The sequence below is a fragment of the Pelagibius sp. Alg239-R121 genome, assembly GCF_947331435.1.
In the GTDB taxonomy this organism is placed as follows: Bacteria; Pseudomonadota; Alphaproteobacteria; order Kiloniellales; family Kiloniellaceae; genus Denitrobaculum.
Window position 1 is genome coordinate 1 of the sequence record NZ_CAMZOF010000014.1, and the last position, 57,671, is coordinate 57,671.

Here is a 57,671-nt window from a genome sequence, read left to right on the forward strand (position 1 = left end):
CACGCAAGACCTTGCAATATCAAACGCCAGCAGAGAAGTTCGCCGAGTGTGTTGCCGCGATCAGTTGAATCCACCACACATAACTGACACTGAAATCCGCATACTAAAACTCATCATCAATAATTGACTCGTCTTGCGATCGGCGACAATTTTTTCGCGTTGTATTTTGCGTACCGCTTGACAAGGTTGTTCTGCAAGTTTTTCCACACCTTTTCTCCGCCCGCAAAAATAACGTTTTCGCGGAAGACCTCAAGACTGTTTGGCGTGAGGCCGCCGAAATTGCCAAACGCGAAATATCCCCGAACAACCCGGTCCACAGCTTTCACATATATGGTGATGGTCTCTTCACTATCTTGAAAAACGCCGAATGCGCGATGCCCGGAAACGGGATGAGTTCCGATTGGCAGTAGATGGAGCTGAATTGTCGAAAAAATAAAATCCTCTTCCGAGAGACATGACAGGATAACAGCACCACGTTCCAAAGTGACGCTTTTAATTCGCGCCAGATCAAAAATCATAATGGTTCCGAGTGGGGTGCTGGAATTCCAACGCTTTCTTTCTTTGGGAGAGGCGGGGTAAATCCCCAGGTTCACACCGCTGAACACGATTTCGTTCAGGTTTGCGCGCAGATCGGCCAACACAGTCGCCGTGGTTAAATCACCTTTGTTCATCCGCACCGCAAAATAGTCAAGATTGATCTTGCCGATCCCAGTCTCCTTTATCCCTTGATAATTGAAGCTCATGTCGGGATTTTTGACCTTTGGTTTAAACTCTTCTATTTCGGCCCATTTTGATCTGTGAAACGTAACCGGCCAGTCCAGCGGCGTAGAACAGCGTTCGGCAAGCGCGACGCTTGTACCTAAAATGAACAGCAGTGCTCCCAAAACACCGCGCTGTATGAGACGATGCGGCACGGTTCCTTCAGAACCTTGCGCTAATCAACTTCTTCCAAAACAAGGTCGAAGTCTTGTTGCCAGTCAAAGACGTCATCCAAGCGTTCCCAGCCGATGTTCTGAGCGGCGTCATCCGTGGTGAGTTCGAACAACGGCTTTTTCTCTCCAACCTCCGTTTCGATCATATGCAAAACAGCGGTTCGCAAAGAATCGTAGGCATGAGTGGACGATAACGGCGCAACGCCAACACTTGGATTCAATTCGAGTTGTGCGACCTGTCCGTTTAGAACACTTTTTATGGTCGCTTCCAGGGCTTGGCTTCGCTCAAGACCGTCAAGCCCCATGGTGATCCTCGACTTCGCGTCCTGATAAATCCGATCGTTTGCCAGCAGTTGTTGGGTCAGCTCTTTAACTTTGGCAAACATTTCGTCGCTTGTCATAGGAACAAGGTTTAGCCCGTCTTTATTGGTGCTGTCTCGCCGTAGATCAAAGATCTTTTTCTGCGCCCCCTTTGCTTCTAAGCCTTGGAGAAACGATGGTTGTACATTGTCCAGCATCTGCCCTGAACGCAAACTCTTCAAGACGTCGTCTGGCTGTCGAAGGTTTGGGATGCTGACAGCCTTGTCACGCAGTAGTTCTTCAATTGTAACGCCAAAAACATTGATGAATGCCTCGTCGGATGCTCGCTTCTCCTGATCCAGTTTGAGCTGACTTGCCAAAAGATAGTCATTCTTCAAGGCCGCCTGAAATGCCTTCGTTCGCTCGTCGCGGTACGCGGAATTATAGCTAAGCGCAAGCCGCAGCCGTTCCCCCGCTAAAATTCGATCCTGTAGCGTCCGTTTTTTTGGGCGGTTCGGTTCATTTGTGTCGACGCACATGTCGTTACCACCGTCAGGCACCTCGGGGTCTTGGCACATCATGTCCTGGCGGAAAAACTCCAGTTCCTGGTTCGAAAGGTAACCGCCAATTTCCCTATTCACCCTGCGTTCACGAGACGCTTGTTTGATCCAATAGAGGTAACGGGACTCGGTATAACGAACGCGATACGCATTTGCTTCGATCGTGGCAAGTTCTATCTGCACTCGATTTTGCTCGGTTCGGATCTGTCGGCAGGTCGCGTGATTGGGAAGTTTGGCGCAACCTTCTTTTTCGTACCAATGTCCACAGATTCCACCTCGCCCGAAGTTAAACGGGCATTTTTTTGGGCGTTTTGCGACGTTTACAATTTCGCTGTTCCAAAGCGCCTCAAGGTTGCTAATCTTTTTGGTCAAACCGTCGATTGTTTGGGCTTCCGCATCAGAAAGCGCGCGCACGAGGTCAATATGGATGGGCATGACCGCGCGATATGGCCAGTCCCAATAGATACGGTCGCCTTTGGACAGACAGTTTAAGTAAATCGCTTCGGCCGGGTTGAGCTGCTGCTCAAAGCACCGTCGCGTTTCTTTCTCCAATGCGGCAATGTGATCATACAGTACGTCCTGGATGGTTTCGAGATCGTCTAGGGTGAGATCAAGATATTGAAGGCCATACTGGCCTGGGTGTTTTATCACCGCGTCCAGATAGCGCACTAAGCCCATCAGCCTTTGGCGCTGCGCCTCGCGTTGTTCGTTGAAATATAGTCCGCCATCTCCGAGCGTTTCGGTGAAATCCGGCAAGCTCTCGTAACGATGCACGACAATGCGGAACGGAAAGCTGTCTTCAAGTGATGTCGCCGCCCCGAGAAAGGCCAGCGAATTGTAGATACCCTGCTCATCACTAGGAAGAGTGAGGCCGCGGTGTGCTGAGTGGTAATACTCAATGCTTTTGACACCACGCTTTGCTATGATCTCGCTCAACTTGGCGGAGTCGAAATCCAACGAGGCGGACATACCCATATAACTAGCAGATGCCGACAGCGATTTCTTGCGTTCTTCGTTGGTAGTGGAAGATGTTTCACTCAGGTTGTAGACCGCATAAAGCTCGGCACCGCGTTCGATCGCGTTAACAAAACCGTCCCCGCAATGCATGCGGAACCGCTCGATATCTGTTGCCTCACCCGAGCCCAGCAAATCGCGCGCGAATTTGGTCAGACGGATCGATCGGCCACTTTGCTGGGTTGTTGTGGTCGATTCGTCGTCCGACGGGGCTTGGTCATTCACCCCGTCAGGCCTCACGGGTGCCGGGGCCACGAAGGCTATGCCGTTCACGACATTGGCATTGACCAGGATACTGACACTATGATCGTCAACTTTTGAACGCCGCAAAAATCTGGTCTTCGCCGAGGCGTCCCCGCTAAATTTGCCGAACTTCCCCTTTGCCGTCGCTTTATAGCTAATGTTCATCTCTTGGCGCAGCGAGTCGGTATTCTCGATCCGCTTCGATTTCACCTCAGCGATCTGCCCGCCCACCTCTTTAGAAGTAAAGGTGATGCAGGAAGCTGTGGTCTTCTCTTCGCGTACGATGTCCCACCCGTTGCCCAGCGACACTCCCTGGGACGGATAATCATAACTCAGCTCATCCGGCGATATCCGTTGTTCATCGCGCAGATATGTACTGCGTTCGGAAATAATATAGTCGGTTGTTTGTGCGGTGCAGACAGTGCTGCTCAAAAACAGAAAAGGAACACAATACCGCAAAGAATGATGACAACTCATAATTTACCCCCCAAGACTAACCTCAACCAAATAGTCTTCAGTGTGTCGATAAGAGTCAAGCTCTGGGCAACTTATGGAACGCCTCTGGTTTCGACACATCTGATAAGTGAGTGAGTATCGAGATTCCAGACTTCGGCCGCTAGCAAGGGTCTTTTAATGGTGTTCTCGCTGTTGGCACTGAGATGCTGCGATACGCACGAGCGGCGGCTTTGACGGGCGATGTTGCAGAATCCACAACTTTGGACGATGTCCAAAGTTGAAGGCAGTCGTTCCCAATTTAGGAGATTCCCGAAGGCTTCAAAATGACAGCATATTGCAGCGGATCGGTCACTACCCCATGTAGATGAGCTTTTCGATCTCCGCTTTCAGGTGAAAGTGACCTCTGGCCGGATCAACTGGCGCCTCACGCAGTAAACCGGTAGATCGCACACGTAGCTATGATGTCATTGGGCCAGGAAAGAGACTGCTAAGTTTGGCGATTATTTCGTCGGGTGAGAGCCGGCGCGCGACCTCGATTAACTCAGGTGAATCGCCTTCTGTTAAAGGGGCTGCTTCAAATAGATCTTCGTATGACTCCCTAAAAGACGGTGCTTGTACCGTCTTCATCATGTTTTGCAGGCTGTCGACATAACTGGCTTTTTGGCGGCCTTCCTCCGGCTCATCGAAATCAGGAAAGCCTGCAGGCGAAACCGAATCGAGTGGCTCTGACGGTGCTCTGCTCTCATCAACTGTTACTTTGCTAACGCGCGTATTTGTAAGTGCGATAGAGCCCCCGACAGGCCGTAAGAAATCATCGTAGATTTCGATAGTTCCTTCTTTCACCACGGGGATTTCAGGCCAGGGCAGGTTCTTCTGAGACTTAAAGAGCGGGCCATAATGGCGATCTTTCCAGTAACGCACTTTGTTCGCGCGAATGGGATAGCGGTTCTGTACGGTGACGAGAAGTTGCTCTTCGTCAAGACGCCCGACTTCTTCCGGTGTCATCAAAGCCCGACCCTTCTCGGAGAAAGACTCGGATTGCTGATCAGTAGATCCCCATTTTTTGCCTGAGACCGATTTGACGGCGACGGTTTCGTTGCCTAACGATTGAGAGAGCTTCAGCTTGGTTGTCTCAGAGTTCGGCGCCATCCAAACTTTGACCTGCGTTGCGTCCATGACGACTTCGGCCTGCTCCCGACCGTAAAGCCCGGCAATTGACGACGGCGTCTGTACGATCAAACACATCCGCCCGCCGTACCCTGGAAGGATCGTCGTCGCGTCCACGACAGCCTGCATTCGGCCGAGCGAATGAAATTCATCGATCATGAAGAGAACTGGCAGGAACCGCTTGCCGGGGAGCTTTTCCTGAAGCGTCAGGATTGCTCTTTGGAAAAAGAGTCTGACGACCGGTGCGGCGACGTATTTGTGACTATTGGGGACCACCAGGTACAGCGAATGCGGTTCTTTCCGTAGAAGACTGAAATCGAAATCGTTCCTGCTTGTTGCACGAATGATGGCCGGATTGTTCCATGCTTCCAGGCCTGCGCCCTGAAGGACAGTGAGATAGATTCCAAGGGACTTGTTGTCCTGTGCAGTTGCTTTCAGGAGATCGGCTCGTGACAGAGGATCGGGTGCTCGCTTGGCCAAGGCCGCAAACATGGTTTTGTAATCGGGAACATCGTCGCCGCTGAGGTCCGCGGCTGAAGGTGTCAGTAACTCGGACACCCGGGCCAGGGTCGGGTTATCTTCGTTGCACACGATTGCCGTCACGGCGATGAAAATCCGGCGTCCGTCCTTAAGCAAACTTGCTTCCGTGGTTGCCGTAGCCGGCACTGATAGAAGCGCCGACGCCAGTGTCTGGATGAGGGTTAGGCGGTCTTCGAGGTCTTTGACAGCCGCAATCTCTATCAGTGGATTAAAACTATGCGAAACTCTGGCCAGGGAATGATCCTCTGATGCGACGTTTTCCAGCTCCATGTCGAACGGTGAAAAGACCAAAACCTTGTCGCCGTTTTTGGCGCGCATCCGGGCCGTCGCTTCGTAGTTCTCACCCTTGACGTCATAGACAACGACCGAACCGGGGTAATCCAGCAGGGTCGGAATAATGATGCCAGCGCCCTTGCCGGACCGTGGGGGCGCGCTGACAAGTATGTTGGAGCGATTGACGCTGTTGGTCCGGAGAAATGAACCTCGGCTTTTGGGCTTACCGAGCTTGCCGAGAGTGACACCCCAATTCTCCATGAGTGCCCCCTCTTGAATCTCGCTCCGCCGCGCCCAGCGGGCCGTACCATGCACATCGGAGGATTCCACCCCGAAGACCATCCCGTCCGCCAGGTAGAACAGCAACGAACCAGTTACCAAGGCACCGACAAACCCGGCCTGCACGGCGAATTCCCATAAATCGATCGGAAGTTCATCTCGGGCGGTGAGAATCAGCCAAGGGCGGAACTGATCCAGTGCCCCAAGATGCTTATAAGCGATCCAGAGGCTCGCCCAGACTGGGACCGTGAGAAGCGCAAAGCCAATGGTGTAGAAGTAATGCGTTTTTACCTTCATCATCGCTCTTATTCCTCAGCGTTTGATGTTCTCGGCCGGAAGATTTCGACCCCTGAGGGCTTTCGGATCCCGTTGACCTTCTTGAACTGGACAACCACGTCGATCATCGATCGGCAGTATTCGATGATCTCCGAGAAAGTCAGCCCGGTTTCCGCCTGCATGACCATTAGCGCCAGGCGCGACAGCGCCGTGTCCGGAGAGGATGCGTGCAGAGTGGTAATGCCGCCAGGGTGACCGGAATTGATGGCGCTGAGGAAATCGTAGGCGTCGGCGCCGCGCAGCTCCCCCATTAAGATACGGTCCGGACGGAGCCGCAGGCTTATCTTCAAAAGATCGCTGCTTGTTGTTGTCTCATTCACCAGCATCGAGAGATGGTTTGCGTGGTTTGGATAGATCTCCCGTGTATCCTCGATGGTGATGACCCGTTCCGTCGGATCGGCGCATTCGAGACAGGCCCGCAACCAGGTCGTCTTACCGGAGTCCGTTCCACCGGAGAGAAGAATATTCCACTTTGCTTGAACGGCGGCGCGGAGGAAGGTGACGAAATCACCCTGATCGTAAGCCGCAAAAACGGCTTCATTCTCCTGTGATATCCCGGTCTTGAGTTCTTCCGTGAGACCACCGATCTCGGATCCTGCAACAAGGTCATCGAGAGAGAAACGTCTGACAACGGTTCGTCTCAAGGCAAAGGCAACTGCACCTTCGATGAGCGGATTTAATATCACCTGAGAACGCCAGAGAGAGCCGTCCATGAAGAACAGCGATCCTCCGGACGGATTGTTCTCCGATATGGGATCCTCGCCTGTAAGATCGTCCGCCAGGGCACGCGCTTCAGTCTCCGGCAGCGGCAGGTTGATCTGACGCATGTATGGATCACCGTTGCGGGCGATCCATACGCTTCGATCAGCATTGACGGCGATCTCCGTCAGGTCCGGTGTTTCCGTCAGATCTCCAAAGGCCTTCTTGAGGTTGCGTTCAAGATGGCGGCTCAAAGATAGAGATCCCGCGCGACGAAGACGTTGATATCGTCACCCTGATCGACATGGATCGTTGGCGGAATCGAGAGATATTCCTCCAAGGCGCTGTCGCCGGCGTCCTTCAGCGCATCGCCACCGTCACCGACAGCAGAAGCGACGTTACTGTTGTCGACATTATCACCGATTCCGGCGATGGCGCTGACAACCGAGATGAGGAATGCCGCCTCGAATTTAAGGGCGAAATGATGATCGACTTTACCGGTCAACCCAGCCCGCCCAAGACGATCCACTCCGCGCGAGCCAATCATAACACTTCGATGATCCGGTGTGATGACACGGTTCCAGACAACGAGTATGCGGGATTGTCCGACACCGATTTCGGATTGATATTCTCCTATCAGCGTGGACCCGCTTTGAATCAGTACATTGGAGCCATCCGCTGACCAGATGTCCTGCTTAACACGCGCCCTTAAAAGCCCAGGCAGGTCCGAGTTGATGGCGGTTTCAAGAATTGCGCCCACCATCGTGCCCTGAGTGACCAACCGGTGAGGCTCGGGAAGGGTTCGGGCGCGCGCGGTTTCCACGGTTCGGTTTCCAGCCGCATCAAGGAAAGCATTGCCCGTGGCACTGCTTGCCTGTCCATCGGCATTCGATGCATTGCCCTGGTTACCAAGACTGATGACCGACGGTGAAGCCAGGCGTTTCCGCTCTTTTTCAGCACGCTCTTCGCGTTCCTGCTCGCGTTTTCTTCTGTCGGCGAGCTCTTCCGCACTCGAACCTGAAGGATTAGTCTCCTGTGTTGCCGCAGCCACCTGTTTCGCACGCATCCGCGCTTCCAAAGCACGAAACTGCCGCCTTTGGTCTTCCCGCGCGCTATCGAGCTCCTGCGTAACTTTGGTGAGCGCCTTGGTAATCGCGGCGAGGGCCGCGACGGTTTCTTGCGACTGATCGGGCGGCTCAGGCAGGGGTGCGGCGACTTTCTTCACCTTACTGGCCTGCATCTTATCGAGGAGCGTTTTCATTGCCGCCAGCTCACCTTCGAGTGCCGCGATCTTCGGATCTTCAACAGGAGCTGCCTGCTTGACCGGTTTAGAGGCTGGAAATTCGCCGAACAGAGGTCCTGTGCGGCGCCTTTGTCTCGGTGTGGGCGCCGCCGCCGGGATCAGATCGATACCAGGCTCTTCCGTGCTGGAATCGCTCAAGTTTGCATAGGCAAAACCACCCAGCATCAGAACCAAACCGCCGATGCTCCCGGCAAGCGGCCAATTGATCTTTCCGCCCTTCTCGTTGTGAATCAAACTCAATCGATCCGCGACCGGCGTAGACATCTCCGGGGTGGTCTCTTCTGGTTTGTTGTTCATCGGCCGTCCCTCACATCGCTTGCGCTGTAGGATCTCGGCCGAGGCTTCTTTGGTGCGATGTCTTTTACAGTCGCGTCGTAAAGGGGACGGTTGAACAGGCACGTCACATAAGGGCCATTGCGAAGAACCAGGCGCGAGTAGACGCCATTAACCACAATGGTGCCGTCGTCGAGGTAATCCCCCGAATTGATGGTCCGCTCAAAGCCATCGGCTTCCATTGCGAAAACCGCCGGCCTTACAGACCGTGGCGGTAAACGGACGTAGGTTTTTACCCCGTCATCGAAAACCTGAACGGGGCGGAGGAGCTTGGAGCCTGCCGCGGAATACTCCAGGTTCACGCCATCAGCTGCGCGGCGGTAGACCTCGAAGATGCTTCGGGCGGTAACGGTTTTCTGAGGCGGTTCGGGGTACTTGAAGGAATAGCGGAAACCGACGCCCTTAGGATCTCCGCCCTTATGAGACTTGACGACAAAAGAGTACATGCGCCGGGTTGTGTGAATGGTCACATTTGTCGGCTGATCAACCACCTCTTTGGCCTTAAGGGAAAGGCGTTCCTCAAACTGCAGTTGGTTGATTTCCCAGGACAGAGTATCGCCCGACTGAACTTCGATAACACGCTCGGACTCATCGAAACTGATCGTCACCGTATAGCCCGTATAGGCATCGATCCAATAGACGTCGTCTGCAAAATATTCGAAGGTTTTGATCCGATCATCCCGGATTCCATCCGTGGCTTTTTGTTCAGCCAAGACAGGGGCCGCGGCGAACGCGAGAACGATCACTACGGCGGCGAGAAACCGATTGAGCATTAGCCTGCCTCCTGATCAATGCGATAGTCATCCACGTAAAAACCAACAGGGTTGTCCCACCGTTCTTCGAGCGGCATTGCACCCTCACGATCAAAGCCAAAGTGGATCGAGACCACATAGGCGCGCTTGATAGGTCTTGCGCCAGGTGTCTCGATGGAAGACTTCTCTAGCCGAATCAGGGCTTGATTATCGGGCTGTAGAACGACCGATTTGATCTTAACGTTGATGCGCCGGTCGCTCCCGTGGACCGTCACGGGGTTGAGGGGATTGTCGTTGGCGTAGAGCGCTTCTAGGTCCGTTCTGGCGCGGTCCTGAGTGACCTTGTGCACTTCATTGATCCGCGCAGGCTGATCCATATTGTTGTAGGTCTCACGATCGCGGACGTAGCGGAAAAGCAGAGACTGGGTTAAGGCTTCTTCGTCATCGAGCGTGATGGTTCCGAGCATCGAGGAAACGTTTGCCGTCCCGGTTTGCTTATCCATGACGACGACAATGGGCTTAATCGTTTTGAACGGTGTGAGACCCATCAGAGCGATGCCCAGGACACCTGCGAGAAAATAGCCAAAGCCCGCGTTGATCCATGCAAAACAGAGCCGCCGATTCTGCGTCAGATATAGATTGCTTTCCCACTGGTCGATTCCGTCCTTCATGGCCTTTGCATACCTTTCCGATTAACTCATCGCTCCTGATGGCTGTGCCGTCCGATCTCGCGTCTAGTCCGGTCGATTGAGGCGTTCTAGAATCTTGGCGTGCTTTGCGCGATCCCTGGCTGTCTGCCCGTTCTCATCTTTGACATCAGCCTGCCTGGCGGCTTCTGAACGGGCGTCGCTGGCGCCCCTGAGCGCGGCGTCACTCTGTTGCCCACCACCTAAGCGTTCAGCCAGGCCGTTACCCATGCTGCGGAGTGTGTTTTGCACAGCATTACCGCCAAGGTTCATCGCTGCGCCGCCTACGGTGTAAGCGACCATCGGACAGAGAAATAAATTCACTAGGCCAATTCCGCTGAGCATTGTGAAGGTCAGCATTGCGGCAGAAACGTTTTCCTTGGCTCGCACGGCGTCGCTGGCTTGGATAGACAAGCTGTCGCTCGCTGCGATAACGGTTCCGAGGATACCGTAGAGCAGGATCTGAAATAGGATCAGCATCGTGACCCCGCGTAGCCAGCCGTTGAAAACATCGGCGGTGCCTTTAATGAAGGCCCAAACGGCCAAAACCGGTGTAATCCCGATCAGAATTGCCATCAGAACCTTTGAAAAAATAATTAGTGCAAGAGCGGTGACGGCCATGGCGATGATTGTCACAAACGAGACAAGTCCGAAGATGAATGCCATCCACGCACTGCTATCCAAAAGTGAGGTTACGCCATAGGTTCGAAGTGCGGCTTGAACACCGCGTAGAGAGGTTGAAATGAAACCCGACAGGGCCTGTACAAGTCCTTCGGAATCACTTTCACCGCCGAATTCACTGATGATAACCGTGCCGACGCCTTGCCCGAAATCGGAGAGAAACGGGTAAACATGGTTGAGCCACAGAAAGCTACCGGACACGAGGCCGTAGAACAGACCAAACCGGAGAACGAACATCAAAAAGCCATCGAAGGAAAAAGAACCACGTAGGGCATGCAGGGCGGACCAGCCAGCAAGCGCGGCACCGCCAAGCAGGGTTAAGAACTTTGCTGACGGCGCTGATAGAGTTTGGAACACTGCCAATGCGCCGCCATTGATCGCCGTGTCGATAAACTCATTAATTTCGACAATGATGCTCATTGGACGGTCTTCTTGTGATTGCTACGGCATTTGTGTAGTTCGAATTCCAGGTTGTCGGCCTTTTGATAAAGTTCATCCACCATTGTTCGAAGAGCATTAATCGGCATGCCGAGCAGTTCCGGATCAAGACCCTGATCCGAGTCGTAGGGCGGATGGTCACTCTCAGGAATGGGTGATCCAGCTGTGATTGCGCTCTCGCATTGTGCTATCTCATGTTTGATTGCAGCGATGTCGTAACGGCCAGTCATCACTCTATTTGCGGAAACTTCGATTCGTGTGCGCTGCTCTGCTCCATGAGTTGGATCCGTAAGGATCGTTAGACCGCTCGCGAAAATGATTGCCGTCCAGACTACTTTCTTCATTCGTCAAACTCCTTCGTGACCGAACCTTCGACACGTCTCCCCACTTCCATACCGCGCAAACTTGTCGTTGTTTCAGCGGCTGATACCTGACTCTGGGTGGCAAGGCTCTGGAGGATCTGCGCCAGCATCATGCCGTTCTCAACCTGGACCCGCGTGTTGAGATCCATCGAGGTTTTGAGATCGGCTGAGCTGCCGATCTCGTCGCGGTAGCGGTCATAGCGTTCGAAGGCTTCGCCCGCGCCCGCGAAGTTTTCTTCTGCGACCGCCAGGGCTGCCATGCTGGAACCGGAAAGCAAATCATGCGCTCTGGTACGGACGGTATCCTCTTCATCGCCGAAGAAATCCTGTCCCGACATCACATCGAACTCTTCCGAGAGTTCTGTGAGCCTGCCGCCGACCCGGTTGTTGAGCATCCTCCCTCCGGACCGCAGGTCGTTGAGTCTGGCTGCGAGCTTTCGAGGTGTAATGTCCCCATCGAACAAACCCTGGATCTTGTTCTTAACGCCAGTGATCGATTGATAAGTTCGTTCTGCTTCCTTGAGCTGCGACTGGAGAGTGGTCAACTGTTCGACCATGTTGGTCAGCTGTTCTTCGTTGATGCCGAGAGCTTCCATGTTGGTATTCAGAATGGAAACCAGTTCGGCGACCGTCGCTGCATCGAAGGTCGGAATGCCGCCCGCAAATGCGGGTTTGGACGGTGCCATTGTGCCAATTGCCGCCAATGCTGTGACCGCGGCAACCGCCAGGCCTCGCCGGGATACCTCGTCCATTTACCTTTCCTCCTTCTGTGCTATTGGCGCGGGAACAAGCCCAGTCTGCGGGATTGGTGTTGAGTCCTCGAAGGAACATTCCGCACGGCGTTCCTCGTAAGGATGGAGCGTGTCTCCGGCCAGCGTGCACCCCGAAATAAGGAATAGCGCGATCGAGAGCCCTACTAACGTTCTCATGCGGCTGTCTCCTGTTTGATCTCTTCCGCCATGAAAGCGGCAAGCCAATCCTCGCCATGTATCCGTCTGAGTCGGTCCATTTCCCGTACACCCTCGGCGGTACCGGCAAGGACCTTCAAGAACGGGTCCATGCCGCGAAATCGGGTTGAAACAAACAGGGACTCACGAGAGTTCTTGATCAACATCCTGCGCATTTCCGGCGCCATGCCCCGGATCAGAGACAATTGCTCGGGAGGTAATCCCAAGACATCGACATAGCTCTCGTGGTCTGCGTCCGGGTTGCCAAAGAAGATGTTGGTTTCTGTCGATTGAACCAATGTTTCAGAGATCGCGGATTTGGCCGCATCAGCCGGTTCCTGCGTCATGAAAACGACAATGCCGTTCTTGCTCCGGATCGTCTTGATCCAGTCCTTGATGCGGCTTGCGAATCGCGGATCATCGAGCAGTCTCCAGGCTTCATCGAGAATGATGATTGTGGGATAGCCTCGGCTGAGCTTGCGTTCGATCCTATAGAACAGATAGTCCAGAACGGCGGAGCGGATCTTTGGACTGTCGAGGATACCGGTCATATCGAAGCCAATGACCGGCTGATCGAGCAAGAAAGAATCCTCGTGGTTCGCGAAAAGCCAGGCCCGATCGCCATCCGAATGCCAAGGCTTGAGGTAATCCTTGATGCGATATTCCGCGTCGCTGTCGTCGACCGAGCGCAGCAAGCTTACGAAGTCATCAAAATTTTTGAGATCCGGTTCGGCGGCGACTGTGCGCTTGACTGCATCCGCAATCCGGCGTTGCTGCTCTGGCGTCAGAATACCGCCAATCAAGCGTTCGACAAATCCCGTCAGCCACATGGCACTATCGCCGTCGTGCGCCAATGCAAAGGGATTGAAGCCGATGTTCTCGTCCGGCGTCAGCCTGAAATACTCCCCGCCGAGAGCACGGACAGCCGCTTCCGCCACACGGTCTTTATCGAAATAAATGATATCTGGCGGCTGCGGCAGACGCCGAGTTTCGCAGATCAGAAAATTCGCTACGGTCGTTTTGCCCGAACCGGTTGGGCCGTAGATTGCTGTGTTCCCAGGAGCCCTTTTCCCAGGCGCATGGAAGGAGAAATGGTATGGTGTGAGTGAAGAGGTCTCCAGGAGAGTGACCGGCATTCCCCACCTCAGATTACGGAGCGCACCGACCGGATGTGTGTGAAAGGCAGCCATGTCCGCGAAATTGTCATGGCTGATGATCCGGCTTTTGCTGCGGGTCTGGTAAGACATGTTGCCGGGTAGTTGTGCCCACCAAGCTGCTTCCATACCCAGATCTTCGCGCTTTAAGCGGAGTCCGCTCGGGCTGACAGCGGAGACAACGCGTGACAAGGATTTGCTGAGCCGGTCTTCCGTCTCGGCCAGGACCGTGATGGTAAGATGATGCTGGCCCATGGACAGCCGGCGTGAAGCCACAGCATCCTTTGCCGTCGCCAGCTCCTGGATTAGAGATTCCGCTTCATCGCCTGCGTCCTTCATGTGAGCCGCCGCGTTGAAGACGCTTTGCCCGCTCTTCACGCGATCCAGAGGCATAAAGCTTTCAGTCAAAATAAATTCGGCCCGCTCGCCCACCAAAGCGTCAAACATGCTTTCGTCCGTGGTATCGCCATAAGCAGAGACCGCGAGAATGGCGCCGTAACGATTGTCTTCTGGGGCCGCTCCGGTGATGGACAGGCACTCACCTTTGAACCGAAGCCTGGCGCAGGGAATGACCTCGTCCAGAGCGGCACTGGCGTCGGGTGCGCTGGTCCATACACCGTTTGCAAGCATGGTCATGAGTTGCAGTGTTTCACGGCGGTCAACGGCCGTTTCCGTCAAACGCTCAACCCCCAAAGACACAAGTGCTTCACTAACCGTACCGCAGCGCGACCGCAACTCCTCGATGTCGTCTTGACGAAGCGCCCGTATACTTGCTAGCTCCGCGTCTTCGGTGCGGAATACGGAGCTTAAAAATCTGGCGATGGAGGCAGCAGGGTTCAGCGAAGTGGGAACGGGTCGAAAGACGATCGAGAAATAATGTCGTATCTCGTAGGTTTCGTTCTCGGTCAACTGACGGCGGTAGAGTTCATCCAGGTCGGCCGCGAAGTCGTTGCCAACAACCGGTGTCATCGTTTCCGCTGCGTTTACTTTGCGTCGGATCGTATGCGCGTAAAGAACGGTCCTGCCATCGTCGAACATGTTCGCGACCCGGGACATAGCTTCGCGCGCCTGTCGAAGGGTTCCGGCACTGGCGGTTTCGTGCGAGACACCTCTGATCCGGAAAACTGCAATGAGGTCGCTGTTCTTCGTGGAGAGTAGCCCGCCCGACAGGAACCGGACGGCCGGAATGTGAGTTCTCATCCCAACTTCATACGAAAGCAGAGTTCCATTCTTCAGTTCTTTCCGGATTGACTTACTCAGGGGCATAAGAGTTTCCTCGCCAATACTGGCTATTCAGTGTTGGCGGCGTCTTCTTGAGCTTGATGTTCAGAATCGTGAAGAGATAGCTGTCGTGCTGCGCTAGGCGACGCATGGCGAAATACATCGGAACAACTGACAACAACCCCCAAAAATCCCACGTATTCTGCGTCAGAATAAAAAGAACCATCGGTCCGACGCTGCCCACTAGCCAAAAGGAGATGGGCACGCCGAGGCGTTCGGCGGGGCGCGTCATGCCGGTGTAAACGGACGATGTCATCAGACGGCGAAGTTCTGAATGACTTCAGCGATTTTGAAGGCACCGAAAAAGATCGTTAGCACGACGAGGACCACAAAGAAGTGTCCCCAGCTTACGGGAATGCGCGGAGCGGCAGCGCTAATCCCAGCAACCGCAATTGCAGCCCCACCAAGAAGAATGCCGTTGGTGCCGGTTACGAAGGTTTTGATTTGCTCCAGGAAGGACGAGACGGGTTCGAAAATTTCCTGCGCCAGAGCAGGCGAGGCAATTGAAACGAGGATGACCGCGAATAAAATGAGATTCGTGGCGTTTTTATTCATTGGGCGCTCCGGTTTAGCTTGGGTGGAAGTGCAGGGGTAAACGCGTGCAGCCCATCAGCGCCGCGCTTGGAATTACCTAAAAGTAAGGGAGGCGGAATCCGATTACCGCGATCAGCACTGTTCGAGCGCGGATGCAGTCTGTGGGGACCTTGTTAGTGAGAAAGTCGATGTGACGCGTTGAGGGTTCGCTGTTGGATACGGTGCGAACACTTCTATCGCGTTTGAAAAGGAAGACGGGAAGCGAAACTAAAGAAAATACGTGTTGAGGACTAGAAGAGGAAAAATCAACTGTTTGCTGTTCAGAATGACCTTCACGGGTCCTCAATTTTCTCGACGTGAGTCGAGACAGTAAAGCTCTCTGCTTCTGGGTGAATTTTAACGAAGAAATTATATGCCGAATCGAGTGACTTGAAATATTTGTCACTGAGACCCCGGCTAACCAATACGCGAAGCGCCTCTCCGTCTGGCTTATGTGCAATGCAACGCCAGAACAACCGCCCCTCTCTTTCGACGGGTCCGATAGTGACTCTTCCACCTTCTTTAATGAACTGTGGTAGCGCATCAGAGGTTATCAATCCCAGTCTCTCAAACTGCATGGCATTGCCCAATCTTGTTAAAAACAATGATTGGGTATGGCTAATTATCGCCCTGCAGAAAACGAATACGCGGCGAATAACGAAATTTCGCATTATCCAGAAAAAAGTACAAGATTAAAAATTTGCATAATTTTCTGTTTTGCGACAAACTCCGTTTCGTCAGTTTTTGGTGAAAACCGGACGGTAGATGTATCGTCGAAATCGCATTTTGTCCGAGTTAAGAATTCTTGTTAGCCACTCAATTGAGTACAACCCTTAGAAGGCATGCTGTGCGTGGTAACAAGATATAGTAGGTATTGAATTCGATGTGCTGTGACATTCCGGTGGTATTGATGCCTCTGTATATACAACCCAAGGGTTGCGCCACAGGATGTCTGCCTCACCATCATTCTTGGTCGGAGTCCATGGGAGGGATCATGAAGAAAGTTACGTGCGCAGCATTCGCGGCGGGCGTCTTAATCGGAACATCGGTTCCCAGCTTTGCCGCTTCTCAAGACGAATGCGCTATCTGGCTCTGCCTGCCGGGTGGCTTTCCAGGTGGCTGCGAGGCCGCTTATGCGGCCTTCATTAAGCGCATCAACCACACACCGAAGCCAAAGCCGCCGCTGCCGCCGTTCAGCTCTTGTGATAACGGAAACGGGGACATGGTTTTTGATTGGGGATTTCGAGAAAAATTTCGCTGTGAAGATCTTGCCAGCGAAATACATAGCGGTCAGGAAGGAAATCGGTCTTGCCGCATGGAGGCCAACAACGAGCAGGGGTATGTGACCACGCCTTTGATCCGTGACGAGATCCTGTGGACGGACGTTCCTTCTCTCGGCAAAGAACATCGCAGGACAAAATATGTCTGGCGATCAACAGTCGTCAGAGGTGGCGTTGACGAGGGGCGGCGATGAGCGGCCAAGACATTGTCATCGATCGCTTTTCGTTTAAAGGCGAGATCGTCGAGACCTGGCTGTGCAAGCGCGGCGATATCTTCATCATCCGGCCTTGGTGGCAGGATGGCGATCGCTTGACGCTTTTCGAGCTTAGTGTTGAAGGTCGTGCAAATCTCACAGTAGAGGCCGCAACCCACAGCGTCGCCTTTAAGCGCCTGGCGGTGTTGGTACGGGAAGGCATCGTGTCCGGTCAGTGGCTGAGATGGGAGCGCGAGGTCGCGTGATTGACAACCTAAGTTTGGCAGCGGCATGGCATCGAAATCGCGCCCATAGCGCTCAACTCAGTTTTCGAAAGACTAGCGAGATCGGCACTGCAGATAGAATCGGCGATGCTACCCTATTTCACGCGTCCTGCTTAAAATCACGAATTGACAGTCGTTTGACGATCCAGCGTCCGACGACTCGAGTCGTGATTGGCTTCAGTAGCGCAGACAAACGCCTTCAGCTGCCTGAAATCACGCAGCCTTCCTGCCTCAAGTCACGAATCGTAGGGTGCGAACTGCCTGAAATCACGAATCAAAGTCCGGGTCCTGCCCCAAATCACGTAGGTGGAACCTCGACAGCCACAACATTTAGCGTTACTCCCAATAATGGCATTGGTTTGAGTGCACTTCAGACGTCTTCTAGAGTCTTCTACGTGATTTTAGGCAGGAAGTCGGAAATTCGGGATTTTAGGCAGTTAGGGCAGATATCATGAAACAACTAGACCTGCTGGACAGCCCACTTCACGGCAAGGTCAAAGGCGAGCGCCATATTATGGAGTTTCCCTTTTTCGACCTTTCGCGCAGAGCGCGACGCAAACGCCTGCGCTATAGCGATGAGACCCGTGGCATCACCATCGATATCAAAGCCGTCGAGGGCTCCGGTATCGCTACCATTTATGACAAGGACATGATTGTCTACGTCGCGTCCTTGATCGTTCAAGAGTTGGCCAACGGTGGCTCGCCGCGGCGGGAATACCAATTCTCCGCCAATGACTTTTTTCGCGTCGCGGGCCGAGACCGTTCAAAACGATCCTACAGCAATCTGGAAAACACGATCGAGCGTTTAAAAGGCACGCTCATCAGGACCAATATCGAGACTGGCGGCGAAGGAATCGATGGTTGGTTTAACTGGTTTGATTCAGGAACCGCGCTTCAATACGCCCGCGATCAAGAGACCGGTGAGAAACGCCTGAAGATGATCCGTGTCGTGTTGTGCGAATGGTTGTTCCGAGCGATTCTTCGCGATGGCAAAATGCTCGAGTATTGCGATGCCTACTTCAATCTTCGGCCGATCGAGCGGCGCTTGTATGATTTGGCGCGAGTCCATTGCGAGGAACAGGCAACATGGACTCTGCAGCTTGAACCGCTCCGCCAGCTGACCGGATCTGATAGTGAACTGTCGAAGTTCAGATCGCAGCTGGCGGCAATCAGTGAAGAAGACCGGCTGCCCGACTACGACATACGTTTGGTCGATGAGTACGGCCAGGCTTTGAGTGCCCGTGCGGCGTCGCTTGCCAAGGTTTTTGTGGTCTTCAGTCGCCGTGAATTCCTGATCGGCGACGGCAATGCAATGGGCCCCATAAACAACCTTCTGGTCGAACAGTCCGGTCCGAACGTTGAGGGAACAGCATGATGAGCTGGTGGATAGCTATTGAGAGCACGTTGAGGCCGCCTTAGGCCTTTAGAATCGGCCGGAAACAAACTGTCCGGTATTCAAGTTAAATCCAGTTAGCCAAGTCTAGAAAACTTCGGAATCGGATTCTGAAAATGGCGGAGCTGTGCCTAAGCGAAAGTATCTTTGTTCACTGGCTATTGAGCCAGCTTAGGCGCTGTGAATTTCAACATCACTCAATAAGGAAGGGAGCAGCGATTAACGCCAAGACTTAAAAAAGCAAAAACCTCGTAGCTACCAACTACGAGGTTTGCCGGGGAAGCGAATAGACGCCACACCAAGAAGTATTATCGGCGCCTATTCTAATCCCTCGGAAATCAGTGTCAAGTTTTATGCGCTTTTTGCGCCACGGGTTCTTGTACCCTGATTTTCAGGTCTTCGCGGCTGAATACAAATGGAACAAACACAAGAGGTCCGCACGGGCTTTGCCAGTCGCGCGCCCGACTTTCCAACGCTGATCAGCCAGGCTGAGGCTTACCAGGCCGATCCTGAACTGACCAAGGACGCGATCTTCCGGGCCATGGCCTTTGGCCTGACCGATCTTCTCAGCGATAAGGAATTCCGCTTTCTCTCGATTGCGGTCTCGATGCTGAACCGCCGCTCCCTGGAGCACGGCGCGCCCCATTGCTACATCAGTGGGTTTCTCTTCCGGAAACTACTGGGTGGGATCTCACAGCGCACGCTCAGCCGCATTAAGCAGAACCTGGAGCGGATGGGGCTAATTATCCGGCACTACGACAAGCGTAACCGTCCCTTGGAGAAGGCCGGCATCGATCTGAGGCCATTGCTCTACAGGTTGGAAGAGCTGCAGGATCGTGCGGATGACCTCTTTGATAGCGGCAGAGAACATTTCGCGGAAGGGCGTGAGATCGATGACACTTTCTATCATGACAAAAGTGACATGCCAGGACGTCAGTTGAGTCCACCTAACAGTCCAATCCCTACCCTGGACTCTTATACTGTACAGACTAAAGCGGAATCGTCGCTAAACGCGCCGATAACCACTTCACTTGAAGATCGCCCGACGGGCGATTCAGTCGGAACAATCCATCAAGCAGCGATCAGCGCCGAACAAACCTCCAATAGCCAAGATTGCTCTCCAATGGAGATCAGCGATTTTTGGCACGGCCGCGGACAACTCGGCGAGGTTCAGAATTCTAAGGCGCGAGAGGAATTGCTACTGGCCCACCAGCTCTCTCCCCTCCTGCAGGAATACCTATCAACCTCCGAGATCGGGCAAGGCGATCCCAAAGTTGTTTTCAAGGCTTGCTATAAACTAATCGAGGCGAACTTCGATGAGCGCCGGAATTCAGGTGAGACCTTCAAATGGGCGATCAAGAAATTTGGCTGGCGCGCGGTCTTAATCCTCGTCTGTGCGATCGAGGACCCGACCGTTCAATTCCCTGACCGTTGGTTCGGCTGGGCGGTTACTAAAATGCCACGTACCTTGGACCTTTCCTCAAATTTCGAGCGGATTAAGAACCAGTCCAACGGCGAAAAAGCTGCGAAAGACCCGGATGATGGTCCGCCGCCGTGCGGTAAGGATACAGAGGATCCTGAAGAGCTGCCCGCCGAGCAAGATCCTCGCGGCGAACTCATGGGTAACCTCAAGACTTACCTGGTTGAGAATAAGTTGGTGAAACCCGCGGAAATCGACGCCTGGTTCGGTTCGGTTTCAATTGTGGAAGTCACTGATGATTGGGTGAATCTGACTGCTCCCAGCCGCTTCTTATGCGACTGGCTCAACGACAACTATATCCCAAAACTTAAACAGGCTTTCACCGACCTGTTGGGGCAATCTACCGGCGTGCGAATCAAGCTTCAAACCATCAAAAACAGCCACTGAAAATGCAGCGAGACTCAAGCATGAACTCTGTAGCGCAAGACACCCCGCAAAGGCGAACTATCCTCAAGCTGAAGTACAAAGGCCTCTTCTCGAAGCCAGATAAAGCCGATATCGGAAAACAGATTGACGACGTTACGCCGGCGGCCCGAAAATTTTTCGGTTTGAGCCTCGAGATTCGGGCAAAGGCTTTGTCGAAGATTGCCGATGTTCTTGAGCTCGACGACATCGAGAAGCTGCCGGCGTTCTTTACGACGGATTGTATCCGGGTTGGTAAAGTTGGGATTTTCGAGGATCTATGTGAGCGGGCCGGGATTTCCCTGGAAGACCAGAAACGGCGGCAAGTGCTAAAACGCGCCGTCGGGTTCTTCTTTAAGCAGTGGGCCTATCTCGAAGCTCAGATCCATGATGAATTCCGCTACGATCTGGATCTTCAAAAATATGCGGCGATAACTGAGCAGGATCGTAAACACGCGGCGGGACGCCTTAAAAGCTTGCAGAAACGAGCCGCTAAAAATCAACGAGAGAACACGCCTTAAACGCTGTTAATAGTCAGAGCTGCCGCCCAGCCCGCAAAGATAATCCCCGTACAGATAAATTTTACGCCCGCGTCGCAAACTTTGACGTTGTCATTGAGAGGTGTTGCCAGGAAAAGTTTTGCCGCTGCGATGGTCAGGATGATCACCCCGTATACGAAGACGAATAGAGTTGTTGAGGCGACGAGGATAAAAGTCACACCTTGTGCAGGGAGCAGAGTAATCGCTGATGAAGCAGCCATGAGGACGGTACCGATCGCAATCGCCGCGATCGCGAAATGCTGACCGTCTGCCGCGATCCACTGCGCGGGCTTGAAAGCGGATGCAAGCTTTTCAAAAAAAGGCACGAGGAATGCGGCAACACGCTGACCGATGGCGGGCATTGTCGTCAGAACCAACCCGGTCAGGACCAGGAAGCCCGTGAAGCACCAAATCGGCGTGATGAGAAATCCCAAGGGGCGATCCCCTTCTAAAGTTTCCTCGAAATCCTACCTAATACTTCCAGCTGCATCTACGAACCTCTTGTGCCGTTTGGATTGATGTCCCGCGGGATCTCCGATCGGAAGAGCTTTGCCCTGACACCAAGTCTCCGTGGGTGCGTTTTCTAATTGATGAAAGCTGGACCTGCGCGCACCGCCCGCAAGTCTTTTCCTTTCCCCCGTGTGCTCACTGCGTTGCGTGCTGCGCCAGGGTTCGGAAAAAACTTGCAACCGTCGCTTCTCCGCCGGTCCCGGGTCGCTTCATCGAAAACGCAAACAACGGAGATGAACCATGTCGAACAACCATTACGTCCTCACAGTTCCCGTCGAGTATCAGGACAACGGCACCACCAAGACCACTTTCCGCCGCGTCGGCGTGGTTTTCGAGAACACCCGCAGGGATACAGGCGAAACCTTCTTCAACATCAAACTCGACTTTCCTGTTGGTGTAACCGAGATGGTTGCCTTCCAGCCCAAGGCCAACGACGAGTTTGGCGAATAACCGCCAGGGCGCCGCGCAAGCGGCGCCTTTTTTCTTCGTTCGAGGCATGCGGGATACGCGATCGGATCTGTCACAAAGTTTAATTAAGGTCAGAGATTGTTTATGAAACTGGTGCAGTTACCCTACGAGTTCAGCGAACTGGTGGAATCCTGACTTGCCTGCTTTGCAGAATTGATTCTTGCGAATCATCTGTGCCACCTCAATGCCGTCGAGGGTACCAGCGGCAGATTTGAATGATTTGAACCCACCCATTGGACGGATCCGTTTTTTGATAAATCTATGATCCTGCTCGACGATGTTGTTGAGGTATTTGGATCTGATGATTTCAATCTGAATCGGGCACCCAAACCGAGCTAGAATCTTGTTAGTGTTTTTGATCCCGGATCTATTGGTATTGCTCTTGTCGATGACGATCTTTTCAGGGAGTCCGTTGGACGAAAGTGCTTTGCCGAAAAACAATGTTGCTGCAGCTTCGTTGCGTCGTTCTGATAGCATGAATTCGAGAGTTTTTCCCGACTTGTCAACGGCACGGTACAAGTATGCCCACTTGCCACGGACCCGAACATAGGTCTCATCCATGCGCCAAGACCGTTTTGTCGAGGCCTTTCGCATTTGTGCTTCGATCGCAACTAAAGGAGAAAACTTGACCACCCAGCGGTTCAGTGTCGAATGATCGACCGAGACACCTCGTTCGGCCATGATCTCTTCCAGATCGCGATAAGACACTGTATATCGAACATAGAAATATACCGCAAATAGGATCTCATCCTCTGGATAGTGATTGCCCTTGAAGGAGATCATCTTCTAACTCCGATCCATTGCCCAAATGACAAAGACCGATAGCGGATCACGCCAACAAAGCAAGCTACGGTTAAAACTTTGCGACAGAACCTTTTCTTTGCGGCCAAGTAGGTTGACTCGGTAGATAGGGGAGTGTTTCGGGATGTATATGGACAATAAATGGGCGCCGATGATGGGTACGGACTTATCGGCGTTTTTGGAGCAGATCACACCCATTGACGGACGCTATACAACCGATTCGGCAACGACCCAAGTGGGCACGCGGACGTTGCCGTTTTACGACAGTGTGGAGCTGATCCGGGTGAAAGACCCGTCTTGGGAGCCGGGTAACCTTTTTATCTACTATTTGCGGGATAGTGGGATCCTGTTCCGCCTCAACGGCACATCGCCCCCCTTGCATGAGGTGAATGCCAAAGCGCCGATCAAGATAAATGAGCGCAATGTTATTGATTACCTTGAATTTTTCTGCTTCTTCGTGCGTGGCGAAGAAGGCCCGTTTCTGATCGTGCAATCCATGGCCGATACTTATGTCCCAAAGCAGTTGGACGTCACAACGAGTACCGTTATGGAAGGGACATTGCGCCCTGCGACCTTTGAGGGGGTGAACGAGCAGGGCCATTACCTGTGTGACGCAGTTGTCTATTATTCCAATGCTATCTTTATTACAAATTTTACGGTCCATCCCACGGGCATGGTCGAGATGCTTGATGATGAACCAATCGCGGCGGACCTGCCGCAAAAAATTTCAGCGCCCGTGTCCTGACGCGCAGGTTGACCCTTGGTCATTTCCTCGAAACAGTAAGGCCCGGAAAATGGAGTTCGATTTGTCGTTGAAAAGAGAGTTACGTTACAGTCCGACCGCGTTTATCAGCGGCACATTTGCAGATATGGAGCGCTGGCGAGATGAGGCGCGGAATGTGTTGGAGCGCGCAAAGATTTTCGGTATTGATTTGAGAACGGCGGCGCTTGGCCATCGCCCGACCAAGGAGCATATCGATCGAGATCTGGATGGGTCGCGTATCCTGATTGGTATCTATGGGGACCGCTATGGCAGCCGGGTCAGACCGGACAATGCGCCGCCTTCCTGGTCACACTACGAATACGCCCGCTACACCCATCTGGCCGAGCTGTACCGCCATGCGCCGGACCGTCCCGAGCTACTCGTCCTCGTGCCAGACAAGACCGGCCCCGCCTATATCGAGGCGAAGCAGGAGGCGGAACGTGTATTCGACGAGGAAAAGCTGACCCAGCAAGAGCGGGACGAAGATCGCGCGTTGCAGCAGCGTTTCATTGCCATGTTGGAGGGGGTAGCAGACGATTTCGCGGAATACAGCGACAATATCCCGCCGGTTCAGGTGGATCCCAATATGCGAGGTAAGATTGTCGCGCGCTTTGAGGATGTGACCACGATGCGCGAAGAGATATTCACCTTTCTTGCCGTGATCGGGTTCGGGCAGTATCTGCAGAGCACGCTGCCTGCAGCTACGCCTGCGGCCTATACGCAGCCTGCGGTAGCGGGGCCGGTGCCTGCGCCGAAGCTTATCACGCGACTGACTCCGGTCGATCGGCCGGCAGGCGCCTGCGTGGTCGTGCCGCGTCTGGAGAAGGCAGATCCAGCGGCGGTTGGGGTGGCCTTGTCCCATGCCAACCCGTGGGACACGCCAGAACCTGAAGAGTTCATTGACCTTTCGGTCGATCGGGGCGGCGATCTGTTGCAGACGTTGCAGGATTTTGCGGATCTTCGCTACGGAGTCTCAGGCGAGACGTTCGAGGCATTGACCGGCGAGACCGCCCGCGCCGTAGCCGGACTCGAAGAGCCCGAGATGTTCCGGTTAGACGCAATGCCGCGTGGTCACGTGATCAAATTTCTCAAGGAGGTCTGGCCGAGGTTTCACGCGCAGCTTGCGACGGCGCGCAAGGCGTCCGGGAACGATGGCTCGGGCCTGTTGCTGATCCTGACAACCACCTCTACGCCCGCAGCCCTCAAACCCCATTGCCAGGGGTTGGGGGACGCCAAGCCTTTCAATACTCCGATCCTGGTGGATAACACTGGGGTTGAGATCCCGACCAAGCCATCCACGCGGACAGCCTAGACAGGAAATCTTGCTCAATGACCAAAGATGCGGAGCCCTACAAGACGTTCACCGGAACTGGCGCGCTCGATTATGTCATCAGCCGGCAGGATGCCATGCTGGTCGATCTGGCCATCAAGCTGGGGCGGCCATTACTGGTCGAGGGGGAGGCAGGCTGCGGCAAGTCCACACTGGCCGAGGCGATTGCGACGGAACTTGACCTGGGCGATCCGATCACGGTACCGATCCGGTCGTCATCGCGCTCCAACGATCTGTTTTACCGCTATGACGGCCTGGTGCGGCTGCAGGATCGCGATACGGATTCCCAAAGATCGAAGAAAGCGCAGAACTACATCACGCTGGAACCCGTGGGCCGAGCCATTGTGGAAGGCCAGCACAAGGTTGTCCTGATAGACGAGATCGACAAGGCGGATATGGATTTCCAGAATGATCTGTTGTTCGCACTCGAGCGGTTTGAATTCCGGATCGATGATATCCCGGCGTCTGAGACTAAAAAAGTCAATGGGGTGGCCCACCGGATGGTCGGTGAGGGATCGTCGCGGCCGATCATCATGTTCACGTCGAACCAGGAAAAACTGCTGCCAAAGCCCTTTTTGCGGCGCTGTTTCTATCTGGAGCTGAAATTCCCATCTGATCCGGCACGGCTGGAGGAGATCGTTATCGCAAACCTGCGGACCCGGGCGGAAAAGGGTGTACAGGGGGCCGCGTCGCTTAAGGAGTTGAACACAACCACTGTGTCCCGTGCGGTGGCGTCGTTCCTGGAGATCCGCGAGGCCGCCGACAAGGCCGGTGCGATGAAGAAGCCCGCCACGGCGGAGCTCCTGGATTGGGTCCATGCGTTGCATATCCGGGCGGATCTCGCCACTGACCTCAAGGGGTTACACCCGCCGCTCTGGGAAATTTTGTTTCGGACCGCGCAGGACAAACGCCACCACGCGGACAGCGCGGGCGGGTAGGGGCAGTTTTTTGGATCAGCCGAGCGTCCCATTCTCGACGATTGTCTATGCCCTGCGAGAGGCCGGGTTGGAGATTTCTGTGCAGGACGTCATGCGCGGGATTGAGGCACTGGAGGTGTTGGACGACCCGTTTGGGCAATTGGCTGCGGTGGAACCTATGGTCGGTGTGGACGCAGCGTTCGACCGCGAGCGGCTTGCCCGGCGGGACAGCCTTGTCTGGTTGGTTCAAACGCTCTGGGCGCGCAGCGATGATGAGCGGGCCATCGTTCGCACTGTCATCGAACAGGCGATCGCACCGGCACCCGGTGTCCATACGCTCGAACTGCGGGGGCCGTCCTCTTCCCAGCTCGTGGAGTCCGAGCCGACCACGCGCCCGCCAACATCGGAGCCTCTGGTCGACCTGTCCATTACCGATGGCGCGGACGAGGAGCGCACCGAGACGATGGAGGAAGCCGCAGGTCTGGACGGATTGTCCCTCGCCCGGCGCAAAGCGCGCGCGGCGCTAAGTGTCCCAGTTCCGGCGATCGAGGATACGGGTCTGGGAGAGGCCACCTCCTTTGATCTCGAAGACGCGCCTATGATTGACGAGCTGAGCCTTGCATCCGTGTGGCGCCGTTTCCGGCAACCAGTGCTCAAGACGGACCCCACGCGGGTTGATATCGACCGATCGGTGAAGGCCACGATACGCGCAAGTGGCCAGTTGACGATTGTCCCGGCGGAGCGGCGCGTCAATCAGGCGCGTCTGCTCGTGCTGCTGGATGTGAGTGCGGCCATGGCGCCCTGGACCACCACGCGGGCCCAGTTCGAGGCGACTCTTGATCCGCTGGAAAGTCGTCTGGAAGAGGTCCAGATCTGGTATTTCTCGGGCGTGCCTGGGACGCGGATTGCCCGCGATACGGCGTTGCGCGACCGCGAAGAGCTGACAAAGTTGCTGCAGACATGGCAGGGCGGCCCCATGCTGGTTCTGGGGGAGGCGGGGGCTGCCCGTGCACCTGCGCCCCAACTGTATCAACGAATGTTGCAGTTTGTCGGCATAACCCGCATGGCTGCGATCCGTCCCGTCATCTGGGTGAATCCAATGCCCCGGCATCGCTGGCAAGCCGATGTCGCCCACCTTTTGGACAGGGAAGCCCATATCACGGCCTTCCCCCTTGGCTATGAGTCGTTGATCGAGGCGGTGCGCGTCATGCGGGAGCAGGCGAAATGAACGCCTTCGACCGGGATACTCGCCTTGATCCCTTGCAGGTTCTGGACCTTGTCGAGTCCTTCGAGGCGCAATTCGGGCGCACCTCACTGGAACTTGCGGCCCATGCGGCGGTCGCGCACCGGTTGCGGCCTGAAATCGTCGCACTTATTCGGACGAATTTTCTTGTCAGCCCTGCGCGGTTGCAGGCCGCCCACGATGCGGATGTGCTCTTTGGCCCGCTGGCTGTGGCGCAAGGGGACGGCTTTTATGAGATGCAGCGGGATGCGAAAGACTTCCTCGTAAAAGTGCTCGACCGGATTGCACCGCCGGGTCGCACTGGCCGGGCGCGGTCACAGGATGTGGCGCGGCTCTTGCGGCATCACTTCCGGCAGGTCGAGGCCGTCCCGCGCTTTGCGACGCATCGTTACGCCCAGTTTCGACAAGAGAATATGTGGCGGGCCATCGCCATTGACGATCCCAAGGAAGCGCGGCGCCACATCCAGGACCATGCCAGACGCCGAAATTCCGCGACCCACGACACCCTGAAAAACGCGCCACGCGGCGCGGGGATTGTCTCGGTCGCGGGGTCGATGCTGGAGATGTTTCACGATGAATTGATCTATCTGGAAGCTCAGGATTTGATCGCTGACGGACAGGTTGATGACGGTGTCGCTTTGCTGGAAATCCTGGTGGAAACCAGCGCGGACACAGGGGCTGCGCAGGACCTTGAGCCCTCTGTGCTCTTGCAGGAGGAGCGCGCGTTCCTGCAGCGCCGGCGCTACACAGCCATGGGGGAGGCCGAAAGCACGGCCACCAATCGGCCCGAGCTTGGCCCACGTGGCAGTGGCGGGGGGCTCGAAAGCCACATTGAGATCAATGCCCGCGAGCTTCGACTCCGCGACACGCCCTTGACGCGAGCGGTGATGGACGGCGATGCGGCCCGGTTTGCCGATGCGCTCGAGACGGAAGGTATCGACCTCAACCAACTGGACCGATACGGCCATGCGGCGCTGCACCACGCAGTCTATTTCGGACGGCCCGAAATGGCCCTACAATTGCTTGAGGTGGGTGCCGAGATTGATGTGCTCTCTGCGCGGCTGGCCACACCGTTGTTCTATATGGGCGAGCATGGCCTCACGGATCTGGCGCGCACCTTTCTGGAGCGAGGCGCGCAACTGCGGCATTTTACGGAAAAGAAGAACTCGCCCCTAATAGCGGCTGCCTATTTTGGGCATCGGGACCTTGTGGCACTGTATTTGGAGCAATTGACGGGGGATCGTGCACATCTCAACGCGCGTAATGATGAGGGTTTCTGCGCGTTGATTGCGGCGCTTGGACAAGGTAACACGGTGCTCTATGACATGCTGATCGCGGCAGGCGCGGATCCAGTGTCGCCCATGACTGAAGGCTATACCCACCTTCACGCTGCCGCATCAGGTCAGTCGGCCCTTCTGGTGGAGGCGGTTCTGCGCTCAGGGTACACAGTGGATCCACTGAACTCCACGGGGTGGAGCCCTCTTCATATCGCTTCGTCGAACACCCCGTCGCTGGAGGTTATTGATTTGCTGCTGGAGTGCGGTGCAGATCCGTTCCGGCCCACCATTCATGGTTGGACCCCATCGCGGTTGGCCGCCCATTGGGACAACCTGGAGATTTTGCAAAGGTTTCTTACGCTTGGTGCTCCACTGACGCGACAGCATTACTATGACGCGGCCTATAATGGCGCCGTGCGGGTGCTGCAGTATTTGCTGGGACTGCCGCACCCTCTCGTTGAGACCAAGGCGCTTGCCGATCCGTTGATACGGTCTGGCCGTCGGGCCGCTGTTGAATACCTTTTGGCTGATGAAGGCCGCTTTGGAGTATCGCGCGATCTTATTTTTCTGCGCGCGGTGGAATACGGCAAAGACGAAATCATTACCTTGTTCCGAGAAAAAGGTTGGCCGCTGCCCGAAGATCCGCTCCCTGTGCCTGTGGGGGAGCCTTCTAAAACAACACCAGCGTCCCGCAGCCCGTCTGCTGCGGCAGAGCCAAAGGGGCTCGCTGGTGCGATTGGTCGTGCCGGTTACAATTGGCGCAAGACGATGACGGCGTTGCTGGACTGGCCCGAGGCACAACAACGAGTTGCCGATGTCATCTTCACCAAGTCGGTGGAGAAGGGAAAAGCGTCTGTCTTGCGGTTTTACCAGGATCGGGGCTGGCCGATGCCGCCACCGCCTAAAGATACTTCGACCAAAACACCAGCCACTGGTTTTAGTGCCTGGCTACCGGTTCTTAATAAGGTTCAGTCGGGCTGGCGGTACACGATGGAGATGCTACTGGGCTGGCCAGAGGCGCGCGCGCAACTGGGCGTGGAGTTATTCGAGGCCGCAATTGCCAAGGGTTACACTGATGTCTTCGACACCTATGACGAACAGGGTTGGGAACGGCCTAAGCGGCCCTCTGCGCAACCCGATTGGGGTTGGGTCGTGGGTAAGGATGTCCCGGGGCGTGACGGCTGCGTGGCCGAGCTCGTGCAACGCCCCGGCGCGGTCATTGTTCCGCCGTCGGGGCGCTCCATGATGCATTTTGCAAGCCAGAACGGGTTGGTGAAGACTCTCCAGGTCCTTGCAAACATGGGCCAGGACATGGATATGCTGGACCGGGGGAACTGCACGCCTTTATCCGTGGCCATCTCTAACAATCAGGTTGAGGCCATGCGGGTCCTCCTGGAAGCGGGGGTGGATCCCAATGCGCGCGTCGACATCGCCCATGTTCCGGTGTTCTTTCAGGCGCGCGTCGATCACCTGCCCTTGCTGCGTGACTTTGGGGTGGATCTTTCGCGGACAGCGCTCAATGGTCGCACGTGGGTGCATGAAATTGCCTGCGACGTTACCGAAGCCAATGTAGATCAGATCCTGGCTCCGGCGCTTGAGGCAGGCGTGCCCATAGACGCGTCGGATGTGGCTGGCAACACGGCGCTGCACTTGGTGGCGCAAGCGGGTGCGACACCAGCTGTCGCCCCTTTGCTGAAGGCAGGCGCACGGCTTGAAGCGCGGACGCAGGCCGGCTATACGCCGCTGTTGCTGGCCATGGCGCGGGACCAGACCGAGACAGCGCGCGCACTGCTTACGGCGGGCGCGGATCGCGCGGCCAGATTGCCGGGCGGGCTGGGCCTTTTGCACCTAGCCGCGACGCACAACCGCTCCACTTTTATCAAAGATCATTGGGTGGCGCTGGACGGACCGGGGGCTGCAGCTTGGGCACCTAGCCGTACCGTTTTGCAACTGGCGGCAGAGTCAGGGGCGGACCAGGTGGTGCGCACCTTGATCGACATGGGCGCGGACCCGAACCGGGCAGCAGGCAGCACTCCGTCGCCTGCGGCGCTCGCTGTTACGGCCGGGAACTACAGCGCGGCGCAGATGTTGTTGCGCGACGGGGCGGACCATCGGGCCAGGGACCCGCTGACGGGCATGACATTGCTGTTGCTTGTGCAGAACGCCCGCGCGACGTTCACAGTCGCCCAGAAAGAGATCCCTGACGGATTGGAGGACCTCTACACCTATCTGATGACGTCGAGGAGCCGGGCACAAAACGGGAAGGCCAGTACTGCGGCCCCCACGCCGCGTTCTCCACAAGAGGTCGCCCCTGTTGCCCCAACGCCGGTAATGCAAAGCAAAGGGGTTCCGCCTGCGCCGCTGCCCGCGCATGCGGAAGAAGGCCAGAAAATGTCCTCCCAAACCCCCGAGGATACAAAATCCACGTCGCCGACCGCACCACCAACGTCATCGCCCGCTACGACAGCAGACCCAACCAGGGCGCTGCTACCGGGCGCGGTTCCATCTGGCCTGCCCTCGTCGTCGGTCTTCACGGTCACGCCCGAGAACCCGGTCGAGGCAGGGTGGGACCCTGTGACGGGCGGGCGCATTGGCGTTTTGTCCCGCGCGGTGCAGCGATTTGCGGGAGTATACGGGGACCATCCGATCACCGAATACCTTTCTCGGCCCTTGCCATTCTATGGTGGCATCGAGTTGATCCGACTGCGGAGCACCCGGTGGGCGGGGCAGCCGGTGGGTCTTTACTTCGTTGATCTGCCGGAAACATTGACCTGGCTGAATGGAACCCCCGGGCCCATCGGAGAGGTGAACGCCAAGGCACCGATCCGGCTTTCGACCGAGAACGTGCTCGACTATCTGCGGTTCTTCACATTCTTTATGCGAAACAATGACCAGCCGTTCTACATGGTCGAGGACCCGAAAGACCCGAACCTAGCAGCGCTCAATGCCGCGCAGCCCGCGTTGTTGGAAGAGGTTGCGGCGGCGCCCACTCTAACCCGCGTCAAAACCCCCGAGGGGGAGGGGTTCCGGGTGGTGGCCACGATCTTCTATGAAAAACAGATACGTCAGTCGGTCTTTCAGGTGCTGATGGACGGAACGGTTCACTTGTTGAATGATGAAATGGCGACCGAGGTGCTCGATTTCGCGTTAGACCTGCCGATACGCTAACCGGTTATGTTGGTCACCTTGGCCTCGAATTGGCGCAGGTCCATCTGCGGTGGAGTGAGCCCGCCAAAGGGGCCTTCCTTAGAGCGCCAATAGGCCAGGATTTGGGGGAACTGGTTAAACTCCAGCTCCGCGTCCTTGATGATCCTGCGATCCAACGGAAAGAGGCGAATTCCATCTAGCCGCTTCAGCAGTGCAGACCTCTCGTCCTGCGTTGTGCAACCTGCGACCATACTTGCCAGATCATAGGGATCATTGGTGCCGAAACGTTTCTGCGCGGCGTCCCGCCGAGTCATAAGAAGGCCGAGGATCCGCTGGGCGGCTTTGGCGGACGGGCCTTGGGAAATGCGGCAGACATAGATGATCCGCGCATAGGCATTCAGTTCGGCCTGACCGAATTCCGGCAGATAGACGAGCACACCGGAGCGTTGTGAAGACACCAGATCAAGCGCCGCGACTTGCGCGCAGAAGGTACAGGCCAGCAGCATTGCGTCTGTCGTCGCGGCACTGAGCGGTGCCACGATTTCCATGTATTTCTTGGATCTCAAGCCGCAGAAATGGCATGTGTTCTGGCTGCGCGAAAACACTGCGTTCTTCAGGGTTGCGTTGGTGCCTTTGCCGCTCCTGATCACGTTGAGTTGAGTGACGGGATCGGGAACCGCGGGAGAGGGGAAGGACACGCCCAACGGAGGATCGACATAATTGATATGGCCGTTGAGGTTGGTCGCCTGAAGGGACAGTGGGTTTTGGGGGTTGTCCTTTGGTCCCGTCCAGTCCTGGATCAGGGGTTTGGGGGCTACGGTTTTGGCGGATGACGGGGTGGATGGAGGCATTGCCTTCGCAGGCGCTGGCGCCGGATCAACCGGCGGCAATGCTGTTCCGCTGCGCACTGCGACAACGCGCTGATGTGTGAGGCCCGCATTGCTGAGAAATACTGTAATATCGCCCGGAAGGTTTTGCCATTCCGTCAGGATGGATTGCAGGATATCTGCACCGGTCACTTCTTGCCTACCCTCACTTTGGGAGGCGACCGCAGCGCGCTGAACCACGCGCTGGAATGCCGCTGAGGGGATAGCTTCTTTAGCCAACTTGGGTCTGGGCACCGGTGCTTCGGAACGGATCATGGCACCGAGGCTCGTGCGAAAGTCGATGACCGACATGTCGTCAATCACGGTCTGAACAAGGGCGCGCGCATCTGGATCTTCGAGGATTTCGAGCAGGATGTGCATGACCTCTGCTGTGCTCTGGCCGATCGTCCTTGCAGTGGCAATGGCGGCATGGATTGCCTGTTCAACGGTTGTGGTGAAACTAGGCATCGCTATTTCTCCTTCGCTCCGCGCTGATCCTTGCGGATCTGATCGAGGATATTTGCATTAAGGGGATTGAGCCGCAGCTGAGCGCAACCCGATTCCTCAGGGTCGACGATGCTGCGCGATTGGCGCAGATAGGCGCAGCTGAGCCGTGTCACTCCAGGCCTCCGGCGTTTCGGGTCGGAACCGGATCAGAAAGGCGCTGTCCCCCTTCATCCAGTCTGACAGCTTTTTTTGGCCATCCCACATGGCCCCTAGCAGCTCTGTGCCGTCTGCTGTCATGGCATAAGGCAAGGAGACCGTAATCCGATAGGTATTGGCCGACAGTCAGGCGGCCGTCGTCACGAGGTTCCATTGTTCGCTCGCGTTGGTTCTGAATTGACGCAGTATTTTTCGAGATATCAGATGACGTTGAAAATAAAAGACATTGTAGACAGCGGCGTGGGTGGAGAGATATCGTTGTGCTGACCCAGCCGATTTGAAACGTTGCATTGTTCGCTCGCGCTGCCGAATTGGTAAGTGAGAATTCTCAGCCCTGTTGTTGCTTCTCCCACCTGAAATGTGTCTGCAACTCATGCCGAGATCATGCAGCGCAGCCCCATAGGAAGGCAATTTGTCAGTGATGACTTGATCTGGAACAAATCCCCGAGACTTGAGCAGTTTGCGCATGAGTTTCAGGGCAGCTTTCTTGTTTCGACGGGATTGAACCAGAACGTCCAGGACCTCACCTTCGCTGTCGACGGTGCGCCAAAGGTACATCACTTGCCGTTGATGGAGACGAACACCTCGTCGAGGTGCCATCGCGCATCCGGTTTTGGTCGCGTTTGTCTCAGTCTTCGAGCATAGGCTGGTCCGAACTTCAGTGTCCAACAGCGGACCGTCTCATAGCTCACATCAATGCCGCGTTCTGCGAGCAGATCCTCGACGTCGCGAAAGCTGAGCGGGAAGCGAAAGTACAACCAAACAGCATGCTGGATGATTTCAACCGGAAACCGATGTCGGCGATAACTTACTTTATTCATTGGGGCAGGCTATTCGAGACTGATGCCTGATACCAGACAGTTACCCTGACAGCACCGAGCCAACCATTCCTCGAGTGCTTCTTCCGGGTCCCTGAAGGGATCGCACAGGAGCATCTCTTGGGTATCCTGTCGTGTGGCATCCAATTGGTCCCTGCCCTCCTGCAGGGCAAGCAGGTTTTCCAGTGTCAGGATCTCGTCGGGTTTCTGCCGCGCCAGGCGCCGCCGGGCGAGCAGGATTGAGCGAGCCTGAAAGAGTTCATGGTTAGGCAGGCGAGCATTGGTGTTGGCATCATCGAGAGTCATCTCTTGTATTGAATCATTAAATCGCTGAAATTTGTTCGAACGTAAGTATGTTCGGACGATCCGGCAATAATGAGAGTCATCCTTTGCAGAATACAACATTCGTAGAAGGTTCATCATCTGATGATCTGAAGCCTCGACTGACCTTTCGGATTGGTGTTTCGGGACATCGCCCTAAATCCTCAAACAAACCCAACGACCCGCGTAAAAACGGGCTGTCAGATGCTGAGCTTGAGATTGTGCGCGAGAGAGCGGACGCGATCCTTGACTGCATCTTAGACGCTGTCGGCACACTGAATTCGCGCCTGGATCACGATTATTGGTCAGACGAGACTCCCGAGGTTAGGCTGGTTACGTCGCTGGCGGAAGGCGCGGACACGGCCTTCGCCCAAGCCGCCATGGACGACGCACGCGCCATGCAGCTTGATGTTATTCTGCCCTTTCAGCGAGACGAATACAAAAAACAGCAGGGATTTTCGCCAAAGGCTGCGATCGAGTTTGACCGGCTCGCCAACCACGATCGTCGCCACGCCTTGTTCGAGCTTGAGGGCAATAAAAAGGAAGCGGGTCTGCCCTACTTGGCGGCTGGACGGCGGGTATACGAACACGCCGATGTTTTGGTCGGTGTATGGAATGAGAAATCTGCGGCCGGAACCGGTGGAACAGCCCAGATTCTACGCGAGGCCTTGGAGACCGGCGTACCCGTCCTTTGGTTGTCGCCATCAGGAGTGACAAAGCTGCTCACCGATGCAAGCCACCTCGAAAACCATGCGGATCTTGAGGATGTGTTCGCCGAAGAAGGCCGGTTTTCGGATGCACTGAGTGCCCTTGTTCAGAGGTTGCTCGCACCACCGAAGGGAAAGGCGAGTGAGCGGTTGTTGCGGTTCTACAGAGAGCCATCTTTTACGCATACCCGTCGGACGGCATTTTCGGTTCTCCGGTGGCTGTTTACTCATCATGATAAGGAGAAGAGGGAAGATCTCGACACCGCGACAAAGTCCAATTCGACGTTCATGCGGAACGACTTTGCTTTAAACGATTCTGCAGTAATGGCTTGGGACCGTTATCATCAGGCGGCTGAGGACGTGGGTGGGGAGCGCTTTGCACAGACACTGCGCAACCGGCTGGCACCGCGCTGGCGGAAGGCTGATGTCGTTGCGCTCTACTATGGGCATAGCTTCCGTTCGGCTTATGTCATCAACTTCCTGCTTGCCGCTATGGCGGTGATCATGGGTTTGACCGGTGTCCTCTGGTGGACGGACGATCAATGGTCCATGCACGCGAAGGCGGTATTCGTTGCGCTCGAGATCACGATCGTTTTCGCAATTCTCTTTTTGACGAGTTACGGGCGCGAACCGCACGAAGTATTATTTTTCGGTAAGTGCAAATTTGGCCAAGATTGGCACACGCGCTGGATCGATGCGCGCACGCTGGCGGAACAACTTCGCTTAGCGAGACTACCAGTCCTGCTCGGCAACAGCGCGAGTCCTCCACAGGGTCACAGCGAGCGAGATGATGCCTGGGTGGAGTGGTACGTACGGGCGACGTTGCGTGAAATCGGCCCCCCCACCGGTCTCCTGAACAGCGACCGCTTAAAACGGGCTATCGACACAGCCATAAAAGACGAAATAGATGGTCAGATTGAATACAATAAAAGGGCTGGGAAAGAATATCGTCAGGTCGATCACGCTCTCCACGTTGTGGGAGAACGTCTGTTCGTTGCAACCCTCGTAGTAGGACTGATCTTTCTTAGCTACTATGTCTTTTACGTTCTTGGGTCGGGTAAAGAGCTAAAGCCCCTCATGAAATCCGTAGTGACCCTGTTGGGTGCGGGCCTCCCTGCACTCGGCGCCGCCCTGAATGGCATCCGAGCCATGGGGGATTTCAAGATTGTCGAGAAACAGGCCGATCGGACTTATGCTGAGTTGGTGACAGTGCGTGACCGACTCTTGAAACACCGAGAGAAGCCCAATCGATTGGAGACCGGCCGGATGTTTTCAGAGGCAACGCGTGCTATGTCCAGCGACCTTAACGATTGGGTCAAGATATACAGGTTGCGGGAGTTGGGCCTGCCCGCTTAGCCATGGGATGCAACAGCGATTATCTCTCTGCCGTTAGCATGATCCTGCATTTGGGACGATCCGGCTTTCGGTGGGAGCCTGCTCAGGGCGAAAGGAAGAACTGTTTCAAAATACTTAGAATTTTAGGAATTCTCTATAGCGCAGCCAGAGTTCGGGAACTTCCAGACTGGCCATGTGATCCCATAGGCGCCGAGGATTGCCATAACTGAAGCTGTCACGCTGTCCATCCGGTAGAAACTGATCGAAGTTTATTGTTTCCATCGAGTAAAAGTCTTGCCTTGGCGCCACCTGGAATTTGGAATTTTTGCGCGCGTATTGAGAAAATCTCAGGACGCTGTCGCGCTTCGCGGCCACATGCAGCGTCGGAATGCCATGAGCAATCGACCACTCCTGGAAGGCTGCATAGTCTGTATCAGGGTTGATCAACAGGATTCGAGCAGGTTGCCTTTGGGCCGAACTCACGGCATGTCGGGCAATGTCGCAACCGATGCTGTGGCAGACGATGGCGTAAGGGCCGTCAAGGCTCGACAAAAGCCGCGAAAGAGGAGGTGACACCAGCCGGGCGTTACGCACCGCCAGACCGTACCAGGTCAGGTGCCCCTTGAACCAGGCTTCGAACAAGTTACCGGGCGTGAAACTCACCGATGGCCAGCCGATGCCCGATATGCTCTCGAAGGGTGCAAAGGCATTCCGCAGGACCTCGTAGATCGTTAAGTGTGGGTTGTTCAATCCATCACCTTCCGGGTCGTACATTGTCCCATGCACCATGATAATTTTATACTCCGCACCGAGGCGTCGCTTCACATTCGCGACATCAGTGGGATCACTACTTTTTCCAGTGGGGTCAACCTCAAAAAGCGACCCGTCGACTATGTTCACCGATTGGGCGCGATACTCGTCAGATAGAGTCGTTGTAAACTTACCAGGATATCGGTCAGACTTGTGTTGCATGGGATTCCGTGTACTACTTTCGGGCGAACAACATGACAATAGCAGACTGATCACAGAGCTACAGATCAGCGTAGCAGTGCTGGAACGCCAATTGGTCAAAGGGCAATCCTCATTAAGCGCACATACAACTCTTTGATTTCGTTCAAGCGACACTCGAGGGACACATAAAGCAAAGAAAAACCTAACAGGTCATCTTTTACCAGACCACTGTCCAAATCCATAAACCATCTCAAGCGTGGCCAGAGGTATTCGTGATCGGCAATGTCTTCATCAGCTACAGACGTGATTTGTCTTCCGAAGTTGCAGGTCGCATTGCAATGGAGCTGCGGAAACGGCTCTCACGATGTAAGCCTTACCTCGATGTGGAGAGCATTGCTGTCGGCACTAATTTCGTTGACGTCATTGAAACCCAGCTAGCTCTCACGGACGTGGTGCTCGTCCTGATCTCGCCTGGCTGGCTTGACGTGCGAGACAAGGATGGCAAACTTCGTCTGTGGCAGCCCAAAGATCATGTGCGGGCAGAGGTCGCCGCAGCGCTCAAACGGGGCGTCGAAATTATTCCCGTGCTAATAGATGGCGCGCAGATGCCCAATGAAACGGAACTCCCAGGATCTTTGCGCGATCTTATTTACTGGAATGCAATTGACATACGTTCACAGTTTTGGGAGGACGATATCTTCCGCCTCTGCGCTGCCGTCGAGCCGAAGCTCCCAGAGCGGCATATCAGCCTATTCCTTGCCGGCATTTCCATGCCTAGTGCAGCGTTCCTGCTCCCTTACTTTCTCATCAGTGCGTTAATCCTCTTTGCCGCGCACGTGCTGCAGGTACACTTCATCCCCAGCGATTTCAGCACCGATTATGATAACGGCACCCGGGACCTCGGCTTCTTCTATGCGCTGAATTGGAGTGCGGTACTTTTTGTGCTTTGGCCGCTCGTTCTCTACTTATCGCATCATGTCTTACGAGAAACTCAAGGCTTTATCGAAAAGATAAAGAGCAGCGAACTGGTCGTTTTCATCGACCCAGAAGGACAGAGAAAACCCCGCTCGCCAGATGCGATCTGGCGCAGAGTTCTCCACCGCTCGTCGCTCTTCGTCATGATGTTAACCTTCCTGACGATCGTATTGTCGGGCTACAACGGGTATCAGTATTCGGGAAGATGGCCGGTTGAGGAATTCCCCTACACCGAGTTTCTTAAGATCAGTACCGGGATGGACTGGCAGGTGGCCTGGGCTGTTGATAAGGAATTTGCCGATCGATCAATCGGGATAAAATTCTTATCGTTTTTTGTCTATGAATTTTACAATTTTGGCTGGATCATGAAGTTCTCCGTCTTCGTCTTTCTTATCTTTTTGCTGACGGAGTTGGAAAATGTTGCGCAGAGCGCAGGAAACTACAAAGCCGAGAAGCTCTTACTCGATCCTTCGGATCCAGACGCGGGCGGATTTTCGGCATTCGAACGGATTCAGACTTCTATTTGCGCTGTAGCGATCTTGTCGATCTGCGCCATGTATCTCATGGCGATGCGAAACTACTTTTTGCCCCCCGGATGCCTGCCAACCATTCTGTCTGACGGCCAGGCATTGACCTCGCATTGTTACTTTACGCTGGGAATTGTCGACACTAGCGCCCGCATTCTTATAGATCTCTTCGTCGGTGTGGGAACGCCCAGTGGTTCAGATTGGTCGATACTTTTTAACAAAATTTCCAATGAACATAATAGCTTCACTATTGGGCCAGTCTTCGAAAACATGCTGGTCATCGGGTTGTTCTTCTACGTGAACGACAAGCTTGTTGGTACTCTTCGGCACTGCCAGCAAAATCTTAGGACGGTGGATGCAACCTCTTTGGTCGCCTCAGACTTGGTCCACAGACTGCGACGGCGCAGCTGGTACACTGTGACACTGCTTCTGTTGGGACTGCTATCGGCGCTCTTTCCAAATTTTTCAGTTGTGTTTCTGATCGCTCTGACTGTTTGGTCCATTCGAGGCGTGCTAACCCTTACTACGGCTGTTCGCGGTTTTGCTTGAAGTTCGAATCCCGTGCGATCTGACAGCGATTATGTCCGGGATCACCGGGTAGCGTCTGACCCCACGGCCTTAGGCGACAATCGCGCCCAAAGCCGACATCCCACTGTCAATCGCCTCAGCTACACAGAGCCGGAGATCCACACCCAAAGCACGTCCCATCTCAGTCGCCCTAACCAGGTCGGGATGCGGAATAGTGTGTCAAACCGTTTGAGAATCCCCTTGTTGCGATTCACCCTAAATAGAAACCGCAGTCGATTAAAATTTCTGCGTAATCTCTGGTTCTCGGGTCCCGTGCCAAGCAAGAACCCAGGTGTTGCCCTGGCGAATGTTTTGAACGACATGTGGCCGAAACGCTACCAAACACTGACCATCAGCTCTGCGCACAGAAGGATATAAAAGACCATGGCTACCGGCATTGAGAAGCTCTAAGGCGAGAGCTTGCCCTGCGGGATAACCAGTCTCGGCATCTGGATCTAGCACCAGTCCTGCGTCACATCCATTCACATTATGAAAACGCACGGTGAAGCCAGCAAGTAGTTCACGATAGGCTGTGGTATTCTCGTAGACGCCTGTAGCATCCAGTTCTCTTGTAAGATGCCATGAGACATCGGCATGGGCTGTTGTGACCGCATTATCACCCCAAGCTGCATACCAAGCGCCGCGCTCTGAGCCGTTGAACCTGTTCCCGCCTTCACGTGTGTAACAGAAGGCTGCATTGACATACGCCCAGCCAAAGCCATGAACTTCAGTCAATAATTCGTCTGGATGTATCCCCCCTGGAAGCGGGACAATATCCCCTCGTCTTGTCGAGGTCATGCCCTCAATCTCTTCCAGAAACGCAAGATCGTCGTTGTTGTCGACGAGCGGGAGCATTGCAGATTCGTCGATATATGCAGTCGATATCAGTCGGATTGTTGTCGCTTGTGTAAAGTCTGAGAGAGGGATTTCATTCGCAACGATCACATCCCACCCCGTAAGGCGTCCACATGGCGGCGCACCGACATCATTGCAGGAATTCCCCCCGCGACCATCACCTCTACCGGTGTACGCCCACCAAAACCCGGTCCTGTGTTGACTGTTTTAGGCCAACCGTAGGTCAGAGGACCGTTAAATAGAAGTCGCAACCCCTTGTAGAGTCCTATCAAAAGGCTTGCTCGGGTTACTTTGTCTTGATCCAGGCTCCCCATGAAGGTTTCAGCTTTCATTCGACTCCAGGTCGCTGTCGGCACATCGAACAGAGCCGCCGCTTCATTGTTTGATAGCTGCCACGCTTCTGCTGTACGAACCACAGCCTTTATCACGGCTTCGACTTTCTCTCTCTCACTGAGGGGTGCCAGTGCCGCCTGCTGATCGTTTAGGAGTTGCGCTCTCATTTCTTAAATATCCATATGATGTGAATATTCGTATCATATGGATATTTACATATCAAGAACAAGAGCGGAACATCTGTTCAGTTGTGTTCATGATTCGAATTGTCTGCTTTTGTTCATGTGTGAATATGCTCATAAGTTGGACTCCGCTTCGAATCTATCTAAGACACTGAAATCATTTCCTAAATAAGAAAACATTGTTATTTGACCGGCGTCCAACCGGAACCTTCCTCAGATTCTGGGAAAATTGTAGAATCAAGGAGATAGGGCATTTACCCCTGGGGTTCCTGTTTACAACTTTTCCACCGGAAACAAAGCCATGAGTAACTCGCGAAGGTCTGGAGTCCATATGGATAGATGATTGCAAACCCATCTTTTCCTCACAATCAAATCCACTCGCAATCTGGAAGGCGTTTATGGGTGTCGATGCATACTTGGGGACAATTTTGTGAGCGACACAGCTTTCTGCAGGGTGAAGCATACCTCAAGATAAACTACTTTAAATAAATATAACTGGATCATATTGCACGTATAGCGATGACATGTTCTAATTTGTGGGAAACTGACGTGCTTCACGCCGTCAGCCTTTTATTTGAGAAAACCGTGAATCTAGCCGCGGATAAATAGCAAACAGGCAGTGCTTTATTGCGAGGAATGGAGCCAGTTTTAAGGAGCCGGAAACGCTTCACGGAACATTGGGGAGGGAATTCTTGATCCTGCATTTTTCGATTGGACCCGTGCAGGGTTTCATCGGGCAAGCCCGCCGTACGCGCGATCTGTGGGCGGGGTCTTTTCTTCTATCCTGGTTGAGTGGAGTGGCGATGAAGTCGCTTCTCGACGAGCCCTCTGGAAAGGCAAAGATCGTATTTCCAAAGGTGCACGCTGACCCCTTGTTCCAAGCAATAGATAAGGGAGGCGAAAGCCCGTTATTTGGGTCTCTACCCAATCACTTCAAAGCAGAACATGTTTCTGAAGACATTGATCCCGACGCAGTATGCGCACAGGCAGTTCAACATCGCTGGCGGATGCTGGCGGATAAGGTTTGGTCGAACTTCCTTGAAGAGCCCGTCAAGGCATTAAATCCAGAGGCACAGAAACGCGTACTGGATATCTGGAATCGTCAGATCGGTACAGGAGGCGACCGGCCCTTCTGGGAGATCTCCTGGGTTGCCGGTGAGAAAGACGGCTCCGAGGATCTGGCCTGGCTCGATCGCCGCAAACACTGGCGCTCGCATGTGCCCCCCGCCGAAGGTGGCGAGCGCTGTATGATGATGAGCGACTGGCAGGAACTTTCGGGATATGTCAGGGCACGCAGTGATGAACGCGAAAAGCAAGCCGTCTTTTGGAGCAGCGTTCGCTCTGGAATTACAAAGGTACTGTATCCTAAAGGCTCATCCGATCAAAAATCACTTGAATTGGATGAAGGAGAACGACTGTGTGCACCTGCTCTCGTTAAACGCCTATTTCCTTTACTATCGGCAAACGAACTCGAAAAAATCCTGGGCTGGCGACCGGAAAACTGGGCACGTCATATTGACGAGAGTGCTGAGGGGGGAACCCAGCCCCGTCGGAACTGGCCTTCAACTTCTTACCTTTCTTCGGTCCATTGGGTTGCCAGAGCTGCTGCAATTGATTCCGTGGCCACGGCAGGCCAGTCGTATGCAGATGTTGTAAGGAATGCCAGCGTTGCCTATGCACGTGCTGAGCAGTCCACGGGTATCCAGTGCATCCCAGCCGGCAACGATTTCTGCAGCTTGGATGGCAACCTATATTATGCTGATCAGGTGAAAAACTCACGACGGATGTCTGGCCTCACCGAGGAGCAACAGACGATCGTTGCCAGCGAGTTAGTGCGGGTTCAGGACGCTGTCAAGGAACTCCGCACAGAGGGAAAAACAGATCTGGCAATTGAGCCCGGTGGCCACTACGCCGTCATTCGTACAGATGGGGATCGTGTTGGCAGGTGTTTGCGCGACTCACCCAATCAAACAACCCACGCGCTTGCGGATTTTGGAAAAGCCGCAAAAGATTGCCTGCGTCGACACAATGCCGTCCCGGTTTACGTCGGCGGAGACGATGTGCTGGCGCTTTCTCCTCTCGAAGATGCCTTCGAGGTAATCTCTGATCTGCGTTGTGAGTATAAAAGTGCTTTTGAAGCCAATGGGTTGATGGGAGCCACCTGCTCCGGCACCGTTGTGTTCAGTCATTTTCATGTTCCCCTGCGCTGGGCGCTAGAACGGGGATGGGACCTTCTAAATGAGGTCGCAAAAGAGCAGTGCGGACGTGACAGCGTTGCTGTTGCGTTGCATCGACCCGGCGGTCAAGCGTTCGAGTGGGCCTCAACATGGGACGATGCAAATGGAGATCCAGTGATTTCGGGCATCAGCGGTCTCGTGCGCCATATTCTAACCGAGGCGCCTGAATTCGCGGCCAATTGGTATCAGTCAGCGTTGCTCAGGAACTTTAGCTTCGTTTTTGCGCCAACCGGCACCAGTGTACGCAAACTTCTGGATAGCGAACGAGTTGATCAACTTTTGTCCAATGACGAGTTGAGCGCGATGTTATTAAACCATTTGCGCGATGCAGCTGGGCAGAACGACAAAGACGAAATGCAGAGCAGAGGCACGTCAGACTCAGCGTCCTATGTCATCAGGGAGGCTCTTAGGCTCTCCCAGTCACGCTACAGGGACGCTGATGGAACGATCAACGAGAAAGGTGCCCCCCTTGCCGGCGACGCATTCCAGCTGCTGCGATTTCTCTGCCGTGCGTGGCGGAAGGACCCCCGACAATGAACGGACAGCTTTCTGATTTCCGTAGTTTCCTGGTCGAGGCCCAAGACACACTTTTCTTCCGCGACGGCCGGCCATTTAATCAGGACGATTCTGGTCTTGCTCAAGCGAACAGCCTCTTCCCTCCATTGCCTCCGACAATGGTCGGGGCCTTTCGCGCCACCATCGCCCGACGCCTGGGGTGGCAGAGTGGGGATTGGCGGGACCTCATTGAGCATTGGAAATCTGATCCGGAATTGGCGAAAAAGGCTAGGATGCTCGAAGGACTTGGGCATCAGAATGAATCCCTTGGCCAGCTTCGGTTTCGGGGTCCATTTCTGATTGATCAGACGAACAATTCAACTCTCTTTCCCTGCCCTTTGGCCTTAGCCGCTCGTTTCAGATCGGGTCCACGCGAGAAAACCGATGGTGTATATTCGAATAATATTGTTGAGATGCGGCGTCTGGCACCCACTGTTGCTGCTTACAACCTCCGAAGCGACTTGGGAAATACGACCCGTCTGCCCCAGGTAGACTGCGATGACAAAAGCGAGAACAAGGCAGATTACAAGCCTTTGGAGCGGCGCTGGATTACGCAAAAAGGGTTGAAGTATTTTCTCAATCGGACCAACGAATCCCTGAGACAGCTAAAGCACCACATTATAAATGCCGGCGATCTCTGGTCGATGCAAAGCCGTATGGGGTTGGAAAGAAACCATAGTTCGCGGGCTGCTGAAGAGGGACTGTTGTATCAATCCTCTCAGATTCGCCTGAAAGATCACGTCAGTCTCCTCGAGGGTATCGCCTGGCAGCAAATCTCGGGCGTCCCCGATCTCTTTTCGGAAGTTGAGCTGACTGGACCGATGCCACTGGGCGGAGAGAGTCGTTTGGCCTGGATCAGCCCCTGCGCACACGGCTCGCTGGAATTGAAGGATCTGACTCCAGGTCTGCAATCGGACGGCCCGACACTTCGCTACCTGATCGCGACAGTGACACCCAGCAGTCTGACGGGCGAATGGAACCGGCAAAGCGGGAGTCTTAGTGGCCTGCCGGGAGTGATTGCCGGTGCTTGTGTCCCACGACCAATACAGATCGGTGGCTGGGATTCGCTTTCCGGCGGCCCACTGAACGCTGAACCTTATCTGCCTGCTGGGGCGACGTGGTTCATGGAAGTGGCCCTGGCAGGAAGCAGTGAAGCTGAGTGGAAAGAGGATGCCCGAAGGCATTGCGATGATTTGATTGCCGCCCAGGCACATGGGCTTGGCAAACGCACAGCTTGGGGATTTGGGCAATTCGTCATCGGTAACTGGAAACCTGTAACCGGGCAGCATGAACGTACGGGAGGAGATGAATCTTGAACGAAGCACAGGAGACGAGAGACGAGGAGAAGGCATCCAGTCCGTTCATCGTCGTCGGCATGCTGGCCGAGACCTTCATTCACGCGGGAGTCGGGCAGTCTCAGGGGGCGGTGGATCTTCCTGTCTCGCGAGAAGCGACCACGCGCTATCCCTATATCGCTGGTTCCAGCTTCAAGGGTGCGTTGAGGGACGCTGCAACATCGCAATGGTGTGAAAAGGACTCAGAAGACCCCAGGGTCTCTCGCATGTTCGGCGGCAAGGCTTCTGAAGGCGCGGGTGAGCTGATCATTTCCGACGTTCGTCTTGCACTCTTGCCTGTCCGCAGCTTGAACAGTGCCTATCGCTGGGTAACCTGTCCCGCAATTCTGAACCGTATCCGCCGTGATCATTCCAGGGCGGGTGAGAAATGCTTCCAGGAGGTTCCGAAGGTTAGCCCGGGAGTGGCCATTCTACCAAACGGGAAAGAGGAACATCTTGCGCGTTTGTATCTGGAAGAGCAGGCGTTTGACTTCGTAGAAGACGTCGACTGTGGGGAGATAATTGAAACGCTGGGAACCTTACTCTTCGAAAATTCCGGTGTTGGCGGGTTGAGTGAAAAGCTTGCAATCCTGCATGACGACGACTTTCAATCGTTCGCCGAATACGGCCTTTCGGTGCAGGCACGTAACAAATTGACCGATAAGAAAACCGTCGATAGAGGTGCTCTCTGGTACGAGGAAACACTACCTCCCGATACACTTATGTACTCGCTCATCGGCCGGCGATCTTCGGCTAAAAATGGTGAGGATCCTGTGACGCACTTCCGCAGTCTGGTGAAAGACACGCGAGCGTATCTGCAGATCGGCGGCAATGAGACCGTCGGCCAGGGCTGGTTCAAGCTGACAGTGCCTGGGGTTGAATCGTCATGAACCGTGAAATGATAGCGCAGCAAAGAGCCCGAAAGGCCCTGGAGAGAGCAACCGAGAGGCAGAAAGATGAGGATCTCTGGTCTCAGTATGCTGTGGCAGTTAAGGGCTTCCCGGCGACAATCCTGATGAACGGACTTGGTCAGACATTTGCGTTGGCACTGGCGGGCGGTGGCGAAACTGCTGCAGGTCGTCTGGCCGTGGCCGCAGACGTCTACCGTTGGCTCAGTAGCTGGAAGGACAATCCTATGAGTCTGCCGGTTCACAGTGGAGACAGGCAAGCCGTAATAGAGATGGTCAAGTTACTTACGAACAAAGCGACTCAGCAGGACTACCTCATTCTGCAGGCAGAATCCCTGAACTTCCTCACCCTGTTGAAGACCTTCGCCGCTGGACTCTCCAAGACAAGCGAGTCCACTGAAGAAACGTCAGGCGGGACCAATGATCCATTGGAGAGCGGGGCTCGCCCATGACCAGAAACCTCAGAGGACTTGCACTGCTGCCTTCGGAGACGATACGTGACTTTCCGCCTAATTTTTCTTCAAAGCAAATGCACGCTGGTTTGTATTTTAATAAATACGCGAATGCGTGGCAGTGGGAAAATGAAGCGAAGTCAGACTCTAAATTGTCTTTCAACAAATCCGATTGGCTCAAGAGCTTTGTTTCTCAGTGCAACCCGGTCGGTCATAAGCAAGCGTTAGAGACCTACACACAGCGGATCGAGCATTTGGTTGCTGCACGCGGGGGGATGACGCTGCGATTAAAAACGGTCGAGCGTTTTGTGACTGGTCTCGGTCTGCCGCATCCAGTTGAGAACGGTTTTCTCTGGCATCACAGCCTGGGTGTCCCTTATCTGCCTGGAACCGCAGTCAAGGGGATCCTGAGGGCACAGCTGGAAGCCGACACAGAGTCTCAGATAGATGACGAGACGTTTCTTCGTTTATTCGGCTCGCCTCGCAGGACTGACAGTGCCGCACGTGAGAATGACACAGCGGGTAAAGCGGCAGAGACCGCGACGGCCGAGACCGAAAATGAGAAAGATACTGCCTCTATGCAGCGTGGCGCGTTGCTCTGTTTCGATGCACCGCCAACAATACCGGTGCGTCTGGAACTGGATATCATGACACCGCACTATGGCCCTTATTATCATGCCGGGGATATACCCGGTGACTGGCATTCACCCAATCCGGTGACCTTTTTGACCGTTGCACCGGAAACAGAGTTCATTTTTTCCTTCGCGCCCTACAAATCCACGGGCATCGATATAGAGCTTGAAGAATTGAGCAGGGTTCTCCGAATCGCCCTCGACTACTTTGGCGCAGGTGCCAAGACTGCCGCCGGTTACGGGCGTTTTCTTTAGCTTCTGGTCGCGCTTCGTTTAGCTGAATCACATCTCTCAAGTTAGGCGTGAGCAGACACACCTGATTCAAGGCTCTTTAATTGTCCTCTCCTCTCCAGGCTCTGGGTGGATGCGGAACTGCCTGCACGACCATCCATGGCTATTCCCGAGCTTCCAAAGGAAGCAGATCTTCGGATGGTTCAGTCGACTGAACTTATCACCGTGTCCGTTTTCCGGACGCATTTGTTTCAATTGATCTTCGGATGGTTCAGTCGACTGAACACACCGCCCTGCTGGGGCTAACAAACAGGAGGTTTCAATTGATCTTCTGAATGTTCAGTCGACTGAACACATCCCAATTATTGTTTCACATGATACTTGGAGTTTCAATTGATCTTCTGAATGTTCAGTCGACTGAACAAAGCGTACTTCACGAATACGATGGCGAGCTGCGTTTCAATTGATCTTCTGAATGTTCAGTCGACTGAACACAGACAAGAAGAACCTTCTTCCTTCTGGCGACATGTTTCAATTGATCTTCTGAATGTTCAGTCGACTGAACAGACATTCTATAACATATTGATAATACATAAAAAAGAATTAGACTTTCCACTTTCTATTGAATTTTCCTTCTTCTGAACAAAAGATACCCAGCCTCTATCCAATAAAACGTACATATAATCTTGTGTAAACAATGTGTTGGGGGATTTCCACAGGCCTATTTTTAAAAACTTGGCACGCCGACGCTTACCTGGGCGTCGTAAAACAGGACGCTGTAGTTTTCATTTTCTGACCTTTCCAGCAGGCTCTGTGCTTCACCACGAACGTAGCTCATCAGCACTTTGCGGTTTAGGGTCGCAATTGCCGCGGCGGCACTGACCGTCTTGAGACCGGAGGTGATGTCAACACAGATGCCGTTGTTCTTTTCAAAATTGTCCGGGTGATCGGAACAGAGATTTTCGATCGTCTCTACAAATACCTCGTAAACTTGGTCAAATTCCTCAAAATCAACCGGCGGCATTCGCTTAATCTCTATAGTTGCGTCTTCTACGCCGTTCAAACGCATCCAGTTCTTTATAAAGAGATCGCACAGGGATTTGAAATCATCGAACTGACGATCTGAACCTGGCTGAAGCGTTCCATCGGCCGCTTTCTTGTCTTTCGACGTCACAATGAAGATCGTTGAGAGTTTATGATCCGAGTCCCGCAGCAAGCGATCGACACAGCGCAGGTTCTGCTGCCAGCTGAGCGTGCCAAACTTGTCCCCATTGCGCAGAATATGGGTAAGGTCATCCTCTTCTGCCTCTGTCAGTTGCTGCATAGCCGTAGATAGTTCGTGGTCCAGCACCCTGGCTGGAAGCAGGGACAAGGGCATAATCAGCACGCGGCAGTTCCGCGCATTGGAACCTGTAAGCCTTACAGCTGAGGCAGAAACGAAATCCTGCGCTACGTTGAAGATGCGCCACGCGCCCAGATAACAGACACCACCCAGGAATACGCTGAAGCCCAACGTACTTATCAGATTGATCAAACTATCTGTGTATTTGCCTCGGGCGGTCACGTTGTTCAGGGGAATCGATGAGGGTTTCTCGATTGCTTCATTCAGCAGTTCAGACGGCCCTGCTTCGTTCTTTGTGTCTTCGACAGCGTCAGGGGGAACCTGAAGGTCCTTATTTCCTGAAGTTTGGTTCGAAGAGGTGGCAGAGTCACAATGCAGGCCGGCGATCTGTCCAAATGCCCAGGGCTGACAGATCGATGCATCGTATAGTGCAGTAAGGGCGTTGGGAAGCAGTCCGCCTGACACAATGAGTGCAAGTCCCCAGAATACGAGACTGCGCGCTGCCTGCCTTTTACGCTGTCCCAAGCCGCCTTTCTTGGGCGCGCTGCTCTCAGCCGTCACAGCTGCGGCTCTTTCCTCTGTGCTTCGAAAGTCGGATCTGCGATTTTGGGGCCGGGCTTGCGACCAATGATGGCGAGAACATCCTTTGGGTCAAAATAGCTTTTGCTAGTCTTACCCTCAACTTTGAGCGCATCCATAAAGTCGTGTAACACGGACCAGTCGGGCATGAGGGCGACATTGTTGGACAAGGGGCCTGGCGTTAGGTCTCCCGATATCTCACCGTTTAGACGTCCTGTTTTAGGATCCATCAGATGCCCCGTAAATTGCCCGGTTATCTTAAGGCTTCGCCCTACAAGTTGACCATGAATGTCTCCGAGAATGCGACCGTTACTCCCTAATTTCGGCTTGTCTGCGAACCTGCCCGAAAACTCACCTGATATAGTTTTTCTGATTTTGTCCTGAACTTCTCCCTGGAATTTGCCTGTGATGTTCTTTTGAGCTCCATCAAACGTTCCATCCAATGTTCCGCAAACAGTAAAACAACCCTCCATTTTACTCGAAACCATTGCGCTCATATTGCGGGCAGGAAGGAACTGCGACCCCAGTATAGAGACTACGCCAACATAACGACGATCACCCAGAGGGTGAATATGAATCATCAACGGGCTGGCACGACGGTCCATGGATTTTGTGACTGGGCCCTCGACAGTTACTCTCTTGGTGAGACCCTGTCCAATTGAGCTGAAATAATTGTGCGGCAGACCAAAGACCACTCGTTTAGGAGATCTAGGACCTTCTGTTGGTGCGTTGAGATACACATTGTGAAACCAGTCGTGATCGTCCTGGAAGTTTTCTTCGGACCAGGGTGTGTGCTCTCCCTTTTTCAAGGGCCAGAGTTTCCCAAACTTCCCTGCACTGCGATAGCGGATCATTGCTTCGCCGATTTCATTTAGCACGCCAAGTGCAGATTGCCCGCGTGCCAACACGGCGACACGACTGTCACGGCCAAACGCGGTATAAGGTGGAAGCTCCCTCGTGTTGATTTCGGGAACAAGCGCACGAATTCTCGCTGCATAGTCTTGACAGTTCTCAGGCGCATTCCAGATTAACTCCCCATTTCGAGTGAGGCGCTGAAGTGCTATACTTCCATAACCCCGCCGTGTGCGACTGCCCAGCCCGCCCAACAGGCCCATGAGTTCCACAGCCGCGACGATGCTAGGGTCGATTTTCCGACGTGCAATAATTCGGATGATGAAACTTCTTCCTGGGCGAAGACAGGGTCGGCTTAGTTTGCCTTTGCAGGTTTTTTTGTTCTCCTGTTCAAAAACACCGTAACCGAAATAGTGCGCTCCAGGTCCTATATTTTCCTGGCTGGGCTCTTCCTCGTCGCTGAGAGCTTTTCCTCTTTTGATCACACAACGAGGTTGCGAAACCACACTAAGATGAAACGAGCTCTGCCCGCCGCCGTCCTTGCTTCCGGCCGCGCCGAACAGCTCCGCTTCCTTTTTCCGCAGCTCTTTCAGGTCCGGAAAGTGCTGGTACATCATGGCGCGCCACCAGAAGCGCAGGACGCCTTTGATGCTGGGGGCGCGCAGTTCGGCACTGGTGCTGTTGTCCGCACCGCCCAGGAACATTGGCGTGACGATACGAAACTCCGCTTCCACGCAGTCCATGGCATTACCCTCTGTTTTCCTGATCGCCGATATGTCGTAATCAGTATGACGCAGCCCACAGAGAATGCAAACTGGTGGTTGCGGAAAAAAGACGGGGAGATTATGGCGTATTGCTATCTCTGCACCGCCGGAACCAGCGCAGGACGACATGCCGACGCTCACTACGGCCCTGAATGGATCGAGGCGAACGGCGGTGTTGACCAAGCGGCGCAGCTGCTGCTGGATGGCTTCAGGCATACGGCTATGGACGACCCGCGCGCTTTGACTGGGAGGCTGCCGGCGGAGGTTAACAGTCTGGCGCGGCTGGGGGTGACGGCGCGGGACCGGGTGGTTCTGTTTGCGTCGGACACACCCCAAGGGCAGGCATCCGCGCTTGCGGTGGTGACCTATCTGAGATCTCAACTCGCCGGTCTCGATGCAGTGGCGGTGTCCGTTCCGGGCTTGCAGGTTCAGGATGCTGCGCTCTTTCAGCGCAAGGGGCTTGCCAATTTTTTCCGGCTCGCGCGCGTTGAGATCAATCAGGCCCGGCCAGGTGGCTGCAGTCTTGTCATCACTGGCGGCTTTAAGGCGTTGATCCCCTATGCGGTGTTACTGGCGACGCTTGAGAACCTGACTTGCTACAGTGTGTTCGAGCACTCCGACAGTCTGATCACCCTGCCCCCACTGCCCCTGACCATCGACCGGGAAACGCTGTTGCCTTTCTTGCCGTTACTGCGGGCCATGGCACAAGACGGTTCTGTGCCACTCAAAAAGCTCGAAGCTACAGTACCTGATCCGTTGTTTCGAGATCAGTTGGCGTCTCTCATAGAGATATTTCCAGATGAAAACCGGGTGGGCCTTTCTACATTAGGAATCCTGGTGCTCGACGCTTTGCAATGAAGCTGGGCTGATGTTTTTCTGCACTACTGAATAGTTGTCAGCGCCCCATTCATGATCTTCAGACGGTGTCAGCCAGCTGACATAGTGAAGCTAAATCCCCAGGCAACGTAATTGTGTTTCAATTGATCTTCAGACGGTGTCAGCCAGCTGACACATAAAGAGCTCGTGCTGGAAGCCAAGAAAGTTTCAATTGATCTTCAGACGGTGTCAGCCAGCTGACAAAAGCCGTTCGGGCGTATCTTGAGTATTTACATGTTTCAATTGATCTTCAGACGGTGTCAGCCAGCTGACACACAGCAATCTTCTTAAACTGGGTCACAAGCGTTTCAATTGATCTTCAGACGGTGTCAGCCAGCTGACATTATCCCGCCTCGCGGTTACATTTTCTCTGACTGTTTCAATTGATCTTCAGACGGTGTCAGCCAGCTGACTTAAAGAATGCTTGGAAAAAGGATGCCAATAAGTTTCAATTGATCTTCAGACGGTGTCAGCCAGCTGACTTGGGCCCTTGATGACCAGAGAGGGCACGTTAGGTTTCAATTGATCTTCAGACGGTGTCAGCCAGCTGACAGTCTCACTGTAGCGCATTGATTTAGATGAAGCATCTGGAATATCTTCCACTTACCTATACGATATTTTAATCATGATCCAATACCCTTCTGAATAACGCTTCAAGAATATGTTATTTCTATATATAATACAACATATTAGAGAAAATCCACAGGTATAAAAACAATCGAAGTTGCCGAAAAATCAAATTTATTCAGCGAGATAACGGCGCTAGGTAATCTGGCCGCTGCCTGGCACAAAGTTCGTCTGAATGCCGGAGGACCTGGCGGAGATGGCGTTACCGTCGAGCATTTTAGTCAGGGCACCGAAAAGCGGCTCAAGGCGCTGCACAGGTCTTTGCGTGATGGTACCTATCGCCCAGGTCCAGTCCGGGAACTTAGCATACCTAAAGACGACGGGAGTTTCCGTCCTCTTGCGATTCCCAGCATCGGCGACCGGGTTGCACAGACAGCTGCCGCGAGCGTTCTGGGCCCATTGCTCGATCGTGAGATGGAAGATGCCAGCTTTGCGTATCGGGCAGGTCGTTCCGTGCAGATGGCGGTGTCACGGATCGCGCGTTACCGTCGCGACGGTTACCGCTGGGTGGTGGATGGCGATATCGAACGCTATTTCGAAAACGTACCGCATGATCCTTTACTGGAACGCTTGGGCCGTTCAATCGAGGATCCGCTCCTGCTCGATCTGCTTGCGCTCTGGCTGGAGAGCTTTTCTGAGGGAGGGCGGGGTCTGCCACAGGGCGCACCTTTGTCGCCACTTCTGGCGAACCTTTATCTTGATGACGTTGACGAGGCCATTGAAGGTAAAGGTGTCCGTCTCGTCCGCTTTGCCGACGACTTTCTGCTGATGTGCAAAGGCGAAGAAACGGCGCGCGAAGCGCAGACCCGAATGGCTGGAATTCTCGCTGAGCAGGGTCTGCGTTTGAATCCGGAAAAGACTCGCGTCGTGCCCTTTGAAAAAGGCTTTCGCTTTCTGGGACACCTCTTTGTACGTTCCATGATCATCCAGGAACTGCGAGACGATGATCCAAAAGCACCCATGGCCGTCGGCATCACAGGCAAGGCCATCGACCCGGAATCCGGAACTTCGGGCAGCGATGGCGGTGTTACGGACGGCGGCCAGCGAGCACCGATCCTGCGGGTACTGTATGTCTATGAACGGGGACGTAAGATCGGTTTGCGTAATCAGGCCTTCACAATTGAGGAGGACGACAGGGAATTGCTTGCAATTCCACCGGCACGAATCGACCGGATAGAAATGGGACCTGATGTCGAGATCGAAGCTGCTGCTATGCGACAGGCGCTGGCCCACCGCATTACTGTTGCTCTGGTCGATGGCCGGGGTGCAACGCTTGGTATGATCGCTGCGCCAGTAACAGATCATGCCGCCCTCCATCAGGCGCAGGCCCAGCATATGCTGGACCATGGCCTAAAACTGGATCTTGCCCGCCGCGTCGTGGATGGTCGGATCCGGAATCAGCGGGCGCTGCTGAGGCGGCTTAACAGACGGCGCAAGGATCCCGAGGTGGCATCCGCCGCTGCGGCGATCGGGCGTGTTCTTCGTAAACTGCCGCGGGCCGTGGATGTGCCTGAGCTCTTCGGCTACGAAGGTCAAGCAGCGGCGCTCTACTGGCCCGCTATTGCGCGTACACTCGGCACGCACTGGGGTTTTTCCCGTCGCCGCAGACGGCCGCCACCCGACGCCATCAACCTGATCCTTTCCTTCCTTTCTACTCTGCTTTACCGGGACATCCACGCGCTGGCATGCCGCCACGGCTTGCATCCTGGTTTTGGCACCCTGCATGCTGCCCGGGATGGTCATAATGGCTGCGTGTCCGACTTGATTGAGGAGTTTCGGGCACCTTTGGTTGAGGGTCTGACGGTTACCCTTGCCAACACCCGTGCAATCAAGCTGGAGATGTTTGCAGTTCAGGACGATGGTTCCTGCCGCATCGCGCCGGAGGGGCGAGATGCGATTGTGCGTGGCTACGAAGCGTGGCTGGACCGGCAGGTCAAGAGCCAGCGTACGGGCAAAACGGTCCTGTGGCGCCGGGTGGTGGAGGAACAGGTGATTGCCTACGTTCATCATCTTCGGCAGAAGGGCGACTACCAATCCTACCGAATGGACTACTGAGAGTACGATGCCGAGACCAGAAAATCTGATGGTGTTCTGTTACGATGTGGTTTCGAACCGGCAGCGCCGGAAGGTTTCTAGGGTGCTGGAAGCCGAATGCGTTCGTGTACAGAGGAGCGTTTTTGAAGCAATGTTGACCGATCGGGCTGCCAGGAAGTTGGCACACAAAGCTGCGCAGTACCTCGATTCTGGGGATAGCCTGCGCGTTTACAGTATCGGGGCACGGGGGCGCGAACGCTGCCTCGCCTTCGGGCCGCTTCCCTTGCCCGAAAAGCAGCCGTTTTATTTACTCTAGGCATGGCCGGCGTAACGAAGACCTCACCGAGAGATGCTGACCCGCGCAAGAGAGTCCGGCAGGCAGTAGAGCATGTTTCTCTCCCTGATCTTCCCGGCGTGTGGCAACAAACGGTTATCTCCATCCTTTGCAGCAGACCGAAAGGATTGGAAGACAGCCCTGCTTTGCCAGGCCGGATCCGTGGTGCCTGGGGACATCAAATGCTGCAGATAGCGTCGGAGGAGGCTCGCGACGGACAGCCCTGTCTACGGCTCCCACCTTGTGCGCTGGACATCTTTTTCCGTTCGCAGGGAAGAATGACCGCGGATCTGCCAATCCCCCCGCCGTTTGTCATTGATGTTGATTTCGCCGCGACAACTCTCATCGTGAATCTGCGCATTTTCGGTTTGGCGCAACCCTGGGCCAAAGAGGCAGCCAGCACGCTGCAGGCGGCATTAATGAGAGGGGTTTCGGGCAAGGTGACGGAGCCGGGGCTGGAGATCCTTGCCTGCGACATTGCGCGTCAGTCGGGTGAACACGTTGCACCTGATGCGACCGCAGCAACCCTCAGATTTCAGACGCCTGTGGCATTGATCCGAAACGGGCGCCTGCTGGAAGATTTCAGCGGTCTTATGTCTGCACTTGGAAATCGCATATCAGGCATCGCACGATGGCACGGCCTGCGGATAGACGCTGACTGGTCTGATGTGAAAGCTGCGTCTCGAAACCTCGCTTTTGATGGCTCCAGACTGGAACGTGTTCAATGGACGCGCGGCTCGAAACGACAGGGTGGACGTGTGCTGATCATGGAAGGCTGGCTTGGCCCACTGGAAATTTCGGGTGATTTGAAACCGTTCTTGCAGCTGCTTGTACTCGGTGAGGTCTGTCACGTCGGAAGTCATGCGGCTTTGGGTCTGGGGCGGTACGGCCTGTCTTTGCGAGACCAATGAAAGGTCTGTAGCTGCGATCTGGTAAACTCTCTCGGTCGGCTGCATCTGTCGTATGTGGCCCAGATCGCATAACTTTTCTGAGGCTATCATAGCCAGAGAAAGACGCATTGGCTGCGATAATATTAAAAAGCAAAACGCACCGAGCGAATGATACGCACAAGATTAAATATCGAAACACTTAAAGCGTCTCAGTTCTCGATCTCCAATCGGTTTGCTTCGGTGATAAGATCTGCTTCGCTCTTTATATGACGCCCACTGACACGCTTTAACTTCAACCTGCCGGCGGTGTTCAGGCCCTGTGGCCACGACCGGCGCGTCCAGTACTCGCCTTCCAGAACAGCGGTATCTCCGACTCTGGCTTCAAGTACTGCTGCTCCCGTATTAGAGCTTTCATCTGTGGCCTTTGGTTGAGGTGTTTTTTGATCGTACATGTAAGACAATCCGAAACTGCGCCCGCCAACGTTTCGGGTTGGTTTGACGTCCGCCGCCCAGGCTTCGCCATTGACCGCTTTGGTTCTCGACTTAATTTTGATGCCAAACCAATGCGCTTTTATCTCAAATGCAATGACACTTTTTTCCAATGCCAAAGCATCTAAATCTTCCTGGGTTGCGGCATTACCTGACAATGTAGATTTGCGCATCCTGTCGATAATAGACCAGTTCGACTCTGTTGTTCCAAGCCAGACGCCGTTTAGATCAGGAAACACCCATTCATTTAGCATTGGGAAACAACGCCAAAGAATTCGCCAGGGCGCATAATAAGATGAAACTCCAAAGCTCATTACGGCAAGAAATCCAAAGCCTATCGCCAGATTGCGAGCCCAAAGGAGCACGGACCCAAGTTCTCCTTCACCGATCGAAAAAACAACAACCAGAACGGCCCCATAGGACATCGCGGCATAAACCAGAACTGAAAACTTAAGAAACGCGAGTATCACTGACTATGCCCTCTTTCGGCAGTCGACGCTGGCATCATGAGATGCCTGTTTTGAGTTGATTAAATACTTCAATAATAACGCGACGCTGTGAATGATTACAATTCACTAGCTAGAGTTTTTGAGGATTTTAATGGGAGTGGTCATCCTTCCCATTGAATCGTTTATTCTACCAGGCATCAGGCCTCCACGATATGCACGTAGCTACAGCCAATAGAGTTTGTATGTCTATGTATTGATAGACATAACGAATAAAAATGTATATTAATATATTGACGAAAAAAGAAAAACGTTAAGATATTGATATACGATGAGTGTCCGAAAAACCATAAAAAGACAATACCAGGGTATTGTTGACCGCGCAGCTTTACAGCTGTCTGCTGTTCAAAAGCCGCCGGAAGGCTGGGTTGCCACCGTCCGCAAAGCGCTCGGCATGTCCGGTGCGCAGCTCGCGCGCCGTTTGGGTGTGTCGCGGGCCTCCGTTTCGCAAACGGAAAAAAACGAACTAAGTGGAAGCGTGACGCTCAAACATATGCAGAGCACCGCCGAAGCGCTCGGTTGTCGGTTTGTCTATGCGATCGTTCCTGTGGGCCCCACTGAAGATTTGATCCGTGATCAAGCTGAGCGAAAGGCAACAAAGCTCGTGCGCCGCGCCAGTGGGCATATGGCATTGGAAAGCCAATCCCTTCCGCTTGAAAAAAACAAAGAGGAAATCGCCCGTCTGTGTGATGAGTTGATCCGCGACATGCCTTCTGATTTCTGGGAAGAGCGGTGATCAATGATGCTGCACCTGAAGGTGCAACGCCGCTCGATCCGGATGAACGTGAAGGCTTGAAGCCCAAACACATCACAACACGTGGTGAGCTTGATGAGTTGGAGCAGGCCAATATCCAGACCGGCCTGCAATGGGTTTCAAGGAGCCGTCAGAAGGACATACTGACAGACGATTTTCTTCGCACACTCCATAAACGGCTGTTCGGAGAGATCTGGAATTGGGCCGGAACCTATCGCCAGACCGAAAAGAATATCGGCATCGATCCACTTCATATTGGGGTGGAACTACGCACATTGGTCGATGATGCACGCTATTGGACCGAGAACGATACCTATCCGCCGCTCGAAGCCGCCGCGCGGTTTCACCATCGAATGGTACAAATCCATCCATTCCCTAATGGCAATGGTCGACATGCACGAATTGCGGCGGACCTCTATTTGGAGCGTCACTTCGGGCATACTCCGATCGAGTGGACTCACGGTTTCGATCTTCAAACAGATAATGAACGCCGCAATGCTTACATCGCTGCGCTGCGCGCTGCTGACGGAGGTAAATTTGATCCGATATTAGAGCTTGTCGGTGCAAACCAACTCTAGAGCGAGTCTCGCATACAGATACCGAATAGGCGTGGCACCCATCTCATTGAATTGTTTGTTCTGCCTGGTATCACGTCTCCGCTGACGCGTTTTCTGATTGACGAAAGTTGCCACTTCTCCATTGATCGCGGAATCAAAAGCGCGATCACGGAGACAGACCATGTCGAATGATCACCTCACCCTCACGGTTCCCGACGAATGTCAGAACAATAGAGCCGCCACGACCAATTTTGGCCACGTTGGGGCCGTCTTCGAGAACT

Annotated in this window: 50 protein-coding genes, 1 pseudogene and 2 CRISPR repeat arrays (1 of these 53 running past the window's edge); of the genes and pseudogenes, 25 read left to right on the top strand and 26 right to left on the bottom strand. The window is 54.3% G+C overall.

The genetic code is table 11. The features are described 5' to 3' along the window. Nucleotides 1-116: 116 nt before the first annotated feature. The 14 genes from QMZ18_RS33405 to QMZ18_RS33470 all read right to left on the bottom strand — a co-directional run bounded on the left by QMZ18_RS33405 (nt 117) and on the right by QMZ18_RS33470 (nt 15,291). A complete protein-coding gene (locus QMZ18_RS33405; protein WP_282610787.1) occupies nt 117-914 on the bottom strand; it encodes a hypothetical protein in 798 nt (265 codons plus the stop codon). Between the two features lie 20 nt (nt 915-934). Next, on the bottom strand, nt 935-3,526 hold the full coding sequence (locus QMZ18_RS33410) for a hypothetical protein (RefSeq protein ID WP_282610788.1): 2,592 nt from the start codon (nt 3,524-3,526) through the stop codon (nt 935-937). 435 nt (nt 3,527-3,961) lie between these two features. Next, complete coding sequence (locus tag QMZ18_RS33415) at nt 3,962-6,064, bottom strand: type IV secretory system conjugative DNA transfer family protein (RefSeq protein WP_282610789.1); 2,103 nt, start codon at nt 6,062-6,064, stop codon at nt 3,962-3,964. Between the two features lie 5 nt (nt 6,065-6,069). Next, nucleotides 6,070-7,053, bottom strand: a complete 984-nt coding sequence (locus QMZ18_RS33420) for an ATPase, T2SS/T4P/T4SS family (RefSeq protein ID WP_282610790.1) — start codon at nt 7,051-7,053, stop codon at nt 6,070-6,072. Continuing rightward, nucleotides 7,050-8,399 carry a TrbI/VirB10 family protein gene (locus QMZ18_RS33425; protein WP_282610791.1) on the bottom strand — a complete coding sequence of 450 codons (1,350 nt, stop codon included), beginning with the start codon at nt 8,397-8,399 and terminating at the stop codon, nt 7,050-7,052. Before QMZ18_RS33425 ends, QMZ18_RS33420 begins: the two co-directional genes overlap by 4 nt. Further along, nucleotides 8,396-9,208, bottom strand: coding sequence for a TrbG/VirB9 family P-type conjugative transfer protein (locus tag QMZ18_RS33430; protein ID WP_282610792.1), 813 nt, complete (start codon nt 9,206-9,208; stop codon nt 8,396-8,398). The genes QMZ18_RS33425 and QMZ18_RS33430 overlap by 4 nt, the downstream gene beginning before the upstream one ends. Further along, entirely contained in the window at nt 9,208-9,858 is a 651-nt protein-coding gene (locus QMZ18_RS33435) for a virB8 family protein (protein ID WP_282610793.1), read from the bottom strand. Before QMZ18_RS33435 ends, QMZ18_RS33430 begins: the two co-directional genes overlap by 1 nt. A 63-nt stretch (nt 9,859-9,921) precedes the next feature. Further along, entirely contained in the window at nt 9,922-10,974 is a 1,053-nt protein-coding gene (locus tag QMZ18_RS33440) for a type IV secretion system protein (protein ID WP_282610795.1), read from the bottom strand. Next, entirely contained in the window at nt 10,971-11,336 is a 366-nt protein-coding gene (locus QMZ18_RS33445) for a hypothetical protein (protein WP_282610796.1), read from the bottom strand. Before QMZ18_RS33445 ends, QMZ18_RS33440 begins: the two co-directional genes overlap by 4 nt. Continuing rightward, nucleotides 11,333-12,106: a type IV secretion system protein gene (locus QMZ18_RS33450; protein ID WP_282610797.1), complete on the bottom strand. Its 774-nt coding sequence runs from the start codon at nt 12,104-12,106 to the stop codon at nt 11,333-11,335. Before QMZ18_RS33450 ends, QMZ18_RS33445 begins: the two co-directional genes overlap by 4 nt. Further along, entirely contained in the window at nt 12,107-12,283 is a 177-nt protein-coding gene (locus tag QMZ18_RS33455) for a hypothetical protein (protein ID WP_282610798.1), read from the bottom strand. It lies immediately after the preceding gene. Further along, nucleotides 12,280-14,655, bottom strand: a complete 2,376-nt coding sequence (locus QMZ18_RS33460; protein ID WP_282610799.1) for a hypothetical protein — start codon at nt 14,653-14,655, stop codon at nt 12,280-12,282. Before QMZ18_RS33460 ends, QMZ18_RS33455 begins: the two co-directional genes overlap by 4 nt. A 52-nt stretch (nt 14,656-14,707) precedes the next feature. Continuing rightward, nucleotides 14,708-14,992, bottom strand: coding sequence for a type IV secretion system protein VirB3 (locus QMZ18_RS33465; protein WP_282610801.1), 285 nt, complete (start codon nt 14,990-14,992; stop codon nt 14,708-14,710). Further along, a complete protein-coding gene (locus QMZ18_RS33470) occupies nt 14,992-15,291 on the bottom strand; it encodes a TrbC/VirB2 family protein (protein WP_282610802.1) in 300 nt (99 codons plus the stop codon). Before QMZ18_RS33470 ends, QMZ18_RS33465 begins: the two co-directional genes overlap by 1 nt. A gap of 1,012 nt (nt 15,292-16,303) precedes the next feature. On the opposite strand from QMZ18_RS33470, the gene QMZ18_RS33475 reads away from it, so the two are divergent. The 5 genes from QMZ18_RS33475 to QMZ18_RS33495 all read left to right on the top strand — a co-directional run bounded on the left by QMZ18_RS33475 (nt 16,304) and on the right by QMZ18_RS33495 (nt 20,863). Continuing rightward, nucleotides 16,304-16,783 (top strand): hypothetical protein, encoded by a 480-nt coding sequence (locus QMZ18_RS33475; protein ID WP_282610803.1) that lies wholly within the window; start codon nt 16,304-16,306, stop codon nt 16,781-16,783. Then, nucleotides 16,780-17,049, top strand: a complete 270-nt coding sequence (locus QMZ18_RS33480; protein WP_282610804.1) for a hypothetical protein — start codon at nt 16,780-16,782, stop codon at nt 17,047-17,049. Before QMZ18_RS33475 ends, QMZ18_RS33480 begins: the two co-directional genes overlap by 4 nt. A gap of 469 nt (nt 17,050-17,518) precedes the next feature. After that, entirely contained in the window at nt 17,519-18,442 is a 924-nt protein-coding gene (locus QMZ18_RS33485; RefSeq protein WP_282610805.1) for a replication initiator protein A, read from the top strand. A gap of 559 nt (nt 18,443-19,001) precedes the next feature. After that, nucleotides 19,002-20,327, top strand: a complete 1,326-nt coding sequence (locus QMZ18_RS33490) for a DnaA N-terminal domain-containing protein (RefSeq protein WP_282610806.1) — start codon at nt 19,002-19,004, stop codon at nt 20,325-20,327. A 20-nt stretch (nt 20,328-20,347) separates the two neighbouring features. Then, the gene (locus QMZ18_RS33495) at nt 20,348-20,863 is read left to right on the top strand and encodes a ProQ/FINO family protein (protein ID WP_282610808.1); all 516 of its coding nucleotides are present in this window, start codon (nt 20,348-20,350) and stop codon (nt 20,861-20,863) included. Here QMZ18_RS33495 and QMZ18_RS33500 read toward each other — a convergent pair. Continuing rightward, nucleotides 20,860-21,315 carry a hypothetical protein gene (locus tag QMZ18_RS33500; RefSeq protein ID WP_282610809.1) on the bottom strand — a complete coding sequence of 152 codons (456 nt, stop codon included), beginning with the start codon at nt 21,313-21,315 and terminating at the stop codon, nt 20,860-20,862. The genes QMZ18_RS33495 and QMZ18_RS33500 overlap by 4 nt on opposite strands. Before the next feature lie 316 nt (nt 21,316-21,631). Here QMZ18_RS33500 and QMZ18_RS33505 point away from each other — a divergent pair, with 316 nt between their 5' ends. Further along, entirely contained in the window at nt 21,632-21,841 is a 210-nt protein-coding gene (locus QMZ18_RS33505) for a hypothetical protein (protein WP_282610810.1), read from the top strand. A 117-nt stretch (nt 21,842-21,958) separates the two neighbouring features. On the opposite strand, the gene QMZ18_RS33510 is transcribed toward QMZ18_RS33505, so the two are convergent. Then, entirely contained in the window at nt 21,959-22,642 is a 684-nt protein-coding gene (locus QMZ18_RS33510; protein ID WP_282610811.1) for an IS6 family transposase, read from the bottom strand. A 142-nt stretch (nt 22,643-22,784) separates the two neighbouring features. Here QMZ18_RS33510 and QMZ18_RS33515 point away from each other — a divergent pair, with 142 nt between their 5' ends. From QMZ18_RS33515 to QMZ18_RS33535, 5 genes are all read left to right on the top strand, one after another. Next, nucleotides 22,785-23,405, top strand: coding sequence for a hypothetical protein (locus QMZ18_RS33515; protein ID WP_282610812.1), 621 nt, complete (start codon nt 22,785-22,787; stop codon nt 23,403-23,405). Between the two features lie 61 nt (nt 23,406-23,466). Next, entirely contained in the window at nt 23,467-24,735 is a 1,269-nt protein-coding gene (locus QMZ18_RS33520) for a DUF4062 domain-containing protein (protein WP_282610813.1), read from the top strand. Nucleotides 24,736-24,752: 17 nt separating this feature from the next. Then, nucleotides 24,753-25,691: a MoxR family ATPase gene (locus QMZ18_RS33525; RefSeq protein ID WP_282610814.1), complete on the top strand. Its 939-nt coding sequence runs from the start codon at nt 24,753-24,755 to the stop codon at nt 25,689-25,691. A gap of 10 nt (nt 25,692-25,701) precedes the next feature. Then, nucleotides 25,702-26,898 (top strand): VWA domain-containing protein, encoded by a 1,197-nt coding sequence (locus QMZ18_RS33530; protein ID WP_282610815.1) that lies wholly within the window; start codon nt 25,702-25,704, stop codon nt 26,896-26,898. After that, a complete protein-coding gene (locus QMZ18_RS33535; RefSeq protein WP_282610816.1) occupies nt 26,895-31,358 on the top strand; it encodes an ankyrin repeat domain-containing protein in 4,464 nt (1,487 codons plus the stop codon). Before QMZ18_RS33530 ends, QMZ18_RS33535 begins: the two co-directional genes overlap by 4 nt. Here QMZ18_RS33535 and QMZ18_RS33540 read toward each other — a convergent pair. From QMZ18_RS33540 to QMZ18_RS33555, 4 genes and pseudogenes are all read right to left on the bottom strand, one after another. Further along, nucleotides 31,355-32,671, bottom strand: coding sequence for a hypothetical protein (locus QMZ18_RS33540; protein ID WP_282610817.1), 1,317 nt, complete (start codon nt 32,669-32,671; stop codon nt 31,355-31,357). The two genes, QMZ18_RS33535 and QMZ18_RS33540, sit on opposite strands and share 4 nt — an antisense overlap. 2 nt (nt 32,672-32,673) lie before the next feature. Beyond that, entirely contained in the window at nt 32,674-32,823 is a 150-nt protein-coding gene (locus QMZ18_RS33545; RefSeq protein ID WP_282610818.1) for a hypothetical protein, read from the bottom strand. Nucleotides 32,824-32,992: 169 nt separating this feature from the next. After that, a pseudogene (locus tag QMZ18_RS33550) lies at nt 32,993-33,687 on the bottom strand (IS6 family transposase). A 9-nt stretch (nt 33,688-33,696) separates the two neighbouring features. Beyond that, a complete protein-coding gene (locus QMZ18_RS33555) occupies nt 33,697-33,990 on the bottom strand; it encodes a hypothetical protein (RefSeq protein WP_282610819.1) in 294 nt (97 codons plus the stop codon). Nucleotides 33,991-34,073: 83 nt separating this feature from the next. On the opposite strand from QMZ18_RS33555, the gene QMZ18_RS33560 reads away from it, so the two are divergent. Continuing rightward, nucleotides 34,074-36,068 carry a hypothetical protein gene (locus QMZ18_RS33560; RefSeq protein WP_282610820.1) on the top strand — a complete coding sequence of 665 codons (1,995 nt, stop codon included), beginning with the start codon at nt 34,074-34,076 and terminating at the stop codon, nt 36,066-36,068. 114 nt (nt 36,069-36,182) lie between these two features. Here the strand turns inward: QMZ18_RS33560 and QMZ18_RS33565 are convergent, their stop codons facing one another. Then, the gene (locus tag QMZ18_RS33565) at nt 36,183-36,836 is read right to left on the bottom strand and encodes an alpha/beta hydrolase (protein ID WP_282610821.1); all 654 of its coding nucleotides are present in this window, start codon (nt 36,834-36,836) and stop codon (nt 36,183-36,185) included. A gap of 434 nt (nt 36,837-37,270) precedes the next feature. Here QMZ18_RS33565 and QMZ18_RS33570 point away from each other — a divergent pair, with 434 nt between their 5' ends. Further along, on the top strand, nt 37,271-39,049 hold the full coding sequence (locus tag QMZ18_RS33570; protein ID WP_282610822.1) for a toll/interleukin-1 receptor domain-containing protein: 1,779 nt from the start codon (nt 37,271-37,273) through the stop codon (nt 39,047-39,049). Nucleotides 39,050-39,304: 255 nt separating this feature from the next. On the opposite strand, the gene QMZ18_RS33575 is transcribed toward QMZ18_RS33570, so the two are convergent. Together QMZ18_RS33575 and QMZ18_RS33580 are read right to left on the bottom strand one after the other, a co-directional pair. Further along, nucleotides 39,305-40,012: an RES family NAD+ phosphorylase gene (locus QMZ18_RS33575; RefSeq protein ID WP_282610823.1), complete on the bottom strand. Its 708-nt coding sequence runs from the start codon at nt 40,010-40,012 to the stop codon at nt 39,305-39,307. Then, entirely contained in the window at nt 40,009-40,422 is a 414-nt protein-coding gene (locus QMZ18_RS33580; RefSeq protein ID WP_282610824.1) for an antitoxin Xre-like helix-turn-helix domain-containing protein, read from the bottom strand. Before QMZ18_RS33580 ends, QMZ18_RS33575 begins: the two co-directional genes overlap by 4 nt. Before the next feature lie 707 nt (nt 40,423-41,129). Between QMZ18_RS33580 and QMZ18_RS33585 the strand changes: the two genes are divergently transcribed. Genes QMZ18_RS33585 through cmr6 form a run of 5 tightly spaced genes read left to right on the top strand, consistent with a single transcriptional unit; the run spans nt 41,130 to nt 46,810 of the window. Then, nucleotides 41,130-43,211: a type III-B CRISPR-associated protein Cas10/Cmr2 gene (locus tag QMZ18_RS33585; RefSeq protein ID WP_282610825.1), complete on the top strand. Its 2,082-nt coding sequence runs from the start codon at nt 41,130-41,132 to the stop codon at nt 43,209-43,211. Continuing rightward, nucleotides 43,208-44,545, top strand: a complete 1,338-nt coding sequence (locus QMZ18_RS33590) for a type III-B CRISPR module-associated Cmr3 family protein (RefSeq protein ID WP_282610826.1) — start codon at nt 43,208-43,210, stop codon at nt 44,543-44,545. The genes QMZ18_RS33585 and QMZ18_RS33590 overlap by 4 nt, the downstream gene beginning before the upstream one ends. Then, complete coding sequence (cmr4, locus tag QMZ18_RS33595) at nt 44,542-45,453, top strand: type III-B CRISPR module RAMP protein Cmr4 (RefSeq protein WP_282610827.1); 912 nt, start codon at nt 44,542-44,544, stop codon at nt 45,451-45,453. Before QMZ18_RS33590 ends, cmr4 begins: the two co-directional genes overlap by 4 nt. Then, nucleotides 45,450-45,923, top strand: coding sequence for a type III-B CRISPR module-associated protein Cmr5 (locus QMZ18_RS33600; protein ID WP_282610828.1), 474 nt, complete (start codon nt 45,450-45,452; stop codon nt 45,921-45,923). The genes cmr4 and QMZ18_RS33600 overlap by 4 nt, the downstream gene beginning before the upstream one ends. After that, a complete protein-coding gene (cmr6, locus tag QMZ18_RS33605) occupies nt 45,920-46,810 on the top strand; it encodes a type III-B CRISPR module RAMP protein Cmr6 (protein WP_282610829.1) in 891 nt (296 codons plus the stop codon). Before QMZ18_RS33600 ends, cmr6 begins: the two co-directional genes overlap by 4 nt. A gap of 156 nt (nt 46,811-46,966) precedes the next feature. Continuing rightward, a CRISPR array of direct repeats spans nt 46,967-47,352; the repeat unit is 38 nt; unit sequence GTTTCAATTGATCTTCTGAATGTTCAGTCGACTGAACA. A gap of 161 nt (nt 47,353-47,513) precedes the next feature. Here cmr6 and QMZ18_RS33610 read toward each other — a convergent pair. After that, nucleotides 47,514-48,299 carry a hypothetical protein gene (locus QMZ18_RS33610; protein ID WP_282610830.1) on the bottom strand — a complete coding sequence of 262 codons (786 nt, stop codon included), beginning with the start codon at nt 48,297-48,299 and terminating at the stop codon, nt 47,514-47,516. 386 nt (nt 48,300-48,685) lie between these two features. Continuing rightward, nucleotides 48,686-50,302, bottom strand: coding sequence for a type III-B CRISPR module RAMP protein Cmr1 (gene cmr1, locus QMZ18_RS33615; RefSeq protein WP_282610831.1), 1,617 nt, complete (start codon nt 50,300-50,302; stop codon nt 48,686-48,688). Nucleotides 50,303-50,347: 45 nt separating this feature from the next. Here cmr1 and QMZ18_RS33620 point away from each other — a divergent pair, with 45 nt between their 5' ends. The 4 genes from QMZ18_RS33620 (at nt 50,348) to cas6 (ending at nt 55,105) form a co-directional block, all read left to right on the top strand. Then, entirely contained in the window at nt 50,348-51,181 is an 834-nt protein-coding gene (locus tag QMZ18_RS33620; RefSeq protein ID WP_282610832.1) for a putative CRISPR-associated protein, read from the top strand. Between the two features lie 44 nt (nt 51,182-51,225). Beyond that, a CRISPR array of direct repeats spans nt 51,226-51,752; the repeat unit is 37 nt; unit sequence GTTTCAATTGATCTTCAGACGGTGTCAGCCAGCTGAC. A 335-nt stretch (nt 51,753-52,087) separates the two neighbouring features. Further along, a complete protein-coding gene (gene cas1, locus QMZ18_RS33625) occupies nt 52,088-53,881 on the top strand; it encodes a CRISPR-associated endonuclease Cas1 (RefSeq protein WP_282610833.1) in 1,794 nt (597 codons plus the stop codon). 28 nt (nt 53,882-53,909) lie between these two features. Further along, nucleotides 53,910-54,176 carry a CRISPR-associated endonuclease Cas2 gene (gene cas2 / locus QMZ18_RS33630; protein WP_282610892.1) on the top strand — a complete coding sequence of 89 codons (267 nt, stop codon included), beginning with the start codon at nt 53,910-53,912 and terminating at the stop codon, nt 54,174-54,176. Nucleotides 54,177-54,472: 296 nt separating this feature from the next. Continuing rightward, the gene (cas6, locus tag QMZ18_RS33635; RefSeq protein WP_282610834.1) at nt 54,473-55,105 is read left to right on the top strand and encodes a CRISPR system precrRNA processing endoribonuclease RAMP protein Cas6; all 633 of its coding nucleotides are present in this window, start codon (nt 54,473-54,475) and stop codon (nt 55,103-55,105) included. Nucleotides 55,106-55,293: 188 nt separating this feature from the next. On the opposite strand, the gene QMZ18_RS33640 is transcribed toward cas6, so the two are convergent. Then, on the bottom strand, nt 55,294-56,043 hold the full coding sequence (locus QMZ18_RS33640) for a hypothetical protein (RefSeq protein ID WP_282610835.1): 750 nt from the start codon (nt 56,041-56,043) through the stop codon (nt 55,294-55,296). A gap of 307 nt (nt 56,044-56,350) precedes the next feature. Between QMZ18_RS33640 and QMZ18_RS33645 the strand changes: the two genes are divergently transcribed. The 3 genes from QMZ18_RS33645 to QMZ18_RS33655 all read left to right on the top strand — a co-directional run. After that, entirely contained in the window at nt 56,351-56,815 is a 465-nt protein-coding gene (locus tag QMZ18_RS33645) for a mobile mystery protein A (protein WP_282610836.1), read from the top strand. Further along, nucleotides 56,812-57,411 carry a mobile mystery protein B gene (locus QMZ18_RS33650; RefSeq protein WP_282610837.1) on the top strand — a complete coding sequence of 200 codons (600 nt, stop codon included), beginning with the start codon at nt 56,812-56,814 and terminating at the stop codon, nt 57,409-57,411. The genes QMZ18_RS33645 and QMZ18_RS33650 overlap by 4 nt, the downstream gene beginning before the upstream one ends. 160 nt (nt 57,412-57,571) lie before the next feature. Beyond that, nucleotides 57,572-57,671, top strand: partial view of a hypothetical protein gene (locus tag QMZ18_RS33655; protein ID WP_282610838.1) — the beginning only. The gene runs 110 nt beyond the window's last position; only the first 100 of its 210 coding nucleotides appear in the window; it begins with the start codon at nt 57,572-57,574; its stop codon lies off the right edge, out of view.

Coding starts and splice junctions, on each gene's coding strand:
- QMZ18_RS33555 (WP_282610819.1), bottom strand. CDS start 33,990: ATGACTCTCGATGATGCCAACACCAATGCTCGCCTGCCTAACCATGAA.
- QMZ18_RS33495 (WP_282610808.1), top strand. CDS start 20,348: ATGAACTCTGTAGCGCAAGACACCCCGCAAAGGCGAACTATCCTCAAG.
- QMZ18_RS33565 (WP_282610821.1), bottom strand. CDS start 36,836: ATGGTGCATGGGACAATGTACGACCCGGAAGGTGATGGATTGAACAAC.
- QMZ18_RS33435 (WP_282610793.1), bottom strand. CDS start 9,858: ATGAAGGACGGAATCGACCAGTGGGAAAGCAATCTATATCTGACGCAG.
- QMZ18_RS33535 (WP_282610816.1), top strand. CDS start 26,895: ATGAACGCCTTCGACCGGGATACTCGCCTTGATCCCTTGCAGGTTCTG.
- QMZ18_RS33445 (WP_282610796.1), bottom strand. CDS start 11,336: ATGAAGAAAGTAGTCTGGACGGCAATCATTTTCGCGAGCGGTCTAACG.
- QMZ18_RS33620 (WP_282610832.1), top strand. CDS start 50,348: ATGACGCAGCCCACAGAGAATGCAAACTGGTGGTTGCGGAAAAAAGAC.
- QMZ18_RS33430 (WP_282610792.1), bottom strand. CDS start 9,208: ATGCTCAATCGGTTTCTCGCCGCCGTAGTGATCGTTCTCGCGTTCGCC.
- QMZ18_RS33600 (WP_282610828.1), top strand. CDS start 45,450: ATGAACCGTGAAATGATAGCGCAGCAAAGAGCCCGAAAGGCCCTGGAG.
- QMZ18_RS33510 (WP_282610811.1), bottom strand. CDS start 22,642: ATGATCTCCTTCAAGGGCAATCACTATCCAGAGGATGAGATCCTATTT.
- QMZ18_RS33480 (WP_282610804.1), top strand. CDS start 16,780: ATGAGCGGCCAAGACATTGTCATCGATCGCTTTTCGTTTAAAGGCGAG.
- QMZ18_RS33505 (WP_282610810.1), top strand. CDS start 21,632: ATGTCGAACAACCATTACGTCCTCACAGTTCCCGTCGAGTATCAGGAC.
- QMZ18_RS33455 (WP_282610798.1), bottom strand. CDS start 12,283: ATGAGAACGTTAGTAGGGCTCTCGATCGCGCTATTCCTTATTTCGGGG.
- QMZ18_RS33590 (WP_282610826.1), top strand. CDS start 43,208: ATGAACGGACAGCTTTCTGATTTCCGTAGTTTCCTGGTCGAGGCCCAA.
- QMZ18_RS33540 (WP_282610817.1), bottom strand. CDS start 32,671: ATGCCTAGTTTCACCACAACCGTTGAACAGGCAATCCATGCCGCCATT.
- QMZ18_RS33410 (WP_282610788.1), bottom strand. CDS start 3,526: ATGAGTTGTCATCATTCTTTGCGGTATTGTGTTCCTTTTCTGTTTTTG.
- cas6 (WP_282610834.1), top strand. CDS start 54,473: ATGACCGCGGATCTGCCAATCCCCCCGCCGTTTGTCATTGATGTTGAT.
- QMZ18_RS33645 (WP_282610836.1), top strand. CDS start 56,351: ATGAGTGTCCGAAAAACCATAAAAAGACAATACCAGGGTATTGTTGAC.
- QMZ18_RS33515 (WP_282610812.1), top strand. CDS start 22,785: ATGTATATGGACAATAAATGGGCGCCGATGATGGGTACGGACTTATCG.
- QMZ18_RS33460 (WP_282610799.1), bottom strand. CDS start 14,655: ATGAGAACTCACATTCCGGCCGTCCGGTTCCTGTCGGGCGGGCTACTC.
- QMZ18_RS33485 (WP_282610805.1), top strand. CDS start 17,519: ATGAAACAACTAGACCTGCTGGACAGCCCACTTCACGGCAAGGTCAAA.
- QMZ18_RS33465 (WP_282610801.1), bottom strand. CDS start 14,992: ATGACATCGTCCGTTTACACCGGCATGACGCGCCCCGCCGAACGCCTC.
- cmr6 (WP_282610829.1), top strand. CDS start 45,920: ATGACCAGAAACCTCAGAGGACTTGCACTGCTGCCTTCGGAGACGATA.
- QMZ18_RS33440 (WP_282610795.1), bottom strand. CDS start 10,974: ATGAGCATCATTGTCGAAATTAATGAGTTTATCGACACGGCGATCAAT.
- QMZ18_RS33490 (WP_282610806.1), top strand. CDS start 19,002: ATGGCCTTTGGCCTGACCGATCTTCTCAGCGATAAGGAATTCCGCTTT.
- QMZ18_RS33475 (WP_282610803.1), top strand. CDS start 16,304: ATGAAGAAAGTTACGTGCGCAGCATTCGCGGCGGGCGTCTTAATCGGA.
- QMZ18_RS33525 (WP_282610814.1), top strand. CDS start 24,753: ATGACCAAAGATGCGGAGCCCTACAAGACGTTCACCGGAACTGGCGCG.
- cmr1 (WP_282610831.1), bottom strand. CDS start 50,302: ATGGACTGCGTGGAAGCGGAGTTTCGTATCGTCACGCCAATGTTCCTG.
- QMZ18_RS33415 (WP_282610789.1), bottom strand. CDS start 6,064: ATGATGAAGGTAAAAACGCATTACTTCTACACCATTGGCTTTGCGCTT.
- QMZ18_RS33580 (WP_282610824.1), bottom strand. CDS start 40,422: ATGAGAGCGCAACTCCTAAACGATCAGCAGGCGGCACTGGCACCCCTC.
- QMZ18_RS33450 (WP_282610797.1), bottom strand. CDS start 12,106: ATGGACGAGGTATCCCGGCGAGGCCTGGCGGTTGCCGCGGTCACAGCA.
- QMZ18_RS33425 (WP_282610791.1), bottom strand. CDS start 8,399: ATGAACAACAAACCAGAAGAGACCACCCCGGAGATGTCTACGCCGGTC.
- QMZ18_RS33470 (WP_282610802.1), bottom strand. CDS start 15,291: ATGAATAAAAACGCCACGAATCTCATTTTATTCGCGGTCATCCTCGTT.
- cas2 (WP_282610892.1), top strand. CDS start 53,910: ATGGTGTTCTGTTACGATGTGGTTTCGAACCGGCAGCGCCGGAAGGTT.